Source organism: Burkholderia sp. Bp9012 (assembly GCF_003853825.1).
Taxonomy (GTDB): domain Bacteria; phylum Pseudomonadota; class Gammaproteobacteria; order Burkholderiales; family Burkholderiaceae; genus Burkholderia; species Burkholderia diffusa.
This window is the reverse complement of sequence record NZ_QTQA01000007.1, coordinates 1-57,671: the sequence shown is the minus strand read 5'-3', so window position 1 is coordinate 57,671 and position 57,671 is coordinate 1. Positions and strand designations below refer to the sequence as shown.

Genomic DNA, 57,671 nt, shown 5'->3' with positions numbered 1-57,671 from the left:
GTCGTACATGTGCGGCTGCTCGCCCTGCACGCGCGGCGGCAGCGTCTTCAGGTAGCGCGCGATCGCGGTCAGGTCGTCGTCGCTCAAGTGCTGCATGCTGTGGCCGACCACGTCCATCATCCCGCCGAACGCGGCCGTGCGCAGCGTGCGGCCGGTCTTCAGGAACTGCACGATCTCGGTTTCGCTCCACGTGCCGAGCCCGGTGCGCGACTCGCCGCGCAGGCTCGTCGGCACCCAGCCGTCGATCGCCGCGCCGCCGGCCAGGAAGTCGAGGCCGCCCGCATCGGTCAGCGCGCGCTCCTGCATCGTCGCCGCACGCGGCGTGTGGCACGCGCCGCAATGACCGAGACCCTGCACGAGATACGCGCCGCGCGCGACCACCGGATCGGTGTACGACGCCGCATCGAACGGCTTCGGCGCCGGCGCGAACATCTTGCGCCAGAACATCAGCGGCCAGCGCATCGACAGGGGCCACACGATGTCGACCGCGCGGTTCTCGCGTTCGACCGGCGTGACGCCGTGCATGAAGTACGCATACAGCGCCTTCACGTCGTCGTCGCTCAGGCGCGCGTAGGACGGGTACGGCATCGCCGGGTACATCGTGTCGCCGTTCTTGCGGACGCCCTCGCGCACCGCGCGAGTGAAGTCGTCGAGCGTCCAGCCGCCGAGGCCCGTCTTCGGGTCCGGCGTGATGTTGGTCGAATAGATCGCGCCGATCGGCGTGTCGAACTTCAGCCCGCCCGCGAACGGCTTGCCGCCGCTCGCAGTGTGGCACGCGATGCAGTCGCCCGCGCGGGCAAGATATTCGCCGCGCTTGACGAGGTTCGCGTCGGCCGATTGTGCCGCCGGTGCCACCGTCGGGCCCGAAGCCGCAGCCGGCCCCGCCGGTTGCGCGAAGGCCGCCCCGCCCGCGAGACCGAACGCCGCCCATGCCGTGCCGATCGCCAGTGCGCGCCGCAGCGGGGAAATTCGGCGCGCGGCGTTGTGGTGGTTCACTGTCCTCTTCATGCGGTCACCAGCGGAGCGGGATTTTTCAGGTATTGCTCGCGGATCGCGCGTGCCGACCAGTAGGCCAGCGCCGCGACGATACCGGTCGGGTTGTAGCCGATGCCTTGCGGCAGCGCCGACGCGCCCATCACGAACACGTTGTGCACGTCCCAGCATTGCAGGTAGCGGTTCAGCACGCTCGTCTTCGGATCGGTGCCCATGATCGCGCCGCCGACCAGGTGCGTCGTCTGGTATGCGCGCGAATCGAAGTGCTTGCCGAACTCGCGCGTCGATACGCCGATCGCCTTCGGCCCCATCGCCTCCGCGATCTTCTTCATCTGCCCGGTCACGTACTGCGCCATCTTGATGTCGTTGTCCTTCCAGTCGAATGTCATCCGCAAGAGCGGCTGGCCGTACGAATCGCGATAGGTCGGATCGAGGTCGAGGTAGACATCGCGGTACGACATGTTCGTGCCGTGCGCGTCCATCGAGATCGTGTGCGCATAGTTGTCCTTCACGGCCTTCTTCCACGCGGCGCCCCATTGCGGCGTGCCCGGCGGCGTCGCAATGCCGCTGATCGGCTTCACGCCGGCCTGGTTCACCCACAGCGGCGAACCGCCGACGAAGCCGAGCGGGCCATGGTCGAAGTTGTCCGCGTTGAAGTCGTCCACCGCGACGCCGTTGCCGCCCGCGCCGATGAACGGGTTCGTGAAGGTGTCCTTGTCGAAGAACGCCTTGATCGTCGACAGGTTCTGGTACGCGAAATTGCGGCCCACCACGCCTTCGCCCGAGATCGGGTCGTACGGCTTGCCGATACCCGACAGCAGCAGCAGGTGCACGTTGTGATACTGGAACGCCGCGACGATCACGAGATCGGCCGGTTGATGGACTTCACGGCCGGCCGGGTCGACGTAGGTGACACCCGTCGCACGCTTCTTCGTGTCGTCGAGGTCCACGCGCAACACGTGGCACTTCGAGCGCAGCTCGAAGTTCGGCGCCTGCTTCAGCGCCGGCAGGATGTTCAGGTTCGGCGACGCCTTCGAGTACATGTAGCACGCGTAGCCGCTGCAGTAGCCGCAGAAGTTGCACGGGCCCATCTGCACGCCGTACGGGTTGGTGTATGGGCCCGACGTATTCGCCGACGGCAGCCGGTACGGATGCAGGCCGAGCGACCTGGCCGCGTCGAAGAAGCGCTGCGCCGAATAGGTGTTGAGCTGCGCGGGCAGCGGGAAGTTGTCGCTGCGGTTCGCTTCGAACACGTTGCCGTCGCCGACCACCTTGCCGCCGACCTTGTACGCCTGCCCCGACGTGCCGAACACCTTCTCGGCGAAATCGAAATGCGGCTCGAGCTCGTCGTAGGTCACGCCCGTGTCCTGGATCGTCATCCCTTCCGGGATGAACTTCTTGCCGTAGCGCTCTTCGTAGTGGCTGCGCAGGCGCAGCTCCTCCGGCGTGATCCGGAAATGCACGCCCGACCAGTGCAGCCCCGCGCCGCCGACGCCCTCGCCCGGCAGGAACGCGGCGAGCTGCCGGTACGGCAGCGCGGTGTCCTGCACGCCGTGGCGGATCGACACGGTCGTCTTCGACAGGTCGAGGAACAGCTTCTTGCGGACGTTGTAGGTCAGCTCGTCGATCGTGTTCGGATACGCGCCGTCCGGGTAGGTGTCGCGATACTCGCCGCGCTCGAGCGCGACGACGTTCAGGCCCGCTTCGGTCAGTTCCTTCGCGAGAATCGCGCCGGTCCAGCCGAAGCCGACGATCACCGCATCGACATGCGGCTTTTTCTCTGCGGCCATCAGCTGCGCTCCCCGTTGATCGAGACGGGGCCGTACGGGTACGGCTTGCCGTTCTGGTTGACGAAATCCATGAAGTCGGCGCGCGCGCCCGGAAAACCGATCATTTTCCACGCGGCCATGTCGTGATTGCCGCCGTGCACCGGATCGCAGAAGTAGCCTTCGCGCGTGTTCTGCAGCAACTGGCCGAAGAACACGGCGGACGGCACGTCGTCGATCTGCGCGCCGCCTTTTTCGAGTGCGCCGAGCACGGTGTCGCGAGTCGGCGCGTCGAGATCGGCGAACACCTTGCCATGGGCCTTTTCGCAATAGCGGTTGACCGCCGCGATGCCGAGCCGGTAGATGTCGCGTGGCACGAGCTTGAGCTGGTAGCCGAGCTCGGGCACGCCCTGCTGGAACGGCCCCTGCATGTACCACGTCGCGCCGTGTGCGTACGGGGTTTCCATCTGGCGGTCGATGAATTCGGGCACGCCGGATTCGAGCGCGCCGGGGCCTTCGGCGTCGGCCGGGATCAACCGGTCGACGGCGGCCTGGACGAACGCCCACTCCTTCGCATCGAAGAAGGTCGGCTTGTACGGCGCGCGTTCGCCGCCGGCCGGCGCGGTGGAGGCATTGCCGGCCGTGGTCGAGGACGACGACGAGCGCAGGTCGCAACCGGCGACCGACGCGATCGGCACGAGCGCGACCGACGTGCGCAGGAAGCGGCGACGCGAATTGGGTTTGTCGGGTGGCGTGGACATGGTCGGATGGTGATCGTTGTGGAACGTGGTTCGGGGCCCGCATTCCGCATGCGGCATGCCCGGCACGGCAGCCTTGCCGCGCGCGGCCGGCCGTCCTGTTCTTGCGGCGTTGCGAACAACCTCGATGCGGGCGCACGCCACGCGCTGCGCGGTGGCGCCGTCATGCAGCCGCGCAGCGCGCCGGTTCCGGCGCGCTGCGGGTTCGACCTCTTCGCGGGTCTGATCATCGGGCAGATACCGGCTTACCGCCCGCATCCGCCCTTCATCGCCATGGCCCTGTTCAACTTAGACGCCGCGCTGGCCGACGGCAAGCGCATCGTGCACGACCCTCATTCCGGGCCCGACGACAAACGCCGCGAATTATAAATGGAACCGGTTCCATTTCCAAAGGGTTCAATGCAATTCATTACATCGAAAACCGCAATAATGAGGAAATCGTTTTCCGGAATACGCAAGACCCGTGGCGCGGGTCGTGTTGACGCTCACCACGGTGGCGCGATGCGCGGGCTTCGCCCACTCCGCGCGTTCGATCGCGACGCCGCGACGGGCGTCAGGGCGCCGCGCGCGGCAAACTGGCTGCCGCGCGAGGCGCGACGCTCATCACGACCAAAGCATCGACGCGATCGACAACGAGAGCGCCACGCACAGCGGCGAGTAACACAGGCTGTCCATCTGCGCGAAACGCGACCCGCGCACTCGCTTGAAGAAGCCGACGTAGCGGAAATCGCCGACCGCGCGCACCGCGAAGATCAATGCGAGCGCAACGATCGCGAGCGCGATCGCGCCGGGATACAGGTTCGGCCACAGCCAGCCGGCGCGCGACGCCACCGCGCATGCGCCGGCCAGCAACGCCGTCGCGACGGCGAGCGTGCCGACCATGGTCGGCCGCAGGAGCGGTACCCCATCCTGTTCCGGAATGGCCGCACGCTTGCCGAACCGTCCGCCGAACGCCCAGTAGACGTGAACGATTGCAATCGCACAAAGCGTCGGCACGCTGAAATACGCGCCGCTCATCTCGGTAAGGTTCCTTGTCTCATCGTGTCGTGATCCAGCCGGAACGGCTCCGGCAGCACGCGGCTCCGTTCCGCGCAACACGAGACGATACCCAAACCACGTGCCGCATGCATTGCGACGTCCGGTCGCAATACGCCACGCCGCGTGCTGCGATGCAGTGCGCGCGCACCGTCGCACTGGCCGCCGCTTGACTTCCCTCCGGGCACCACTACCCTTTTATTCCAGTACGGCACTCGAACCGTGCATGCGCAGCGGTCGCATACGTGCCGTTCGCCGGCGCGCTCGGGCACGACAACAATGACGAATACCCATGGAGGCGACTCATGCTGATCGGTGTGCCGAAGGAGATCAAGAATCACGAGTACCGCGTCGGCCTCACGCCGGCCGGCACGCGCGAACTCACGCGTCATGGCCACGGCGTGCTCGTGCAGCGCGGCGCGGGCACCGCGATCGGTCTGCACGACGACGACTACACGGCCGCAGGCGCGACATTGTGCGACGACGCGCGCGACGTCTTCGCGCGCGCCGACATGATCATCAAGGTCAAGGAGCCGCAGGCGGCCGAGTGCGCGATGCTGCGGCGCGGACAGATTCTTTATACGTATCTGCATCTCGCGCCCGATCCCCAGCAGGCGGCCGCGCTGGTGAAGTCCGGCGCGGTGTGCATCGCGTACGAGACCGTGACGGGCCCCGGCGGCGGGCTGCCGCTGCTCGCGCCGATGAGCGAGGTCGCCGGACGCATGTCGATCCAGGTCGCGGCGACGCACCTCGAAAGCCCGCGGGGCGGCCGCGGCGTGCTGATGGCCGGCGTGCCCGGCGTGCCGGCCGCGCACGTCGTGGTGCTCGGCGCAGGCGTGGTGGGCACCGGTGCGCTGCAGATGGCGGTCGGCCTCGGCGCACGCGTCACCGTGCTCGACACGAACGTGGCCCGGCTGCGCCAGCTCGACCTGGTCTTCGCGAACCGGATCGCGACCGTCTGCTCGAACGCGCACACGATCGACGAAGCCGTGCGCGACGCCGACGTCGTGATCGGCGCAGTGCTCGTGCCGGGCGCGTCGGCGCCGCGGCTGGTCACGCGCGACATGATCGCGACGATGCGCACGGGTGCCGTCGTCGTCGACGTCGCGATCGACCAGGGCGGCTGCTTCGAGACATCGCATGCAACGACACATGCGCAGCCGACCTTCGTCGTCGACGGCGTCGTGCACTACTGCGTCGCGAACATGCCCGGCGCGGTCGCGCGCACGTCGACGTTCGCGTTGAACAATGCGACGCTCGGCCATGCGCTCGCGCTCGCCGACAAGGGCTGGAAACGCGCGATGGCCGACGATCCCCATCTGCGCGCGGGCCTCAACGTGTGCGACGGCCGCATCACCTACGAGGCCGTCGCGCTGGCGCTCGGCCTGCCGTACGTGCCAGCGGAAGACGTGTTGGCCTGACTTCCGCGGGCGCCGTCACGCGCCCTTCGGGCGCCCGCGCTTCGACGCGCCGCTTGCGCGCATCGTGCGCGCCAGCAGCGGCCGCAGTTGCGCGAGCGTGCGCGTGTTGAGCACGTCGTGCCGCGTGAGCCAACCACGCCGCGCCTGGCCGATACCGTATCCGAGGTTGTCAAGATCGTCGGCGCAACGTGCGTCCGAGCCGATCGCCACGGCGACACCGGCTTTCGCGGCCTCGCGGCACCAGACGTCCGGCAGATCGAGCCGTCGCGGGTCGCCATCGAGTTCGACGAAGCAGCGGCGCGCGGCGGCTGCGGCGAGCACACGCGGCACGTCGAGTTCGCATGCGTCGCGTTCGCCGAGCAGCCGGCCGGTCGGATGCGCGAGGATCGTGAAATACGGATGATCCATCGCACGCAGGATTCGCCGGGTCTGCGCGTCGCCTGTCAGGTCGAAGCCGTCGCGCACCGCGCCGACGACGAGGTCGAGGCGCCCAAGCACGTCGTCGGGCACGTCGAGACTGCCGTCTTCGCGAATGCCGGCCTCGACGCCCTTCAACAGCACGAAGTCGTCGAATGACGCGTTGAGGCGGTCGATCTCGTCGATCTGCCGCACGAGCCAGTCGCCATCGGCTCGGCCACCTTGCGTATCCGGTGCGCGATCGGTGACGGCCAGATACGCGAGCCCGCGGGCCCGGGCCGCATCCGCCATTGCGCGCAGGCTGTCGCGCCCGGCCGACGCCCTGGTATGCGCATGCAGATCGCCATGAACGTGCCTGCGCTCGACCAGCGCCGGCAGCGTGCCCGCGCGCGACGCGTCGATCTCGCCGCGGTCCTCGCGCAACTCGGGCGGCACCCAGTGAAGACCGATCGCCTCGTAGACGGATGCCTCCGTCGCGCCCGCGATCCGCTCGTCGCCGCGGAATACGCCGTATTCGTTGATCTTCAGGCCGCCGGCCTGCGCGATCCTGCGCAGGGCGATGTTGTGCGCCTTCGATCCCGTGAAATAGACGAGCGCGGCACCGAACGCGTCGGCATCGACGACGCGCAGGTCCACCTGCAGCCCGTTGCCGAGCATGACGCTCGAACGCGTCTTGCCGTTCGCGAGCACGCGCGCGACTTCACCGTAGCCGACGAACGCATCGGCCACCGCGGCCGGATCGCGCGCCGTCACGAGGATGTCGAGGTCGCCGACCGTCTCGCGGTTGCGGCGAAAACTGCCCGCCGGCACCGCTTCCCCGACGCCGGCCACCTTGCGCAGACGCTCGAGCAACGGCATCAGCGATTGCGCGGCATCCGGCAGCAGGAAGCGTTGCGGCTCGCGCTTCAGGCGGTCGTCGATCGCGTCGAGGAGATGGGCTTCGGTCTTCGCGCCGAAACCCGGCAGCGCGCGCACGTGCCCGCTCTTCGCTTCGACGCGTAGCTGTTCGAGCGACTCGACGTGCAGTGCGTCATGCAGCGCCTTGACTCGTTTCGCGCCGAGCCCCGGCACGTCGAGCAGTTCGACGATCGCGCGCGGCAGCGCATGACGCAGCGTTTGCTGCAGTTCGCAGGTGCCGGTCGAGGCGATCTCGCGCAGCTTCGCCGCGAGATCGGCACCGATCGATGGAATCCGGCCGAGATCGCCGCCGCTCGCGAGCATCGCCGGAATGTCGCGCCCGTAATCGGCAATCGTCCGCGCCGCGTTGCGATAGGCGCGCACCCTGAACGGGTTGGCGCCCTGAATCTCGAGCATATCGGCGATTTCGGCGAAGACGGCCGCACACTCGGCATTGTGGATCGGCATGGTCGGCGTGGCTCCCTCCCACGTGGATGGCGCCGTGCGCTGGTGCGGCGGCCTCTGCCCGCCCGGCGCCGCATGTCGACGACGGCGGGCGCCCGTTGATCATCCTGCACCGATTGCCCGTGTCATGTCGCGCGAGGCATGCGGCCTGCGCGGCTCCTGCGCCGATACATCAGAGCGATGCGCGCGGCGTCGTCGCGTAGCGACGCTCGTACAGGGACTGGCAATGCGTGCAACGCTCGGCAGTCGGGCGCGCGAGCAGCCGCGCGTAGCCGACCGGCGCATCGCAATCGATGCATTCGCCGTAGCTGCCGTCGCGGATGCGCTGCTGCGCGCGCCCGATCGCACGCAACTCGGCCAGCTTCATCCCGATCAGCGCGTGATCCATGTCGACGAACAGATCGGCGTTCGCCTCGTCGCCCTCGTCCGGCGCCGCGCCGGCGAGATCCGCATAGGACTCCGATGCGCGCTGGTCCTCGCTCGTGCGGATGTTCGCCCGCAACGCCTGCTCGCTCTCGGTCAGGCGCCGCTGCAGCGTCTGCCGTTGTTCTCGATCGAGCGCCATCGCCGTCTCTCCTTTTCCGGGTTCCGCGCAAAGCGCATGCGGCGCGCGGTTGTCGCGCCGGTGCGCGGCGGGCCGGAACGCCCGGCTCGCCGCGCCCGGATGCGCGCCCGGCCGCACGAAGCGCCGGACGCATTCGACGCAGCATAAACCCAATGCACACGCATGTGTTGACCGTCGTCAGCGCCCGCACCATGCGCGCGAAAAACCGGGGACCGACGCGATAATCCCGCACGCCCGCATTCGTCTGACGCAGCCGCCGTTGAGGTCGATCAATCCCCTGTAAAAAGTTGCGACGTAGATTGAAAGCATGCGCGGTGAATCCGCGGTTTTCCGGGAGAACGTCATGTTGTTCGGCGTCGTCATCTGGGTGGCCCTTGCGGCCCTGTTCCCGACGATGGTCGTGCCGACGATCCAGCACGCCATCCAGCCGTCGAGCGCGCAAGCCGCGCCCGATGCCAGCCCCGCCGTCACGCCCACCGCGTCGCCGGCGGCCGCTCAGCCGCCGTCGGACGGTTGACGCGCGGTTTCAGGTGCGCCGTTGCGTGGAGCATCGCATCGACGACGAAAGAACCGCGCATAATACTTCGCAATCCTGTTCATTAAAATGCATTACGCCCGACGAAGCCACGAACGACCGTCATCAGGATGATCTTCATGTCGAACCAGAAGCTCCAGTTCTGCATGTAGAACAGATCGAACTTCACACGCGCGGCCATCGCCTCGACCTTGCGCGTCTCGCCGCGATAGCCGTTCACCTGCGCCCATCCGGTGATCCCCGGTCGTACGCGATAGCGATACATGTAGCAGTCGACCAGTTGCCGGTAGAAGTCGTCGTGTTCGATCGCATGCGGACGCGGGCCAACCACCGACATCTGGCCGAACAACACGTTGAAGAACTGGGGCAGCTCGTCGAGTGACGTGCGCCGCAGGAATGCGCCGACAGGCGTGATGCGCGCGTCGTTGCGCGATGCCTGCCGCACGACACCGGGCTGTGCGCGATGCACGCGCATCGTCCTGAACTTGAGGATGTGAAACTCGCGACCGTCGGCACCCTTGCGGCGCTGCCTGAACAAGACAGGGCCCGGCGACGACAGCTTCACGGCGACCGCCAGCGCCGCAAGCAGCGGCAGCAGCGGGATCAGCACGGCGACCGCGAACATCCGGTCGAACGCGAACTTCGCCCACAGTTCCGGCGCGGAACGCGGCGTGGTCGCGAGGTTGATTGCCGGCATGCCGAGCACATCGGTCGCGGATCGCTCGACGACCGCCATCTGCCGCACGTCAGGCAACAGTCGCAACTCGACGAACTCGTCGCGCAATTCGCGCACGATGCGCTGAATGCGCGACTCGTGCGACATCGGCAGCGTGAGCCACACTTCGTCGATCTCGCCGCCGCGGATCATGCGCCGCAGCGCGCCCCAGTCGCCGATCACCGGGACGCCGCCGATTCCGTCGGCGGCTGCCGAGGCCGGCGCGTCGTCGTCGAACACGCAGGCCGCCGCGAACGGGCCGGCAGGATCGCGCTGCATGCGCTCGATCGCCACCCGTCCGTAAGCGGTCGCGCCGACGATCGCGACCCGCCGCTGCCGCGCGCGCGGATCGCCCCGCTTGATCGCCAGCGCGCACAGTGCCAGCCTGCCAAGCAGCAGTGCCGCGTCGCCGGACAGCACCGTCCGCGCAATCCAGCGCGTCGTGACCGTGCCGCCGCGGTTCATGATCCACATCGTGCCAGCCACCGTCAGCATGCCCGCGCACACAACGGCGATCATCGTGCGCGTCAGCACGGTGCCGCTGTCATGCGACGATGCCGCGCCGCGCAACAAGCGCACACTGCGCGGCAACAGCGCGACCGTCAACGCGCACAGCAATGCAATCGCGCCGCGCTGCGCGTCCGACAGATCGCGCCATGCGAGTCCCATCACCGCCTGCGCGGCTAGCGCGCCTGCCAGCAGGAGCGCGGCATCGGCCGCGGCGATCGCGGCGCGCCGCATCGTATTCGCTCCACCCGCCATCGCATGCATCGTCACGCACCGTGCGCGGGGAATCCGCCGTGCACGTCGTACATGCGCGGTCGCACCGGCATCGATCGCACGCCGGCACGCGTGCCGAGCAGCCGGCGATAGTCCGCACGAATCAGCTCGTAGCACTCGCACGCCTGACGCTCGAGGCTGTCGCGATCGAGCACCGTGATGCGGCCGCGACGCTGACGAATCAGCCCGGCTTCCTGCAGGTTGCCGGCTGCTTCCGTCACCCCCTCGCGACGCACGCCGAGCATGTTCGCGATCGTCTGCTGCGTGACGGCCAGTTCGTCGCCGTCGATCCGGTCATGCGCGAGCAGCAGCCAGCGGCTCAACTGCTCGCTGACCGAGTGATGGCGGTTGCACAACGCGCTGCGCGAAATCTGCGCCATCATCGCCTGGCAGTAGTTCAACAACAGCCGATACGTCGCCGGCGAACGTTCGAATTCCGCGCGCATCACGCAGGTCGGCACACGGTAGGCCATCCCGCCGATACGGACTTCGATGCGGTTCGATACCGAGGTGCCGCCGACGAGCGTCGCCAGGCCGACCACACCTTCGCGGCCGACCACGGCAACCTCGACCATCGCGCCGTCTTCCATCAGGTGCTGCACCGACATCATGGCGGTCGTCGGGAAATGCAGATGGCGCATCGGTTCCCCGACACGGTCGAGCATGCCGGCCTTGATCCTGACCAGTTCGAGGTGCGGTGCGATGGCACGGATGCTGTCCTCCGGGAGGGCATCGAGGATGGCATTCGCCGAGTAGCTCGAGTGAAGATGAAGCATGTCTGTATCCCATTTGTCTTCCGCGCCGCATGCAACTGCGTCAGCGGAACTCGTTATCGTGATGCGCGTCCGGATGGCGACGCGGGTTGCGGCCCACAACCCTCCATCCAATCGACCTGCGGCTTCACGCCGCCGGATCGAATCGGGAGTCCCGTTTCGATGCGCCCATCTCAATAAGCGATTTACGTGCCAATACCAGCTTCATCCTTAATATATAAATGACCAGCGATTTAGCCCCGCCGAATTACCAACTGAAAACTGTCAAAAGCGTCTCATTTTCGGACACCCTCTGCCACAGTGGACACAGGAAGCGATTCGACTGATCAATGATCACCGAGTGCGCGGCGGCGCCAACAGCGGCGCGCGAAGCTTATCGTTCAAATACTTACGGGCCGTTTTCAATTGTTTCCGTGATGTCTCGCATGGCGCCCGGGCGGTTCACGGCACCTCGAATGATCGTTTGAAACTGTCTCAAATATGAATCTACACATTAATTTACGGCTTTGTAATCGAACGCACATAACAGACGTAACCACATGATTTCACTGATAACTTTACAACATCAATCTCAATTGTCAAATAATGCTAGATGCATTCTTAATGTTTTACATATACGATACCCGTCACTTCTCGATTGATTCCGGATCGACATCGAATTCTCGACTTATCCGTCGATCCATATCAACGTGATTAACTCTTCAGAGCATGATCTTCAAATCCATATAACATTTTCATTTATGTTGAATCGTCAAACTTTGTGAAGTGACGTAGTGCGCAATTTATCGAATTCAATTGCGTGCTAGCCTTTTCCCGCCATCGTCATTCGAATTTCGACGAACACAAATCCGCACGCGCGTGCTAAATCCCCGGGGATGCCGCCGCGCGACGTGCGACCGCCCCCTACGAGGATGCGCCGTGACCCACCAGGCCAATGACGCCGTCGCCCACGCGAACGGCATGATCGAGCTCTCCCACAGCTTCGACGCCAACCGGTTCCTCGCGGCCCTCGACCGCGAGGAACGCGCCACGCTGATTGCCAATCTTCAGCTCGTTCACCTGAAATCGGGCCAGGTGCTGTGCGAGCCCGGCGAAACGCTCGCCGCGGTTTACCTGCCCGTCACGACTGCGATTTCGCTGCAGTACGTTTCGTCCGGCGGCATGACGCTGGAAGTTGCCGAGATCGGCAGCGAGAGTGTCGTATGCGACGACGTGATCGGCGGCAGCGGCCGGATGCCGTGCCGTGCCGTCGCATGTCGCGACGGCTTCGTCTACCGGCTGGACCGACGCATCTTCGCCGCCGCTTTCGATGCGTCGCCGGTGATTCGCCATCTGGTGTTTGTCTGCGTGCGGCTGCTGATGGCCCAGGTATCGCAGATCACGTTCTGCAGCCGCCATCACGTGCTCAAACATCAGTTATGCAGATGGTTCCTGCTTGCCTACGACCGGTCGCGCAGCATCGAGATCCAGGTCACCCACAGCATGCTCGCGCAGATGCTCGGCGTGCGTCGCGAGACGGTCACGGACGCAGCCGGCGAGATTCAGAAGCTCGGCCTGATTCGACAGTACCGGAGCTCGATCGAGCTTGCCGATCTTGCGGGCCTCGAGAAAATGTCGTGCGGCTGCCGCGCGATCGTGCGCGACGAGATGAAGCGCATCCTGTCGGCCGATTCGAGCGTGACCGCCGCGGCACGCGCGTGATGCGCACGCCGTTTCGGCGCACGCGTGCGATCCGAGTCAGCCGATTGTAGGGTGGCGTACAGAACGCCGTGCTTGCGAATGGTCTACTGATGCCGGACTGCCGGGGGGATGTCAGCGCGCTGCGCGCGTCCGACCGTGCGGACGACATCACACACGCCGGAGCAGCACGTGAAAAACGAAATCAGAACCATCCTCAAGCACGTTGCCCACCTCGAAGCCGCGATCGATTCGATCGGTGACGGGGACGACCTCTACGAAGCGGGCCTCTCCTCGCTCGACACGATCCAGTTGATGCTCGCGATCGAGAAGCAGTTCAACATCGAGATTCCCGACGAGATGCTGAACCGCAATCTGTTCCGCAGCATCGACGCGCTCGCGGACACGATCGCTACGCTGCAACGCTCCGAGCATTCCGCATGAGCGCGCTGCTTCCCGAACTCGCGGCCGACGACGATGCACGCCGGCTCGACGAGGCCGCGCGCGCGGTCGCGCAAATCGCCGCCCAGCACGCGGATGCGGTCGATCGCGACGCGCGCTGCCCCGTCGAAGCGATTGAGGCCATGCGCGCGCGCCGCCTGCTGAGCGCAATGGTCCCGGCCCAGCTCGGCGGTGCCGGCGCGTCGCTGGCCGATATCGCATCGGCATGCTCGATCCTCGGCCAGGCCTGCGCATCGTCGGCGATGGTGTTCGCGATGCACCAGATCCAGGTCGCCTGCATCGTCAATCACGCTGCCGACCAGGGCTGGCACAAGCTGTTCCTGCAGCAGCTCGTGCGCCATCAGTGGCTGCTCGCGTCGGCGACGTCGGAAGACGGCGTCGGCGGCAACCTGCGCGCGAGCCAGTGCGCGCTCGCGACCAACGGCGGCGAATTCCGGCTGCACAAGTCCGCGCCGACGATCTCGTACGGCGACTATGCGGACGGTATCCTCGCGACCGCGCGGCGCGACGCCGACGCGCCGGCGTCCGACCAGGTGCTCGTTACCCTGCTGCGCGACGGCTATACGCTCACGCGCCGCGGCGAATGGGACACGCTCGGCATGCGCGGAACGTGCAGCAACGGCTTCGTGCTCGACGCACACGGCGCGACCGAGCAATGCCTGCCCGTGCCGTTCGCGCAGATCGCCGAACAGACGATGGTGCCGGTTTCGCACATCCTGTGGGCGGCGGTGTGGATCGGCGTGGCCGGCGATGCGTTCCATCGCGCGCATCAGTTCTTCCGCGCGCAGGCGCGCCAGACTGACGGCGCGCCGTCGCCCGCGTCGCGGCGCATCGCCGAATCGCTCGCGCTGATGCAGGCGATGCAGGCCCGCGTCGACAACGTACTGCGCCTCTATGCCAGCGCGTCGCCCCGCTCGTGGTCGGCCGGCATGGCCTGGGCTGCCGAGATCAACACGCTGAAGACCTATGTGTCGTCGACCGCGCTCGAAGTCGCACAGCAGGCAATGATGATCTGCGGGATGGCCGGCTACAAGCACGGCACGCCGTTCAGCATCGGCCGCCATCTGCGCGACCTGCACGCGGCGCCGCTGATGATCAGCAACGACCGCATTGCCGCCAATACCGCGAGCTTGCTGCTCGCATTGCGTCCCGCGACGCTGGAGATACATTCGTGAACGACCGCCTGTCCGTGCCCTCCGCCGCCACCCCGTCCGACGCGCCGCTCGACCGCGCGGGCGTCAATCCGCTGCGCGACGAGCTGATCGATGCGGGCCTGCTCGTGTCGACCGGCATCCAGGGCCTGTTCGGCCGCAGCGAACGGTTCGAGCGCGTCGTCGAGGCGCTCGACGCCTTCGTCACGCGCCTCGGCGCCGACCAGCAGGCCGAAGTGCTGCGCTTCCCGCCGGCGATGAGCCGCACCGAATTCGAGCGCAGCGAATACATGAAGAGCTTCCCGCAACTCGCGGGCAGCGTGCACGCGTTCTGCGGCGACGAACAGCGTCACCAGCGCGTGCTGCAGTGCCTCGACCGCGGCGAGGACTGGACCGAAAGCCAGAAGCCGACTTACGTCGTGATGACGCCGGCCGCCTGCTACCCGGTCTATCCGGTCGTCGCGCGCGCGGGTGCACTGCCTGACCACGGCCGCATCGTCGACGTGTTTTCGTATTGCTTCCGCCACGAGCCGTCGCTCGACCCGACCCGCATGCAGTTGTTCCGGATGCGTGAATACGTGCAGATCGGCACGCCCGAGCAGATCGTCGCGTTCCGCGCGACGTGGATGGAGCGCGGCACGCGGATGATCGAGGCGCTGCGCCTGCCGAACGCGATCGATCTCGCGAACGATCCGTTCTTCGGGCGCGGCGGCAAGATCGTCGCGAACAGCCAGCGCGAGCAGAACCTGAAGTTCGAGCTTCTGATCCCGATCGAGCACGACGATCGCCAGACCGCGTGCCTGAGCTTCAACTACCACATGGATCACTTCGGGTTGCTGTGGGACATCCGCACTGCAACGGGTGACGTCGCGCACACGGGCTGTGTCGGCTTCGGCCTCGAGCGGCTGACGCTCGCGCTGTTCCGTCATCATGGTTTCGACATCGACGCATGGCCTGCCGACGTTCGCGACGTGCTGTGGGGTACGCGATGAAATTCGTGTCCCGCGACGGCGAGGATGCGTCGTTCGAGGACGTGCGCCACCGCGCACGCCACTACCGGCCGCACCCGCTGCACAGTCAGGAGATGGTCTGGAAGCAGACCAACTGCTACGTCGACATGTGGCTCGAGGTGCTCCGGTGGTGGGGCCTCAATCCGTACGCGGCACTGCCGTTTACGATCGCACTCGATTTCGAGGGCGACCAGTTCACGTTCTTCAAGTTTCCGCACGACGAACTGGAGCGACTTTACGGAATCGTCGTGCAGGAACACTCCATCTACGAGCCGCTCGACCAGCACATCGAGACGCAGGTCGCGCGCGGTCACCTGATGATCGTCGAAGTCGACGCGTGGTTCCTGCCGGACACGCGCGGCAGCAGCTACCGCACGCAGCATACGAAGACGACGATCGGTATCGACGCGATCGATCGCACGCGCCGCCAGATCGGCTACTTCCACAACAGCGGCTATTACGTGGCCGAGGATATCGACTACGACGGCCTCGTCGGCGGCGGTTCGCCGATGCCGCTGCCGCCTTACGTCGAGTGCGCGAAGCGGCGTTTCGCGCCGCTTGACGAGCGCGCACTGTGCGAAGCCTCGCTCGCGTCGCTGCAACGCCATCTGCGCCGCCTGCCGGTCGTCAATCCGGTCACGATGTTCCGGCGCCAGTTGCAGATCGATGCGAAATCACTCGCCGTCTCCCCGCTCGAACGGTTCCACGCGTACTCGTTCAATTCGGTGCGGCAACTCGGCGCGAACTTCGAGCTGTTCGGCCACTACGCGCGCTGGCTGCAGGCAAGTGGCTGCGTCGGACCGTTCGCCGAGATTCGCATCGCCTGCGACCGCATCGCGTCCGAGGCGATGGTGCTTGAGTTCCGGCTGGCGCGGGCCTGCGCGCGCGGCAAGGAAGAGCGCGGCGACGCGACGCTCGAAGCGATCGAAGCGGCTTACGCCGACCTCATCGACTGCGCGCGGCAGATCACCCCGCCGCTTCAGCACGCGGCACCCGTTCGCGGCGACGCGGCCCCCGTGCCGCTGATGCGGTGATGCGCGCCCCAGCCGCGCTCGCGTGGTCGATGCTCGCCACGGCCGCGGGCGCCGCGCGCGGGCCACTCGATCTTCCCGCCGACGGCTGGGTCGCCGCCCCCGTCCCCGGCACGGTCGCGCAAGCGCTCGCGCTGGCCGGACGGCCCGACGACACGGCGTCGCTCGCCGAGCGCGACCACTGGTATCGCGTCGAACTGCATGGGCACGGGCCGCGCGTGTTGCGCTTTCACGGCCTCGCGACACTCGCCGAAGCATGGCTCGACGACACGCCGGTCCTGCGCTCGGACAGCATGTTCGTCGCGCACGACGTGCCCGTGTCGCTCGACGGCACGCATCGGCTGACCGTCTGCTTCCGCGCCCTCGCGCCGCACCTGCGCGACGTGCGCGCACCGCGGCGTGCACGCTGGCGCACGCGTCTGGCCGAACCGGCGACGCTGCGCACCGTTCGCACGTCGCTGCTCGGGCACATGCCCGGCTGGTTTCCGCGCTGCGTGCCGACCGGACCGTGGCGGCCCGTCGACGTCCTCGATCCGGCCGACGGCCCCGTTCTCGTTCATTGCGACCTGCATGCGCGCATCGACGGCGACACCGGCTGGCTCGACGCAGAACTCGCGTTCGCCGGACCGCTGCCCGAGGCGTTCACGGCCCGGCTGTCGTGCGGCGAGCACCACGCGACGCTCGAGCGCAGCGGCGTCAGCCGCCTGCACGCGAGCGTCGCGGTGCCGAACGTGCGCCGCTGGTGGCCGCACACGCACGGCGAACCGGTGCTCTATGACGTCGCATTACACATCGGCGCCGACCGACGGTCGCTCGGCGCGACAGGTTTTCGCACGATCGAGCAGGACGCGGGCGACGACGGCAAAGGGTTCGGCGTGCGCGTGAACGGCGTGCGCGTGTTCGCGCGCGGTGCTTGCTGGAGCAGCGCCGCGCCGCTCGCACTGCACGCGGACGACGCAACCTACGGCCGGCTGCTCGGACACGCGCGCGACGCAGGCTTCAACATGATTCGCGTCGGCGGCACGATGGCGTACGAGGCCGACGCATTCCACGCGTGGTGCGACCGGCTCGGACTGCTGGTCTGGCAGGACTTCATGTTTGCGAACTTCGACTACGCGCTCGACGATCACGCGTTCGCGGACGCCGTCGATCGCGAAGTCGAACAGTTCCTCACGCGCCACCGTGCGTCGCCATCGCTCGCGGTACTGTGCGGCGGCAGCGAGATCGCGCAGCAGGCCGCGATGTCGGGGCTCGGGCCGAAACAGCGCTTCCTCGAACTGACCGCCGAGCGCCTCGCCGGCCATGTGGCGAAGCGACGGCCCGACGCGCTTTACGTCCCCGACTCGCCCGACGGCGGCGTGCTGCCGTTCATGCCGCGCGAACGCGTGTCGCACTACTATGGCGTCGGCGCGTACCTTCGCCCGCTCGACGACGCGCGTCGCGCCGACGTGCGCTTCGCAAGCGAATGCCTCGCGTTCGCGAACGTGCCGTGCGATGAGATGCTCGCAAGCCTCGGCTGGCCGGGCGTACACGAGCCGCGCTGGAAAGCGGCCGTGCCGCGCGATCCCGGCACGTCGTGGGATTTCGACGATATTCGCGATCACTATCTGCAGACGTTGTACGACGTGGCACCCGACCGCCTGCGGCGCGAGGACCCGTCGCGTTACTTCGAGCTGTCGCGCGCGGTAATCGCGGACCTGATGCGGGACACGTTCTCGGAATGGCGGCGCACCGGCTCACGCTGCGCGGGTGCGCTCGTCTGGCAGTTCCAGGACGTGATGGCGGGCGCCGGATGGGGCTTGCTCGATGCGACGCATCGGCCGAAATCGGCATGGTATGCGCTGCGCCAGGTACTTCAACCGGTGCAGGTCCTGCTCGTCGACGAAGGGCTGAACGGGCTCGACGTGCACGTGATCAACGAGCGGCCGGCGCCGCTGTCGGCAGCCGTCGAGCTGGTCGCGCTGCGCGACGGCCGCACGCCGGTCGCGCGGGCTGGCGGGCCGCTCCGGATCGCCGCGCACGGCACGGTGCGGCTCGATTCGGCCGAATTGCTCGGCCGCTTCTTCGACTGGACCTACGCGTATCGCTTCGGCCCGTGCGAGCACGATACCGTCGTCGCGACGCTGCGCGCCGAGGACGGCACGCTGCTGTCGCAGGCCTTCTACTTCCCGTCCCGCACGCACCCGGCCGTGTTCGCCCGCCGCGAACCCGGCATCGAGGCATGCGTGTCGCGCACCGGCGACACGTGGCACGTCGACATCGATACGCGCCACGTCGCGCGTCACGTGCAGATCGACGCACCGGGCTTCGTGCCGCGCGACGACTGGTTCGATCTCGCGCCCGGCACGCCGGCACGCGTCGCGCTCGTGCCGCAGGATAACGCCGGCGACCATCCGGCCGCCGGCGCGCCACCGACCGTCGAGATCCGCGCGGTCAACGCCGCACGAACCGTGCGCGCCGCGTTGGCCGGCTGACGCGACCGGACCGCACGGCCGCGCCGCACACGTCAGTCCGACGATCCCGTGCCGCGCGGCCGCTCGATTCCGTACGCTTCCATCCAGCGATAGAGTGTTGCACGCGACACACCGAGCTCGCGCGCGGAAGCGGCGACGCGTCCGCGCGTGCGCAGCAGCGCGGATTCGATCGCTTCACGTTCGATCGACTTGCGGATATCGGCAACGGACGGCGACGCGGCGTCGAGACAGTATTCGAGCTCGAGGTCCTGCGCGGTGATCAGGCGCCCTTCCGTCATCACGACCGCGCGCCGCACGCGGTTGATCAGTTCGCGGACATTGCCCGGCCAGTCGTGCTTGTAGAGCGCCGTGATCGCATCCGTCGAGAAGCCGCGCACACGATGGCGCGCGTCGCCACGAAAGCGTTCCAGCATGTGATGGGCGAGCAGCTCGATGTCCTTGCCGCGCGCACGCAGCGGCGGCTGATCGATGCGCATCACGCACAGACGGTGGAACAAGTCCGCGCGGAAACGCCCTTCTTCCATCGCTTCACGCAGATCGACGTGGGTCGCGGAGACGATCCGCACGTCGACCGGCACCGGATCGCTGCCGCCGAGGCGATGAATCGCGCCCTCCTGCAGGAAGCGCAGCAGGCTCGCCTGGCTCTCGTGCGGCAGGTCGCCGATTTCGTCGAGCAGCAGCGTGCCGCCGTTCGCGGCCTCGACGTAGCCGATCCTGCGTGCGTTCGCGCCGGTAAACGCGCCGCGCTCGTAGCCGAACAGTTCCGATTGCAGCAGGTGGGGCGGGATCGCACCGCAGTTGACCGCGACGAACGGGCCGTTGCGCCGTTCCGAATGACGATGGATCGCGACGGCCGTCAGCTCCTTGCCGGTTCCCGTTTCGCCGAACACGAACACCGGTGCGTCGGTGCGCGCGAAGCGCCGCACCGTATCGAACAGCCGCAGCATCGCGCTACAGGTGCCGACGATGCCGTGCTCCCGCGATTCGAGGGCTTCGCGATCGCGCGCGAACAGGCATTCCATTCCGTACGCATGGCCGACCGTATCGGCGATTCTCTGGTGCGACGCGGGTAACGTGATGTAGTCGAAGCAATAGTCGCGCAACAGTGCGCGCACGTTCGGCGAGGCCGTCTGGCCGGTTTCGACGAGCGCGACCCATACGACATCGCGCATCGACGCGCAAGTCGACGCGATGCTGCCGATCGCGTCGGCGTGGCCGCCGCTCAGGTCGAGGATGCCGCAGGTGATTTCGCCGGAGGTGTCGCGCAATTCGTTTGCGTGTGCAACGACCGTCACTTTCCAGTCGCGCCGAGCAAGCTCCTTGCGCAGCATGACGGACGGCGACTGGGTCCAGTAAATCAGAGGACGCTGCACGGTAGTCCTCCCCCCGCCTGCGCTCTTATCGCGCGCTATTGGCATATTCATAACGAACCATCACTTTCTCCACTCCGCGAATCGTTCGCGTGCGCTGCGGTCGGCGGCGCATGGCCGCCTGTCCGCACTGCGTTTCCGCAGCTTTGGCGAAGATCGAAACTGCACAAGGCGAGAGCCCCCGGAGGTCGAGCCGGATGTTATCCGGCCTCGTTGTCATCGAACTCGAAGGGAACGCGCGGCCACGGGAGCCGAGGCGTTCCGGCTTTCATGCGACGCGCCGTCAGGCGGAGCACGTCGGCAAACGGAAATTTCGTCCGCATTTGCGTCGCGTCGTACACGACAGTCGCGCCCGATGCTGAACCGGATGGCCGCCAACCCGCTTCCGGAATGGTGACCTCATTTCATCTGCTCCTGAATTTACACCCCGTATCGAGATGGCCTTGTTACCAAAAGATAAATAACAATTCAGGCCATTACGCTGCCGCTCCGCCGTCGCGGCGCGCATTTAGCGACTCAGATTTGATTATCTACGACCATTCCTGTCAATCAGTGGCAAATCCCACTTTTCTGCAAGATCGGTGCCTCCCATTGCCCGCGATTCTCGCCTGAATCGCACAAAAAGTCCGGACAACATGTTTCGTGCGTCGGTAATCGCGCGTCCAGCGCGACGCCGGCGTGACACATCGAACGCGGGTGAACCGGGCGCGCCCGTTACAACATCGTAACGAAGCGGCCGGCCGGATCGTCCGTCTCCTGTCGCGATGCAGCATGAGGTCCATGCCTGTCGCGCCATCTCCGGTCGCTGCCGGCATGCCGATGCGACAGGTTCGGCGCTGGCGCAAGCCCGCGCGCAGCGCCAAAAGAGTTGGGCAGCGCGGAATGGCAAGTATGCGCGTGTTGGCCGGCGCGGCGAAATGATCGCGGCCAGATGAAGGATGCGCGCACCGCGAGGAAATCGGCGATGCGGTAGACGGTGGTGTGCGAGCGACAGCCGATCGCGATGCGCGACCTGACCGCCATGAACGATCTCAATCTTCAAGCAAGGCCCCCGGTCCTTCAATTTCGTTCGATGTGGACGACCTCGCTGCGCGTTTCGCAGCGGGCCGTCGCGATGCGTCAATTATGGGAAAACCGCCATACGGCCACCGTGTGCTACCGCACATTGCCCCGTTCGCGGCACGCCTTGCGCAGCCGGCATCGGCCCCGCGAAACAGGAGTAACGGGAGCGTGAGTACGCTTTCGAACAGACCGCCGCGCGCCGCATCCGCATCATGGATATCGTCGGGCCGCACGCAACGAACGCGTTCATGCGGCCCGGCGTGCTGAAGGCTTCACACGAGGACAGCATCATGGAATGGCATTGTTGTGAATTCGAACATCTGAGCGCCATCGATCTCTACGCAATCCTGCGCTCGCGAAACGCGGTGCTGGTGGTCGAGGACGCGCACACGCATCTCGACATCGACGGCAAGGATGCGCATGCGCTGCACGTGTTCGCGTGCATGCACAGGGGCGACACGACGGAAGTCGTCGCCTACGCGCGCGTGCTCCCCGGCGACGACGCGGATCCGGACGTCGTGATCGACAAGGTACTGACGAGCGAGGCATGTCGCGACGACCGCACCCTCGAGCAACTTATGCAGCGCGCGCTCACGGCCGCGCAAGCCGCATGGCCCGACGTGTCCGTGCGCACGCACGTGCCCGCACAGCGCCAGGCTTTCTACAAGCGTTTCGGATTCCGCAAGGCTTACGGCCCCTATCTGGAACAGGGTGCGCCGTTCGTCGGTCTCGTCCGGCCGGCAGGCCGCGCCGCCGGCGCGCTGCGCCAGCTCCTGTCGCGGAGCCTCTCCGCGACGCGATCGCGGGACGAGGATGCGCGCGTCGACGGCTGCGCACACAACCGGCTGTCCGCCGATACCGGAGTCAATCGATGAGCGCCACCCTTCGCCCGGTTCCCGAACCGGAGCTGCCCTGCATCCTGCCCGTCATTCTCGCCGGCGGTTCGGGCACGCGCCTCTGGCCGTTGTCACGAGAGCAGTATCCGAAGCAGTTGATCGAGCTGACCTCGAACGAATCGCCGCTGTCGTCGACCGCGCGCCGCCTGAACGGCATCGCGAACGCGGCACTCGGCGACACACTGCTCTTGGTATGCGGCGAACAGCATCGCATCATGAGCGCCGCTCAGGTGCTCGGGCGCTCGGCGCCTCCCCGTATCCTGCTCGAACCGGCCGCGCGCAACACGGCACCTGCGCTGACGCTCGCGGCGCTCGACGCCAGCGCGCTTGCGGACGACCCCATCCTCGTGGTCATGCCGGCCGATCATGTGATCGGCGACGTCGCCGCATTCCAGGAAACGATCGGACGCGCGGCGCGCTACGCACAGGAAGGCGCGATCGTCACCCTCGGCGTGCTGCCGCGCCGCGCGGAAACCGGCTACGGGTACATCCAGGTCGGCGAACCGCGCGCCGGGCGCCTCGGCGGACAAGGCGGCTATGCAATCGGGCGGTTCGTCGAGAAACCGAACGCCGCCCTCGCCGAACGCTACCTGCAATCGGGCGATTATTGGTGGAACAGCGGAATTTTCATCACGCGCGCATCGATCTGGCTGAAGGCGATCGGCGCACTCGCACCCGACATCCATGCGGCCTGCGACGCGGCATGGCGCGCCGGCACCGCCGAGGACCCGTTCTTCCGAATCGACGCGGCGGCTTTCGACGCCTGTCCGTCCGACTCGATCGACTATGCGGTCATGGAACGCCTCGCGCAGAGCCCCGAACTCTGCATCGAAGGCATCGTGGTCCCGCTTTCCGCGGGCTGGTCGGACGTCGGCACCTGGGATGCGATCTGGGAAATCATGCCGAAGGACGATCAGGGCAATGTCGCGCGCGGCCCGATCGTGTTCGAGGATACGCAGGACAGTTTCGTGCGCTCGGAAGGCCGGCTGATCGCGTGCGTCGGGATGAAGGACGTCGTCGTGATCGAGACGCCCGATGCGGTGCTGGTCGCGAACAAGCACGACGTGCAGCGCGTGAAGAACATCGTCGCGCGCCTGAAGACCGAGCAGCGCCCGCAGGCAAGCGAACACCGCAAGGTGCAGCGGCCGTGGGGACACTACGATTCGATCGACCTCGGCGAGCGGTTCCAGGTGAAGCGGATCGTGGTCGAGCCCGGCAAGCGGCTGTCGCTGCAGATGCACTATCACCGTGCCGAGCACTGGATCGTCGTGCGCGGTACCGCGAAGGTCACGCGCGGCGACGAAACCTTTCTGCTCAGCGAGAACGAATCGACCTACATCGCCGTCGGCGAGGTCCACCGTCTCGAGAATCCCGGCCGGATTCCGCTCGAGATCATCGAGGTGCAGTCGGGCGACTATCTCGGCGAAGACGATATCGTGCGGTTCGACGATCTGTATGGGCGGCCGGTTGTCGAGACCGCGCCGCAGCGCGCGTCGCTCGCCTCACGCGAACCGGACGAGGAAGTCGCGGAACGCGGCGTCATCCGGTAGGCGCGTGCGGATCGCGGCGGCGCGCTCGACGATGACGGGCGCCGCCGCGCGAGCAAGCGGCGGCGGTCCGTTCACCGCGTGCCGCCGCAAACCGGCGGCCCACGCGACGCACCATCAGTCGATTCCGCCTTGCGACCAGCGTGCCTGCCTGACGGACTCGCGCACGCGCGGCAACAACGACGTATCCGCGCCGACCGCGTCACCCGCGGCCGACAGTGACTGAAGCGCGGCCGCACACGGCGTGCCCTTCGCTCGCCCTCCCGATGCCTTCGCCGCCCGGCCGGCCGCGCAATCGTGCGCAGGGTCGATCCGGACCGGCATTCCGCCGATCTCTGACAGTTGGTTATCCGCAATACGTACGCCGGACACGTTTCCCCACAGACGAATGCCGTCGAATCGCGCGTGCGATACGCGGTTGCCGATCACGGTCACGCGCGACACCGAACCCGACCACGTGCTGACCTCGATCGCCGCCTGCTGTGTGATCGGGCGCGGATCGGGCCGCCCCGTCGCGGTCTGGATATCCGCGATCGAGTTGCGCTCGATGCGGATGTCGGACGAGCCGGCGGTGCGGTTGCTGTCTTCCTGCGCGACGAGAATCCCCGAGCTCACCTGCACGTTGCGCACGATGTTGTTCGAGATGGTGACGTTCGCACCGCCGACCACCGTGATGCCCCGGCCCCACGGATTGCCCTCCAGCGAGTTGCCGGTAATCAGCACGTTACGCGTCAGCACGCCTTCCGCCAGGTAACTCACCACGGCGATCATGTCGTCGCCGGTGCCGCGCACGACGTTGCCTTGCACGAGCACGTTGTGCGAGCCGTGCGTCATGTGAATGCCGTCCGCCAGCGTCGACAGCACCTCGTTGCCGACGATCGCGACGTCCGCGCCGCCGAACACGAAGATGCCGGCGCCGGCGCCGCCGTCGACCACGTTGTCGAGCACCTGCACGCCGCGCCCCGTTACCTCGACCTTCGTCGACGCGGGCGTCGTGAGCCGCGTCGTGCCGGTTCCCGCGAGCCGGAAGCCGACGAGTGTCGTACCGTCGCCGCGCATCTCGATCGTCTGGTCGTCGGGGGTTGTCGCGATCAGCGTCGCGCCGTAGCCCGACAACACCACATTCGGCTGCCGCACGACCAGCGAGCGGCCGATCACGTACCGCCCCGGCGCGAATATCAGTCGCTGGCCCGGCTGCAACGCGTCCAGCGCGCGTTGCAGCGTGTCGGTCTGATCCCCCGCGTCCGCGGCGGGACGAACGTACGCATCCGGTACGTTCGCATGAAGCGCGCCCGGTGCGGGCGTACCGACTGCTGCCACGGCACTACCCGGCCACGCCGGGCCGCCTGCCATGCACATGCCGGCGATCGCCGCGCATGCGAGAAACGGGCTTTGCGATCTACGCATATCGAATCTGCTCCCTCGAATGACTTCGTGCGCGTCGGCTGGCATGCCGGCCTGGTTGCCTGCCCGTGATACCGCCAAAAGCGGGCGATAAGATACGTTCGATTAGACCATTCGAAACAGCCGGGTTTCGGTGCGTCAACAGACCAATGCACCCTGCTCTCGCGGCGCGATCTCGCGTGCCGTTGACCATCGCGCTTCCCTTGAAGCGAATCGCAGAACGGTAGGCTCGCGAACCGACTGCCGATCGACGACGAGTATCATGGCCATCACGCGACGCGACCGTGCTACGGCATCGCCCAAAGGCACCGGCCGCACCCGATCCGGCGTCGTGGTCCCGACGTGCAGTGCGCCCGGGAGAGCACCACGCGCGCCGCACCCGGATCGCCCGCCCTTCGCTCGTTCAGCACCCGTTCATGACCGACCTGACCATCGCAATCTGCAACTACAATCATGGCGCGTACCTGCGCGACGCGATCGATTCGGCGCTCGCACAGACCGCGCACGATGTACGCGTGCTGGTTGTCGACGACGGTTCCACCGACGATTCGTGCGACATCATTCGCTCGTACGGCAAGCGCGTGACGGCGGTGTTTCAGGAGAATCGCGGTCAGGTCGCCGCATACAACCGCGCGCTCGAGCACGTCACGACGCGCTACGTCATTCTGCTCGACGCGGACGACCTGCTCTATGACGACGCCGCGATCCGCGTGCTCGCAGCGTTCGCGTCCGGCGACTTCGTGAAGGTGCATTTCCGGCTCGACGTGATCGCACGGGACGGTGCGATGACCGGGGCGAGCGTGCCGCAGTCAGCCGTCGACACCGATTGCGGCCGCCTGCTGCGCGCGGGCTGGCTGTACCCGTCGCCGCCAGCATCGGGCAACGCATATCGGGTCGATGCGCTCAAGCGCATCTTTCCGGTGCCCGTCACCCCGGACAACCTGCATGGCGCAGACTTCTACGCGATCTACGGTATCGCGTTGCTCGGCAACGTGCACATGATCGATGCAACGCTCGGCGGCTATCGCGTGCATCAGCAGCCGGATACGCGCCCGGCCGACGGCACGCCAGCCCTTGCCCTCACCAATTCGGAAGACGCCGCGACAGGCGCGCAGAAGGCCGAACGCCGGTGGTCGACGCTGCGCATGATCGCCGGCACGCGGCTGCACGAAGCGTTACCGGTCGCGCCGCTCGACTTCGCGATCGAAAAGGCCCGCTTCGCCAGCACCCTATATCACGCGCCGCTCGTGCGGCGCTGGCGCTGGTTCCTGTGTGAATCCGGGCGCTACTGGCAAACCGTGCTCCGCAATCCGTTCTGGGGTCCTGCCAAGAAGGTGGCCGTCGCCGGGCTGTCACTCGCGTGCCTGCTGCCGTCAGTAACGCTCAGCAACCGCGCGATTCACTACATCTCCAACCCTCTCGCACGTGTGCGCAAGTCATCCGGTCGTCGCGCCGACGCTCGATAGCAGCGCGGGACCAGCGCTTCCGGCGCCGAATCGCGCCTTCGGTAAGCCATCGCACCCAGTGGGTCGCGCATGCGCTGCACAATGATCCGGACCAGTGGATTCACGCGCACTGACCGGATTTCGCCACGTTCTCGTCTCCAGTCGTCGTAGTCGAACGCCGGCATCCGATGTTCCGAGGAATCTAGCCGCCACGTAGAACGCGACATGGATGCTTCGTGCTGCATCGTGTTCGGTGCGCGCCGGCAACGTCTACCCGATATTGCATCGGCTGGAATCACCGGGCCGCCTCGCCAGCTCACACATGCGACCGCGACAGCAGGATCCAATGGCCAAGACTGCCATGCATTTAACAATCAGGAATGCATAGTTTAACGAACCGGACACCGAGACCGCACGATGTTCAGGCTGCTCATCGTCACGATGGGCGATGAATGTGCGATCGGATCGCTGGACCCGAAGATGACCAAAGAAAAGATCGTTCATATTGCCGAGGCATTTGGCGGCGGCGTGCTGTCGATGCTGACCCATCTCGCGAACCATGCCGCGGCAACCGGTGTCGACGTGACGGTGCTGCATTCGATCCGACCGGAAACCCCGACCGATTTTTCAACGCTGTTCCTGCCCGACGTGAAGCTCACATACGTCGACATGGCGCGCGAGGTGAGCATCAAACAGGACCTGCGGAGCTTGCGTTCGCTGGTCCGCAACCTGCGCGACTGCAAGCCGACCGCGATTCATCTGCACTCGTCGAAGGCCGGCGTACTGGGGCGAGTCGCTGCCCGGATCGCCGCCCCGGATGCGAGGGTCCTCTACTCGCCGCACGGACTCTCGTTCCTGCGCCGCGACGTATCGCGCATGAAGCAGTACGCCTACCTGAACTTCGAACGCATCGCGGCGCATATCGGCGGAACCATCGTCGCGTGCTCGGGCAGCGAACTCGCCGAGATCAGGGAAAAGGTCCGGGCGAAGTCGGCGGTCCTGGTGGAAAACGGCGTGAATGCGGCGGAGATTCCACCGCGTCGAACGCGCGACGATCACAAGGTCGTCATCGGGATGAGCGGTCGGGCGTCGTTCCAGAAGAATCATGAAGCATTCGTGCGCCTCGCCGACGAGCTGCATGGCGCGGACGTCGAGTTTCTCTGGATCGGCGGCGACGCCGCCGAGATTCCGGATCCCGTCCAGCGCCGCGCCGTCGTCTGCAGCGGCTGGGTAACTCGCGCTCGTGCGCTCGCGCTGACATCGGAACTGGACATCTACGTCCAGACTTCCCGCTGGGAAGGCATGCCGGTCGCGCTGATCGAAGCGCAGGTCGCCGGCATACCGGCCGTGGTGACGGACGTCGTGGGCAATCGCGACGTGGTGATTCACGGCGTGACCGGCTACGTCGCGTCGAACGCCGACGAGATGACCGCATATCTGCGCCTGCTCCGCGACGACCGGCAGCTTCGCGAGGAAATGGGTGCGGCTGCCCGGCAGCGGGCGATTCAGCGATTTTCGATGAACGCGATCTTCCGTCAGTGGCGCGGTCTTTACGGACTCGACACCGACGAGCCGCGTGTCGACACGCGCGACTTCAAGCCGGTTGTACCGGATCACGTCAAAGCCTGATTCCGATTTCGACATTCCCTTATCGACATGACCGCTTTCAAGAAATCGAAGCAACTCGTATACAACGGACGATTCACGACGCAGAAAACAACCGGCGTGCAACGCGTCGCGCGCGAACTGATCGCCGCACTGATCAAGTTTCAGCCGCAGGAGCCGGTGACCGTGCTGGTGCCGCCGCAGCCCGGCGTCGAGATAAGCGGCGCGAAGACGGTCAAGGTGGGGTTTTACAAGGGCGTGGTCTGGGAGCAACTGGTTCTCCCGTTGTTCGCACGCCGCGGCTGCATCGTCAATCTCAGCAATTCGGCATCCATTTTCATCGGTAACCAGATCATCTACATGCACGACGCGGCGGTGTTCGACACGCCCGCGCATTTCTCCCGGCCGTTTCGCATGTGGTACCGAATCATGTTCTGGATTCTCGCGCGAACCTCCGTTTGCGTGCTGACCAACTCCAGTTTCTCGCGGGATCGCCTCGCGCATCACTGCGGCGTTTCCGCCGACAAGATCAGCGTCGTGCCACTTGGTGCGGACCATCTCGATGCCCTGGAACCGGACACGAGCGTGCTCGACAAGCACGCGCTGACGCCGGACCGGTTCGTGCTCGCGGTCAGCAGCATGAACCCTACCAAGAACTTCGGCCGGCTGATCGCGGCGTTCCGGCAGATCAACGATCCGTCCGTCGATCTCGTGATCGTCGGTATGCAAAACACCACCGTGTTCGGCAAGCAGGATCATCTCTCGGCGGCCGAACCGAACATCAAGTACGTGGGCTACATCAGCGACGAGCAACTGAAGGCGCTATACCAGAACGCGGCTTGCTTCCTTTACCCGTCGATCTATGAAGGCTTCGGCATACCGCCGCTGGAGGCGATGCGATATGGCTGTCCGGCGGTCGTCGGTCAATCGGCCGCACTGCCGGAAGTCTGTGCCGATGCGGCGCTGTACTGCGATCCGTATTCGCAGGACGATATCGCGCAGAAGTTGCGGAGCCTGCTCGATTCCGCTGAGCTCAGGGCCGAGCTCAAACGTAAAGGAAGCCTGCACGCGGAAAAATATCGCTGGAGCCGAAGTGCCGAGATGATGAAGGAGATCTTCGATTCACTGTAGGGCGATCGCGGCGTGTGGTCATCGGGAAAGGAACGGATCGACACGCCCTGCCCTCATGCGATGCCCGGCGCCCCGGCCGAGACGCGCAGTTTCACGCAGTCGCGCCACCGGTGGCCGGCATGCTCGGCAAATCGGCGCAGTTACGCAACGTTGACCGTGCTGCCGGCCGCGGCCCGTCGATTTCCGAACAGGCGCTTGCCGAGATACGACCTGATCGGCTCCTCGACGAATTTCGCGAGGACGGCAGCGGCGACGATCGAAACGCCCGCGGCAAGAATCGCCGTTCTGACAACGTGGATGTCGCCATGCGGGGCATACGCGAACACCAGCCTTCCGATCGGATAATGCACGCAATAGAGCGGGTACGAGATCCAGCCGAGGAATGCACTGATACGTGCAATCACCTTGCCGCTCGGAGCCAGCATGGCGCCCCGATAAACCAGCGCAGGCGCGATAAACAACAGCACGGCAAGCGCGTAGATTCCCTTGATCGACGTCGGAAACACGACCATCAGCAGGAAAGCGACAAACAGCATGTAGTCGTTCCTGACGAGCCCGGCGACAAACCAGTGCGGCCTGACCGGGAGACCGGCGTCGTGCATCTTCCCGATCGCAACGCCAAGCAGGAACCCGTAGCCGACCCTGAAGAATCCGCCGATGAAGTTATCGGCCGACCACCCCTGATTCAGGATGACGGTCAGCTTGTCGTTGTCGAGGCCCACGAGCCACCCATACACGACGAAAGCGCCGAGACATGCATACGCCAGTCGCAGCAGATTCCGCGCATTCATCCTGAACGCCGCGATCAGGACGACACTCGCGAACAGCTCGAAGAACAGCGACCATGCAGGCGGATTCAGAGGAAACACCCCTGGGTCATCGACTGCCGGCAAGCCGTGATTCGCCGCGCCGACGAAGCCCGACACGGAGAAACGACCAAGATACGGAACGAGAAAATAGTTCTGCCCGGAAGCTGCCGCCAGATTACCCAACGAATACGCCGCCGACGAGTGGATACGCATGACGACGAGGCTCACGAGTCCGATCGTGAGCCCGATGCATATCATCGGATACAGGCGTATCACTCGTCGCTTCAAATACTCGCCCCACCACGATTCCTGACGCAGTCTTTCGCCGTAAGCCTGCGTCAGGATGAATCCACTCAGCATGAAAAAAACGTCCACCGAAAGATACGCGCTCTGCAGTATCGGAATCGGCAGGTCCTGAAGGAAATGCATGAACATCACGCTGATTGCCGCAATGCCGCGCAATCCGTCCAGAATTTCAAACTTCTGCTTGTGAATAGCCATGAAAAGTGGTGGCTCCGGGAAATATTGGTTTTGGGACCCGGCAATCTACAAAGTGGTCGCATGCCCCGTACCGCACGACCCTCGCTGTTATCGCGACAACACTGGATCGATGTCCGCGGCGCGATTCTCGCGTGCCCGAACCTTGGCGAACCAGTGGAATACGGCGATCAGCAGTACGACCGGAACGAAATTCCGTCCGCTGAACAGGTTCGGGGTCCGCATGATTTCCATGACCGACACGAACAGTACCGCGTGTGCGCAGCACCAGAACCCGTTCCCGCTCCGCCAGCCCGCATAACTTCGACCGACCACCCACCCGAGCACGAGTGCGTCGAGCAAGCCGAACCAGCCCCACTCGTAGAAGTGGACGAAAATCCCCGACGGATTATTGAACTCCGGATCGGCGTAGCCGTTCAGGAACAGGTTGATGCTGTCTCCCGAGTCGAGCCACGGCTGCAACGTCGCGCCGATGACGGGGAAGCGCAGCAACCAATCGAACGTGAACATCGGGTGGCCCTGGTCCCAGCCCAGCACACTCAGTATTCCCGCGCCGTTGTTCAACGACGTCGAGTAATACAGGCCGAGCCGTTCGAGCGCGAAATCGAACAGGTTGTCGTAGATGTTGACGTAATAGGCTTCCCACGACCGGTTGTACTCGTTCGCGATGAACAGCCCGAACAGCAGCGGGATCGCCGCATACGGGCCGAACGTCAACAACCGCGAATACCTGCCGCCGAGCCGGAATCGCACGACCATGAGCGCAAGCGGCATCACCATTTCGATCAGCGCAAGCCGCTCGGCGAAGATGAAGCTGCGCAGCAGCGTCAGCACCGCGAGCACGGCAAAGTAGATCTTGTAGCGATTCAGCCCCTTTACCGGTTTCCTGAACACATAGAAATACAGGACAACGTACGGTGCGGTCGCCTGCGTGAACGTGCTGAGGCCCGTGATGCGCCCTTTCAGATCAAGCATGTCATATGCATTCGCTTCACCCCGGACGAACGCGACCAGCAGTGCAGGATGCGTGACGATACCGCTCAGCAGCAAGGCATAGCCGAACAGCGCAAGAGCGAACACGAAATCGAGCACGCGAGGCGACAGTTCGACGGCGGCAGGCGGCGGCCCTCGCCGCGTGCGCGCTTCGGTCGTCGCGAGCCATGCCGCTGCCATCACCACCATCAGGAACAGCGCGCCGACGAACGTGTAGTAGCCGTCGAAGTAGATCCGCGCGATCGACTTCTGATCTCCCAGCAAGCTGAGCGACAGCAATCCGTACAACGGCAGGATGAACATCAGCACGAGGCGCGCCGGATCTTCCCACCAATAGCCCGTATAGCCGCCCGCGGCATCGCGCACGCGCGCCATCCTGCGCATCGTCGCGGGGCGCTGTCGCGGCCCACCCCCTGCGCCGCCCGCTCGCCGGTTCATGACACCCGTTCCACCCGTTGCCGCGGCGCGATCACCCCCGCGTACCCGGACGCGGCCTGATGCGTGTTCGTATCCGTATAACCGTAGTCGTACGGTCCCGGCGCGCCTTTGTAATCGTTCAGGACCACACCGCGCACGGCGATATGCGCGTGTTCGAGCCGTCGCGCGCTTTCGTCGAGCTCGGCGAGCGTAGTCACGCCGCTGCGCGCGACGAGGAACACGGTTCCCGCGAGGCGGCCCAGCACCAGCGCATCGGCCACCGGCAGCAACGGCGGTCCGTCGATCACGACCATGTCGTAGCGCGATGCGAGCTGCTCGATCAGTTCGGCGAGCGCGGGCTGCAGCAGCAGTTCGCCCGGATCGGGCACGACGCTGCCCATCGCGATGAAATCGAGACCCGGCACGACGCCGCGCTTGATCGCCTCGTCGAGACTGTGGGTGCCTGCCACCACGTCGGACAGGCCCGGTGCGCGGCTGTAGCGGAACCGCTCGTGCAGCGATCCCTTGCGCAGGTCGGCATCGATCAGCAGGACGCGTCGCTTCGCCGCGCCGACGAGCGACGCGATATTCGCGGCGACGAACGACTTGCCGACACCCGTCATCGGCCCGGAGATCAGCACGACGGGATTCGACGCGTCCGGCATCGACAGTTGCAGCGCCGCGCGGAAATTGCGCAGGCTTTCGAGCGCCGCGTCCTGCACGGCAACCGGCGGAACCGGCGCGCGCGCGCCGCGCCGTCCGGCCTTCGGGCGCAACTCCGCTTGCGCCGCGACCGGGCTGTGCGGCACGGTCGCGAACACGGGCAGCCCCGTCGTCCATTCGATTTCCTCGGCATCGCCGATCGTGCCGACGATCCGCTGCCGGACGACCACGATCGCCGCGCCTGCCAGCAGGCCCACCAGCAGCAGGGCGATCACGGCGACGCCGCGATGCGGGCCGATCGGCTGCTCGGCGACCTTCGCCGTATCGACGATCCGCACGGTGCCGGTCTTGCTGGCCCGCGCGAGGATCATCTGCTGGCGCGTATTGAGCAGGTTCGTGTACAGCGCGGTGTCGACGGCCACATCGCGCTGCAGCTGCAGCACGCCCTGTTCGACGGCAGGCAATTGCTGAATCTGCTTGCGCGTCGTGTCGAGCGAACGCTGCGCGTCGGAGAGCTGGGCATCGACGGCCACCACGGCCGGATGCTTCGGCATGAAGCGCGTCAGCAATTCCTCGCGCCGCTGCTGCAGCGTCTGCACGCGCGTCTCGATGTCGACCGACTGCTGGCGCAACGCCAGCGCCTCGTCGCTCGTATTGACCGTCCCGTGCGAGGCCCGGAATGCGTTGAAGCGGCTTTCGGCCTTTTCGAGCTGCGCCTTGAGCTGCGGCAACTGGGCGTCCATGAAGCGGATCAGCTTGTCGGCCGCCTCGGACTTGCGCTGCGTGTTCTGCGCGAGGTACGCGTCGCCGATCGCGTTCAGCACACGGCTGTCGTGCACGGGATCGGTGCCGTCGAGCGTCACGCCGACCATGTTCGACTGCTTGCCGCGCTCCGAGATCAACGCGTTCTTCTGCAGCCAGGCCGTCGCCTCCTCGTCGCTGTAGCGCGTCAGGTCGAAGCGTGCGCCGGGCTTGCCGGCCACGCCGCGAACGAAGATGTCGAGTGGCCCCTGCGCCGTCTCGACATGCAGCGGCTGACCGATGCGCCCCTGCCATGCCGGGCCGGTTCGGCCGAACCAGCCGGTCCGTTGCAGCGTGTAGGCGCCGTCGTCACCGACGGTCAGTGCGAACCGCTTGCCGAGCAGGCGCTTGGGCACGTCGAAGGTCGGCACGTCGATGCGCTCGGCGCCGTACACGTAGCCGCCCGGCAACGGCGACGACACCCCGTCGGCCGCGTTCACGAACCGCCAGCCGATCAGCGGCAGATAATGCGGCCGTGCGTCGACGGCCAGATTGGTGCTGTCGATCGCGCGATCGAGCACCGCGCGGGATTTCAGCACTTCGATCTCGGTCGACGCGTCCGTCTTCAGGTCGAACACCGACGACGGATCGCCGGTCGGCGACGTCGATTTCGAGTCGGTCGGGCTTTGCTCGACCTGGAACAGGATGTCGGTCCGGTAGACGGGGGCCGCACACAGCGCATACACGGCGCCGATGAACGCGCCCGCAAGCGCGGTACAGAGGATCAGGCGCCGGCCGCCGTAGAGCATGCCCCAGTAGCGGCGCACCGGATAGGACGGCCGCAGGGCGGGCCCGCTGTGCGGGTCGGGCAGGGTCGAAGAAGTCATACGGCATCAGTCCCGTAGGCGCGACGCGCGGTCGCGATGACGAAATGGGTCACGAGTGTCACGGCGAAATCGCCTTGGCCGTCAGCGCTCCCTGCGCGGACGACGGAATCAGCAGGTTGACGACGCGGCTCCAGCGCACCAGCGGCGACGCATCGACGAACACGACGTCGCGACGCTCGAGCGGAAACTGGTCGGCCAGCGCGAACGACGCGGGCGAACTGCCGTCGAGGTGGTACACCCGCGGACGGTTGTCCGGGCCGCGACGCACGACGAACACCTGGCGCGCGTCCGACGTGTACTGGCTCGCGCCGCCCGTGTCGCCGAGTGCTTCGCCGAGGCTCATCCGGCCGTCGGTCAGCGTCAGCGTCGCGGGCCGCGACACCTCGCCGAGCACGAACACCTTCGCGTCGCTCGCCGCGCGCACGCGCACGAGATCGCCGTCGCGCAGCAGGATGTTCGACGGGTTGACGCCCGCGGCGATCAGCGCCGGCAGGCTCACGTTCACGGTCCTGTCGCCGCGCGTGACCGAGACCTGCGAACGGTCGGCCGTCGGGGTGAAGCCGCCCGCGCGGTCGATCGCCTCGGGCAGCGTCATCGGCATGTCGTTGACGATCTGCAGGCCCGGCGTGCGCACCTCGCCATCGAGATAGACACGCTTGCTGCGATAGGTCTGCACGCGCAGCGCGATCTGCGGCTTGCGCACGTATTCGCCGAGCCGCTTCGTCAGCAGCGCGCGCGCCTGCGCCTCGGTCAACCCTGCCACGTGCACGAGGCCCGCATACGCGAACTGCACGTTGCCGTTGGCGTCGACCGTGTAGCCGGTCGCAACCGAACTGGCACCCACACCGTCGCCGCCGCCCGTCGTCTGCGTCGTCGGCAGGTTCAATTCGGGGTGGTCCCACACGACGATGCCGAGCACGTCGCCGGGGCCGATCGCGTACGGCTTCGGCTTGCCGAACAGCTGACGGATTTCCGCGTCGACATTGGCATGCTGCCCGGCATGCTGTTGCGCGACGAATGCCGGCGTGATTTCGATCAGCTCCTCGCTCGACACGTTCTGCACGCCGTCGAGGCCGCCCGAGCCCGACGCATCGGCGCTCACGCGCGCATTCGCGTCACGGTCGGCAGGCGCCCGATACGTCATGCCCGGCGACAGCACACATGCGCTCAACGCGCACGCGGCCGCCACGATCGCCATGCGCGACAGCCACGGTGCGCGACGGGTGCCGGCCACGCGTGGCCGCGGCGTCCCTGGCGTCGATTCGGGTTGCGTAGTGATTGACATCGTGCCCTTCCAAAACTGTGTGGTAACCCGCCGAACGCGGCGAGTTCCGGCATTACGCTTGCCGGCGCGGCTCGCATCGCGGTGCCGCGCCTCCCTCTTCACCGCACGTCATTCCGTACGATTCGTCATGAACTGCTCTTCGTCGCTTTCGTCACTCGTCTGCATCGTCTCGGCCGGCATTGCGTGCGCCGTCAATGCGCAGACGTTGCCCGCCGTCCCGGCCGACGTGCCGGTGTTCGCATCGTCGGCGGTGCTTCCGCCGGCACCGCTGCAACGTTCCGCGCAAACCGCCGCGACAAGCGACGCCGCCGATCCCGCTGCAACCGCCTCCGGGGCCGCGACGCCCGCCTTCGGGCGTCCCGCCGCCAGCGCCACCGTCCAGCCCGACACGCGCGCCCGTGGCATGCTGCGCCGGCCGCTCGTGCCCGGGCGGCCGCATCGCCCGCAAGTGGTCAGCGCACCCGCCGATGACGTATGGCGCAGCGACAGGTTGTACGAGTCGCCCTACGCAAAGTCGCCCTATGAGCAACCGGGCGATCCGGACTGACGCATCCCGGCCGGTCATGCCGCGGCGTGACCGGCGATGACCGATACGGGATTGGACACCACGGCGAAAGGCGCGTCTGTGAGGGACCCCACCGAACGCCGATCTTCATAGGTAACGGGGATCGCACCCCGAAGCGCCCGATGCGTGCGACGCAGCACGCATCACGACCGGCCGACCGACACGCTCGCGTACGATCGCGCGGCCGCGTCGGGTGCGGCCGGATCGGCGACGCGCGCAACCGGCCGGGCCGAGTCGCGGCCCAGCGCCTGCATGCACAGGTCGATCACGATGTCCGTGCCCACCGCGCCGTACACCGCATGGTCGACCTGCGGCTCGAGGTGCAGACGCACGTGACGCGAGCGCCGGAACGCGCACTCGATTGCGCCGAAGTGCCGCCGGACATCGTCGATGCCGGGATCGAGCGCGCCGTACACCAGCGTCGTCCATACGTTGCGCTGCGCAAGCGCGTGCATCACGCCGCGCGGCGTGCCGATGCCCGGCTTCCAGCCGACGCGCGCGGCGAGTTCCTTCGCCGGCACGCTGACCCGCGCGATCGCATTCGCGGCCACTGCCCGCACGATCGGCCGAAGGTCGCGCCGTTCCCGCAGAAGACGCTTCCACTTCTGCCAGTCGCGCACCGACAGCCAGTAGCCGCGCACCGAGTTGTTCCGCTGCTTCTGCACCGACTCGAGCGAGAGCCCGGCCGGCCAGACGAAGCGGGCAAGATTGATCGCGATCACGCCGCCGAGCGACGGCGTCTTCACGGCCGCATGCAATGCGGCATAGGCGCCGGAACAAATGCCGGCCGCGGCGACCTCCGGGTGACCGAGGGCGCGCAGCCAGTCCGCTGCAGCGGCAACGTCGTCGCTCGACTGCGCCGAATACACGACGCCCGACTGATCGTCCAGCGCAGCGGGCCCGCTATCGCCGACGCCATGCACATCGATCCGCAGCGTCGTCACGCCGGCGCGTGCCAGCGTGCGCGCGAGGCGCACGCTGAAGCGCCCTTCGCCGCTGCGCGGATTCGTCGACGTGTTCGCGATCACGACAGCCGGCCCCACCGGATTCGCCGGCCGCGTGTCGGCGGGACGGCACAGCACGCCGACCAGCCGGTCCGGACCGACCGCGACGACCTGCTCGGTCATGTCGTGCAAGTCGAGCGCGACGGCCGATTCGCCATTCCACGTCGGATCCGCTCGCGACGGGGTCTCGACGCCAGTCGGCCTACCCGGCGCGCGTTCGGCGATCCAGTTCGCGAGCGTGTCGATCGCCGCGAGCGGCAAGCGCGAGCGCGTGCCGTCCTGCATCGTCGTCGGCCATTCGCGGAACGGATCGCTCGCCACGTCCACGCCGCGCTCGAGCAACGCTTCACGCAATGCCGGCCCGTCGCCCTGCTCGGGCTGGATCAGCAACATCGCGCCGGGCAACGTCGGCGCGTCGCGCACGACGTCGCACAGATCGACCGCCTTCAGCGCCTCGACGAAATCGGCAGGAAAGCGATGCCCGAGCACGTTCATGCACGGTTCGTCGCGATGCGCGACGCGAATTGCGGGCGACGTGGTATCGAGCCACTGGCGATGCACGAACGACAGCTCGCGCAGGTAGGCGCGGCCGCGCACCACCGGTGCCAGCGCCACCACCGCGTCGACGTGCGGCGCCGGGCGCGGGCCGACACCCGCGGCGGCCAGCATCGCGAACAGCGCGCCTGCGCGGATCCCGACCAGCGTCAGCGCGGTGACGCCAGCCTGATCGCGCAGCAGGTCGATCGCATCGTGAATGCTGGCGATGCTCGCGGCATGCCGACCGGCGTCGCGATCGTCGCCCGCCGAGTCGCCGGTGCACGGATAGCTGAATCGCAATACCGTGACGCCCTCGCGGGCCAGCCGCTCAGCGATCGCCCGCATGAGCTTGTGCGTCCACGAAGCCTCGTGACCCAGCGATTCGCACAGGATCACCCCTTGTTTCGTCTGTCCTTCGTGCAGCCACCCCACGCAGCTGCCGAACGTTATCGGCTTCAATCGGTACTCCTCGGATCGGTATTTGTTATCGGACGCGGACGCGCGTTCCGGCGGCTCAACCGGAATCGGCCACTCCACGATCATGTGACTGCGCTACCAGGCACGGCCTTCTGGCAACGGACCTTCGCCGCGCCCCTGCGCGACTTGTTCGACCTTCGCGATGCGTTGTCCTGGTCCCGCTGCCGGGGACGGCAGGTTGCCGGCCTGAGTCGTCGTCAAGCCTTTCCGCCACGAACCAAAACAGTCGTTCGATTAGAGCACTCGGCCCGAGCGTTCTTCGGTGCGCCAGCTTACAAATGCATTCATCACTGCAGCGATACAACGAGGCCCGCGCTGTCGAGATTCGCGCCGCCCATGCGTACCGAATCCTCGAAAGGTAGGCTCGCGAACACAGTCGTCCCGCTCGGCCCGTATCATGACCGCCATACGATGTGGCCGTGTCCGGCATCGCCGGACGAAGCCGGCGCCAGCCGGAACGGGCCGCGAACCCACGCAGCCGGGTCAGCGCCGACCGGCCGCGCGAGCGCATGGCGGCCCACACGCCGCCGCCCAGCGACACCCACGGCGCCGACCAAGCGAATGTCAAACCTCAAGAAGAATTTCCTGCTGCTGCTGACGCTGCAGATTTCGATGTATGCGGTGCCGCTGCTGATCGCACCGTTGCTCACGCATGCGCTCGGCCCGGAAGGCTACGGGCAGCTCGCGTTTTCGCTGGCGGTCATCGCGTACCTCACCAACTGCACGAGCTACAGCTTCGACCTGACCGCCACGCCGCGCATCGCGCTCGCCCGCGACGACCGTGCAGAACGCTCCCGCATCTTCTGGGCGACGCTGTATGCGCAGATCGGCATCGCGGTGATCTGTTTCATCGCGCTGGTCGGGCTGATCGTCCTCGTCGGCCGCTTCGGCGAGGACCGCGACCTGCTGCTGATCGGCTTCGGGATGGTGGCCGGCGTGGCGTTCACGCCGGGCTGGTATTTCCAGGGCATGGAGAAGTTGCGCGCGCTGAGCGTGATCCTGTTCATCGGCCGCATCCTGAGCCTGCCCGCGATGTTCGCGCTCGTGCACAGCCCGGCCGACATCGACCGCGCGATGATCGTCAACGCCGCCGTCCCGACGCTGTCCGCGCTCGTGCTGGCCGTCTATCTGTATGCCCAGCGCGAAATCGACTTCGTTCGCGTCGGTTTCGCCGACATCGCCGAATCGCTGAAAGGCGGCTGGCAGGTGTTCCTCGCATCGACGTCGATCGCGTTCTATGCGTCGACCAACACCGTGCTGCTCGGCTTCGTGTCGGGCAACGTCGCGGCCGGCTATTTCGCCGCCGGCGACAAGCTGATCCGCGCTGCGCTCAGCATGCTCCAGCCGCTGAAGGCTGCCACCTATCCGCGCATCAGCTATCTGATGCGGCATGCGCGAAACGACGCGTTTTCCTTCCTGCGCAAGCTGTTCGTCGTGCAGGTCGCGATGGTGCTCGGTATCTCGCTCGCGATCTTCTTCGGCGCGCCGCTCGCCGTGCGCATCCTGTACGGGCCTTCGTACGAACCGACGGTCCTGGTTCTGCGGTGGATGGCCTTCATTCCATTCATGGCCGGGATGACCGACCTCTTCGGTGTGCAGACGATGCTGCCGCTCGGGATGAAGTCCGAATTCACGCGAGTGCTCATGTCATCGGGCATTCTGAACATCGTACTCGTGCCGGTGCTCGCGAAGTACTTCGCCGAAGTGGGCGCCGCCGCCGCCGTGCTGACGGCCGAGGCTGCCGTCGCCGCGGCGCTTGCAACCGTCGTCTATCGCGCCGGCATACCGATGCCCGGCAGTCCCGTCGCGCGGCGCGGCTAGCGCACCGTTCGTGCCACCCCGATTCCCCCCGAGGCGGCCGGAATCCGACGGCATTCCGTTCGATGCGCGCGCAACGAACCGCATCGCGCGGGCACGCACCTCCGCACCCACCTCCCCGCCAGACCCTCGCGCGCAGGTACTTCTTACTCCGCCGCACACGCCGGATCGGGAACGATGACCGTCTTTTCCCCACGCCAAGCAATCGCATCGAAAAAAGATCATACGTATCGGTAGAAACACCGATGCTGTAGTCAAACTACATTCGTACGATTGGTCGCTGCAGAGAATCGCTACATCCGATTCGGCAGTGTCGGACGGTCCGCGTCGCCGTCCGCGTTGTTCGATCGGGCCCAACCGGCCGTAACGATTCCCCGCCTGGCCTGGCATGCCGACGCGCAACCACCCTGCATCGCCAGCCGAATGCGTCCGGTGCGAATCCACCGGGCGTGCGCAGCTCCAGACATCATCCGAACAACGAGCAATACGATCATGGAGAGCAACATGCGGGACACACTCTGGCCGGCCGCCGTGCTGGCAGCGACCCTCTGCACCAGCGCCTATGCAGGCAACGCCGATTTCAATTCACAGGGCGACGCGGCCGACGCGTTCGCGTCTTCCGCCGTGCAGCGGCGCGCCGACCTCCTCGTGCGCAAGATGACGCTCGACGAGAAACTGCAGTTCATCCATTCGCAATACGAAATGTCGAAGGTGCCGAGCGGCGGCGCCGGCTACATCCAGGGTGTGCCCCGACTCGGCATTCCCGATCTCAACATGGTCGACTCGGCGACCGGCTCCGGCAGCACGTCGCTCGCGAGCACGACCTTCCCCGCGACGATCGCCGTCGCCGCGAGCTGGGATCGCCGCCTGTCGTACGACTACGGCAAGCAGGTCGCGATTCAGTTGCGCGCGCAAGGGTTCGGCATGGGTCTCGGCGGCGGCACCAACCTCGCGCGCGAGCCGCGCGGCGGCCGGCTGTTCGAGTATCTCGGCGAGGATCCGCTGCTCGCCGGCGACCTGCTCGCGGAGCGCACGCTCGCGACGCAGCGGCAGAAGGTCATCGCGACCATCAAGCACTATGCCGGCAACGAACAGGAGCACGGCCGGATGGGCGGCAACACGCAGATCGACGAGCGCACGCTGCGCGAACTCTACCTGCTGCCGTTCGAGATCGCCGCGAAACGCGGGCAGCCCGGCAGCGTGATGTGCAGCTACAACCGCCTGAACGGCACGTACGCCTGCGAAAACAATCACCTGCTGAACGACGTGCTGAAGAACGAATGGGGCTTCCAGGGCCAGGTGCAATCCGACTGGGGCGCGACGCACAGCACGGCGGCCGCGATCAACGCCGGGCTCGACGAGGAAGAAGACGTCGGCCCGTCGGTCTACCTGACGCCAGCCGCCGTCAAGCAGGCAATCTCGAACGGCTCCGTGTCGACCGCGCGCCTCGACGACATGGTGCGCCGCAAGCTGGCCGTGATGATTCGCGTCGGTGTGATGGACGATCCGGCCAAGGGCGGCGGCGCGATCGATTTCGCGGCCGCGAACCGGTTCTCACAGGGGGTCGCCGAGCAGTCTATCGTACTGCTGAAGAACGACGGCAACCAGTTGCCGCTGGCGGCCGCGGCGTTGTCGCGCATCGCCGTGATCGGCGGCCATGCCGACGCGGCCGTGCTGTCGGGCGGCGGCTCGGGCAACACGCGCGATCCGGTGACGGGTTCGTTCGCGGGCTGCGGCGGGCTGACGTTCGGGTCGTCGACGGGTTGCAGCTGGTGGCGCAATCCGTGGCTCAAGGTCGACGTGCCGATCGTCGCGGCGATCCGCGCGCTCGCGCCGGCGGCACAGGTCACGTTCGCGGGCAACAGCGACCAGCAGTCGCCGTTCCGCGCGTACACGCAGCAGGAAATCGACCAGGCCGCGGCGCTCGCGGGCCGCTCGGATGTCGCGATCGTCGTGGTCGCGCAGCCGGCCGGCGAGGACTTCGGCGATCTGCAAAGCCTGAGCCTCGCGAACCCGTCGAACCAGGATGCGCTCGTCGAAGCCGTCGCGCGTGCGAATCCGCACACGATCGTCGTCGTCCAGAGCGGCAATCCGGTGCTGATGCCGTGGAAGGACAACGTGTCGGCGATCGTCGAGGCGTGGTATCCCGGCGAGGGCGGCGGCAAGGCCATCGCGAACGTGCTGTTCGGCGCGGTCAATCCGTCCGGCAAGCTGCCCGTCACGTTCCCGGCGCGCGACCAGGATTCGCCGACGTGGGGGCAAAACGGCGCGTTCGAGAACGATCCCGTCTACGCGGAGAAGCTGAACATGGGCTACCGCTGGTACGACGCGCGCAACATCAAGCCGATGTTCGAATTCGGCTATGGGCTGTCGTACACGCACTTCGCGTATTCGGGCCTGTCGGTGTCGCGGCAACGCGACGGTTCGTTGAGCGTCGCGTTTACCGTGCGCAATGACGGCCGCGTCGCCGGCGCGGAAACGCCGCAGGTCTATCTCGGCGTGCCGTACAAGGACGAACCGCCGAAGCGGCTGGTCGGCTGGGAAAAGATCCGGCTGAATCCGGGTGAGGCGCGGCACGTACGCGTGACCGTGTCGCCGCGGATGCAGAGCGTGTGGGACACGTCGCGCAACGGATGGAAGGTCGTGCCGGGCGGGACGGTGTATGTGGGCGCATCGTCGCGCGATATCCGGCTGCAGGGGAGCTGAGCCGCGGAAGTGATCGGAAGCGCCGCGCTCGTCAGTTGCGGCGCTTCCGCTTTCCGTACGCCGGGCACTCGCGCGCCCGACTGCTGCTTCCGCTATCGAAGCACCAGCGCCAGCAGCGTCGCGAGCGCGACGATCGACGCCACCACGTCCGCCAGATGCGCGGCAACCGCATCGGCACTCGCTCCGTTCGGGCGTCTCCAGCAACGGCCGCGGGAGATGCAGCACCTGATACACGGTGCCTGCGCCGCCGTCCTCCGGCTCGTGCTCCGACACGTGCGCCCGCGTCACCTTCCAGTGCGCCGGCTCGATGCTGACGGCGGCCGCCAAGACCCCCGGCTGAGCCGCCGCTTCGCGATTGCACGCAATCTCCCGTGCAAATGTCGCTTCGAGATCGGCATCCGCAGCGATGTCGACGGTCTCGAGTCGAACGAAGCCCGCCGTCGATGCACGCCCCTTGCGCGCGTCGAGCGCAACCTGGACCTCGATCGACGGCCGCTCGAAGCTGTCCGTCACGACCTGGAAGCCATCGTCCGTGCCGAATCCCGCTCCCATTTCGGTGCGCGTCGCGAGAGGTTTCACCGCCGTCGCGCCCGCTCGCGGTATCCTTCGTCTGACGCCGCCGTGTAGCCGTCCCGTTCATCGGCCAGCCACGCGCATGCCGAACCATGCACCGCGTTCACCTCGGCCGCGACAGAAAGCGCCCGCAATGCGGGCAAGCCATTGCATGCCCCGTGCATGCCGACGACGATCAACGTGACTTACACCTTATCCGCTTCCCGCACAACCGAACTCGAAATCCGCAAGAGCCGCTTCATCGCATTCGCGATCCCCGTCGAGGACCGCGAAGCCGCAATGCAGGCGTTGCAGCGCCTGCGCGACGAGCACCCGACGGCCACCCACGTGTGCTGGGCGCTGCTTGCCGGCGGCCAGTCCGGCATGTCCGACGACGGCGAGCCGTCGGGCACCGCCGGCAGGCCGATCCTCGAAGTGCTGCGTCATCACGATCTCGACGGCGTGCTCGGCGCAGTCGTCCGCTACTACGGCGGCGTGAAGCTCGGTGCGGGCGGCCTGGTGCGCGCCTATACGGATGCGATCGCCTCGGCGCTGCTCGATGCCGAGCGCGTCGAACGCATTCGCCACGCGCGGTTCGCGATCGAAATCGGCTACCCGGACGAGGCACGCGTGCGCCGCTGGATCGAGCAGGCGGGTTACGAGCTGGTGGACAGCGCGTACGGGATGACGGTGAGGCTCGTGATCAAGCTGCCGGAAACGGCCGAGGCGGCGGCCAAGGCCGAGCTGTTCGATTTGACGCAGGGACGCTCAGGCTTCCCCGACCTGTGAAATTCCGGCAACCGAGCCGCATTCCCGATCCGGTATGACACGCGCCGCATTGCACGGCGCGCCTCCGTGGTCGATCCAGCCGGCCCGAACCGCTCAATAGACGTCAGGGACGATCATGCTGTCCGGCGTCGGACGGCGAATGTAGTCCTCATGGTGCTCGCGCTGCGGCAGATCGATCGTCGGCCGCGGCACCTCGTGATACGGCACCTGGGTCAGCAGGTGGTGGATGCAGTTCAACCGCGCGCGCTTCTTGTCGACCGCCTGCACGACCCACCACGGCGCCTCGGGAATATGCGTGCGCAGCATCATCTCTTCCTTCGCGGCCGTATACGCTTCCCAGCGACGGCGGCTCTCGAGGTCCATCGGGCTTAGCTTCCACTGCTTCAGCGGATCCTCGATCCGGCTCTGGAAGCGCAGCTCCTGCTCGTGGTCGGTGATCGAGAACCAGTACTTGACGATCTGGATCCCGCTACGCACGAGCATTTTCTCGAACTCGGGCACCGAGCGGAAAAACTCCTCGTATTCATCGTCGGTGCAGAAATTCATCACGCGCTCGACACCCGCGCGGTTGTACCAGCTGCGGTCGAACAGCACGATTTCGCCGCCGGCCGGCAGATGCGCGACATAGCGCTGGAAATACCATTGCGTGCGTTCGCGGTTGCTCGGTGCCGGGAGCGCCGCCACGCGGCACACGCGCGGGTTCAGGCGCTGCGTGATGCGCTTGATCGCGCCGCCCTTACCTGCCGCGTCGCGCCCCTCGAAAATCACGACGAGCCGGTGCCCCGTGCTCACGACCCAGTCCTGCAGCTTCACGAGTTCGCCCTGCAGCCGGAACAGCTCGCGGAAATACTGCTTGCGCGCTTCCCGGCGCTCCGCCGAGAACAGCAGATCCTCGTCGTTGTCGAAGCGGCGGTCGTCGAGCTCCATTTCGAGTTCTTCGTCGTACGCGTCGACGAGGTCTTCCTCGAAACGGCGCCGGCGCGAATCGAGCGATGCCGTATCGGTGAAGTTGTCGGTCTCGGTGCGGGAATCGTTATCGTCCATGCGGCCTCCTTCCTTCAATTGACGCAGCCAAACTCCACCATTATCCCAGTGTCTCGCGTCAAATTGATGAAAAAGGGGCCGATCCGCCCCTCAGAAGCGGAATCCGGGCAGCACGCTGGTCAGCACCGGGTTCGCGGTAATGTTGAAGGTATTGGACGCCAGCGTCCGATTCGGCGGCCCGAATGTCAAGCGTGGTCTTCGTGTGCAACGGGATAAGCCGAGCACGTGACCGAGCGGCATCGCAACCGGCTGCGCGAAGTCGAGGAGCAATTCAGCACCGATCACCGCGAGGCGCTGTCCGCGCTCGAATCAGTCGGCATGCGCATGCGTGCGCTGCAGCAATCGCTGCAGGCGGCGCGGCTCGCAGACGACGCGTCGATGAAAGCGCACCGGGTCGGTGACCGCCCGACGTATGAAACGCTGAACCTGCGGCGCGACATCTCGGGCATCCGGCAGAAGCTGTTCGACCGCCATCTCGATGGGCCCAAGCTGCAGTTGACGCTGAAAAGCGTGCCCGGCACGCTCGACGAGCCGTCGCCGATCGCGGTGGACAGCTTCCTCGAAAGCAACGCGGCGAACGACCGGGGCCGAGCGTCAGGCGACACGCAGCGGCACGACCGCCGCGGCGGTCGCGCATCCGGCCGCCTTCGTCAGTGAATGATCCGCGTGACCCCGCGTCCGCGCGGATCGGCCATCGCCTCCGGCGTCTTGCCGTCGATCTTGATCACCTGGATGTCGCCGCTGAAGTCCTGCCCCTTCAGCGTGTAGCCGCGAGCCTCGATCTGCTTCGCGAGTTCGCCTTCGATCGGGTGGTACGGCTCCCAGAAGATCGTGTTCGGCGGCAGCAGCTGATGGTGAAAACGCATCGCGCCGACGGCTTCCTTCAACGGCATCTTGAAGTCGTAGATGTTGTTGATCACCTGGAAGATCGACGTGAAGATCCGCGAGCCGCCCGGCGTGCCGATCACGAGCGACACCTTGCCATTCTTCGTCATGATCGTCGGCGACATCGACGACAGCGGGCGCTTCTTCGGCTCGATTGCATTCGCATCGCTGCCGACCACGCCGAACATGTTCGCGACGCCCGGCTTCGCGGAGAAGTCGTCCATCTCGTCGTTCAGCACGATGCCGGTGCCGTCGGCGATCACGCCCGAGCCGAAATAGCCGTTGATCGTGTACGTGTTCGACACCGCGTTGCCCCATTTGTCGACGACCGAGAAGTGCGTCGTTTCAGCCTTCTCCGGCATCGTCGTACCGAGGCCCGGCTGCACGCTCTTCGTATCCGACGGCTCCTTCGGGTTGACTTCGCCCGCCCGCTTCGCAATGTATGCGTCGTCGGTCAGCTGTGAGATCGGCACCTTGTAGAAGTCGGGATCTCCGAGATACTGCGCGCGATCGGCGAACACGCGCTTCTCGATTTCCGCGACGAGGTGGATGTACTGCGGCGAGTTGAGCTTCACGCCCTCGAAGTCCTGCTTGAGGTCCGCCTTCATCTTCAGCAGCTGCACGAGGCCGATGCCGCCCGAGCTCGGCGGCGGCGCGGTAATCACGTCATAGCCGTTCCACTTCGCCTGCACCGGCTGGCGCCACACCGCACGGTATTGCGCGAGATCTTCGGTGGTGATCAGCCCGTTGCCGTCGCCGGTCTTCATCGATGCGGCGATCAGCTCGGCCGTCTTCCCCTTGTAGAAACCTTCCGCGCCGTCGTTCGCGATGCGCGTCAGCACGTCGGCGAGATCCGGCTGCTTGAAGTTCACGCCGGCCTTCAGCCCGGAGAAATATTTGTCGAAGTTGGTCTTGCCGCCGAACTCCTTCGATGCGTCGACACCGCGCTGCGCGAGCTGTTCGTCGACGACGAAGCCGTCGCGCGCATAGTGGATCGCCGGCGCGAGCACCTGCTTCCACTTCAGCTTGCCGAAGCGCTTCTGCGCTTCCCACATGCCCGCAACCGTGCCCGGCACGCCGACCGCGCGCGGGCCATACAGGCTCATGCCCTTGACGACGTTACCGTCCTTGTCGAGATACATGTCCTTCGTCGCGGCGAGTGGGGCACGCTCGCGGTAGTCGATGAAGTATGGCTTGCCGTCCTTGTAGATCGTCATGAAGCCGCCGCCGCCGATGTTGCCGGCTTCCGGATACGTGACGGCGAGCGTGAACGCGATCGCGACGGCCGCGTCGATCGCGTTGCCGCCTTCCTTGAAGATCCGCTCCGCGGCGTCCGCGCTGTACTTGTCGGCCACGGCGACCGCCGCGCTCGTCAGGACCGCCGGCTGCGGGCCCTTCGCATAGGCCGGCGCGTTCGGCAGGAAACCGATGCCGGCCACCGTCGCAAGCACGACAGCGGATGATTTGAAGCGATTCAGCATAGTCATTGCATGTCTCCCATGTGGATCTCCTTCAGGCAGGAAAGGCACCTGTTCCGCTCACGACCGCCGGCATGCCGACGGCCATCTCCGGTTTCGTAGTATAGGGGGACAAAAAGGGTCGAACACATGACGTGCAACGAAAGCGCATGCGTTGTGCGCGCGTGGTCACGTCGAGGTGTCAAAACAGGCCGGTGGATCGGTCGAAATTGCACACGATACGCAGCATCACGCAGCGCACAAAACCGAAAGTTGCGAACTGCGCGGCACGCCGCGCAGCCCGTGCAAAAAAATCTTCAAACGTCGCTCCCACTGCAACGGACGATCTGCGAAGATAGCGCCCCGCTTTCGCGCCGCATCATTTTTTTCTTGCACGCGCTGCTTCACGTTTCTTCGTCTCGCTTCCTATGGCATCACACAATGCGCATCATGCGTCCGGCTTCGCGGCCGGCGTCGCCGCCGCCGTCCTCGTCGCACAAACCGGCGCCACGGGCCCGTGGCACTTGGGCATGTTCGCCGCGTTCGCGGCAGGCGTCGCGGGCGGCACCGCGCCCGACTGGCTCGAAGTCGCCTGGTGGACCCGCAAGCGCCGCTTGTGGATCACGCACCGCACCGTCACGCATTGGGGCATCGGCTGGATCGCGCTGCTCGCACTCGGGTGGCACGGGCTCATCCATCATCCGCATCCGCTGTGGGCCGCGCCGCTGTTCGGCTTCGCGTGCGGCGGCGTGATGCACCTGCTCGCCGACTGGCCGAATCCGCTCGGCGTGCCGTGGATCTGGCGGCGCCATTCACTGAACCTGTGGAACAGCGGGCATTGCGACCTGATCGTCGTGGCCGCCGCATGGGGCGGCACGCTGTGGCTCGCGCAGTCGCTGTGGACGCGTGCACCGCTGCTCGAACACTGGCTTGGCTGGTTGCATCGCGTTTAGTTGCAATTTGGCGAAATTCGATGCGCTATCGGCATGCCCACGCGCATGCAACTTTCCGTTCGCTTAAATATCGGGTCAACTCACACGTCGGCTAAGCACACCGCTTCACCACGCCTGCGTGCTCATGCTGGCGTGCCGTCGGCAACTCGCCGATACGCGCGCAAGCTCCTTGAGGCCCATTAGCCATCGCCGCCTTTTTGCATCGAAATGAGGCGAGCCTTATACGGCACCCATTTTCGGATCCGTCTCATAGACGCGTGGCGCCTCCACGGCCCACCATTCCCACCGGTAACGTGCCCCATGGGCATCCATATCACAGCACCACATCGACCGGCATCGCGCACGATGGATTGATCCATCCCGCTGTGACGCCGCCAGAAACTTGAGGCATGCACGAAGTGCGTCGCTTCAGTTCAGATAAGGAATGGACACCTGACGATGGCCGCGCAATCCAATGTGCGTTTTACGTTGAAGGTCGGCGATGTCCCGCTTGATGTCGTCGAGTTCGACCTCGACGAGGGTCTGTCCGAAGGGTATCGGTTACGGCTGACACTCGTCAGCGCCGATCCGGCCGTCGACTTCGGCAAAGTGCTGGATTGCCCGGCTGCACTCACTATCTGGCAGAGCGACGCTCCTGTGCGTTATGTGCATGGCGTCGTTTCGAGTTTCGAGCAAGGTGAAACCGGCTTCCGGCGAACGTTCTACTACGCGGTGGTCGAACCGGAACTCGCCCGCCTCGAACTCGGCTCCGACTGGCGGGCCTTCCAGGCCGAAACAGTCCCCCAAATCATCGCCAGGGTGCTCAAAGAACAGCGCATCGTGCACGTCGACTTTGACGACTCGACCGAACATCTCACCCGTGAATATTGCGTACAAGCCGGCGACACCCATGCTTACTTTTTGGAGCGCATCGCACGGGAAGAAGGCTTCGTCCACGGCTTTCTGCATACCGAGAACGAACATAAGCTGATCTATTGTGACCGGCTCTGGATTTACGGAGGAATTCAAGGCGGTCCCGTCTTGTATAACCCAATGGCCGGCGGCGACCAGCCGGAACCCGCGCTGCGGCGGTTCCGATACGCAGAAAACGTCCGCACCGCCCAGCAAACCCAGCGCGACTACGTTTTTACCCACCCGCGCTACAACCAGGAACACTCGCCACGGGCATCTGACCTGGAACACCAAGGCGATCACTACGAGCGTTTCGACTACCCCGGGAGATACAAGCAAGATGCGGCTGGAACGCCGTTCACCCTGAATCGCCTGCGCGGACATCGCCGCGACGCCAAGGTGGCCACAGTGGAAGGCGATGACGCACGTCTCCAGCCAGGCTTGGCCTTCGATTTGACCGATCACCCGCGTGACGCGTGGAACCGCGGCTGGCGCGTCATTCGCATGCGCCACCGCGGCGTGCAGCACACCAGCCTGGAAGAAGACAGCGTCGGTGCGGAACAGGGCACCCACTACAGCTACACCGCCGAACTCGTGCCGGATGACGTGGAATGGCGGCCGGAGCCCTTGCCCAAGCCCCGCATCGATGGCCCGCAACCGGCGACAGTGGTCGGCCCGGAAGGCGAAGAAATTTTTTGCGATGAGTGGGCGCGGGTAAAAATTCAGTTTCCGTGGGATCGCCGCGGTACGTTTGATGATCACAGCTCCTGTTGGGTACGCGCCGTCCAGAACTGGGCCGGCGCCACGTGGGGGCACATCGCCATTCCGCGCATCGGGCAGGAAGTCCTGGTGATTTTCGTCAACGGCGATCCCGACCAGCCGATCATCATCGGGCGTACGTTCATGGCTACGCAGCTACCGCCCTACGAGCTGCCGCGCCACAAGACGCGCATGACCATCAAGAGCAAGACCCACAAGGGCGACGGCTTCAACGAGCTGCGCTTCGAGGACGAGAAGGATCAGGAAGAAATCTTCGTCCACGCGCAGAAAGACCAGAGCATTCACGTCAACCATGACGAAACTACCTTCGTCGGCCATGACCGTAGCGAAAACGTCGAACATGATGAAACCGTCGCCATTGGCCACGACCGCAAGGAAACGGTCGGCAACGACGAACAGGTGACGATCGGTCAGGACCGGCGGCATCAGATCGGCCAAGACGATTTCCTTGCCATCGAGCGTAATCACACTGTCCGTATCGGCAAAGACCGCACCGAAGCAGTCGGCAACCACCGCCACGACACGACCACCGCCAACCACTCGATCACGATTGGCGGACATCTCGAGGAAAAGGTCGCAGGCTATGCGCAATTGGCCGCCGGTCAGGCGATTCGCCGAAAAACCCGCGTCTATGAACTGGGCGCCGCCAACGTCATCGTCATCAGGGGTCCCGGTGGGACGCTGCGTATCGATGCATCCGGAATCACGATCAGCGGGATCGCGATCAAGCTCGAAGGACCGTTGCGCCTGCAAACCGGCGGGCGCGGCAATGCGCTGGGCATCGCCGGCGCCCCTAACACCGGCCTGCCCATGGATCGTGCCTGCGCGATGCGCGCAGACGGTGCCTGCCCGCGCAAACCCTGCCCCTGCGGTAAAGGAGCAGCTTGATGGAACCGCACACCGTCGACGCAGGCTGGCCACGCCAGGTCGTGCGCGCCATCGTCGAACCGGCCTGGTCGGCTTTGCAATCCGGTCCACGACCATGGCTCTTGCTCAGCGGCGCGCATAGCGAAGCGTTGGAGGAAGAAGTTATCGCGACCATCCATGGCTTCGACTACCGCTGGGTATGGCGCGATACGCCGCTGGAGTACGCGCTTCCCGGCTATCGCCACGGTCCATTACTGGTCCCACTGGATGCGGCGCTGCTGGCCCATGCCGTCGCGATCTGGATACCCCGGCAAGCTGGCGTGATTCTGCTTGGACCGAATGATGAAAACGTGTTGGTCAGCCACGTGCAGGGGCTGCATCAGTTTATCGCTGCGGACGGATGGCCCGTCGCATTCGGCCTGCACATCACACGCGCGCTCGAAGAATGCTGCGAGGCACTGCCCGAAGACCAGCGCGCCCAACTGTTCGGTCCGATTGAAGCTTGCATCTGGCACGACGGTGAAACGCAAACCAACACTTGGCTGCGTGCCGATGCGCCTGATCGCAAGGCGCCACCGTTGTCGATCGATCATCACCTCGCATTGACGCCAGGCGACGAAGCCGCGTTGAACCTGGCTGGACGTGCGTGGTTCATGCGCGAGTTTGCTCATACGCTCACGCGACGCTTCCCCGCCTACGCTCCTGCCGACGCGCAGCTTGTCTTGCGTCGGTCGTTGGCGACGTTCGCCGATGAAGCGCATCAGTTCGGCTTCCGGCTGGAATGCGATATCCGCTACTACATGGAACTGCGGCTGCGCTATCCGCGCGAGCCTTTCGTCGAGGACAAAACCGTGCATGCGCTGCTGAACCGGCGCGAAGACCACGGCATGTCAAGACTGTTTGCCATCACGGCGCGTCTGACCCAGATTGCGTCCCTCACCTTCTAAGCACACGCCGCCATGACAAATCGCCTCCAGCGGGCCGTGCAACCGGACAGCCCCAACGCCAAAACCCGCGACAGCCTATCCGCACCGCCCTGCGAGCATGGCATTCCCCTCTATCCGCTGCGCTACGGCATTGCGGACCAACCATACGATGCGAAGGCCTATCCCAAGCTCAGTGTGGCCGGCTACCCTGCGCTGCAAGATGGCAAGGCCTATGGCCTGCGCGTGCTGCGCCCTGGCACCTACGTCTATCTGTTCTTTTATCAAGGTGGACGCATGATGACGACGCACTACAAGGTGACAGCCGACGTGCGTTTCGCGCCCATCAAGTGGACTGCCGCGGACTATAACGACGATGCGCCCGGCCGCGTGGCGCGTCCCGACGAGACACGCGCGACCCCTTATTTGCTGGCGCCGGACAAGGGCACCGCCGATACCGTCTACGTGATGGTCAGCGACACGCTGCTGACGCACGGCACGCTCTGGTGGATCGAAACCAACGAGGGTGGGCTGCGCGACGCCTTGGCGACGACCGTGAAACCCGGTGGCGGCCCCGAACAACGTCATGTGTTCGATGCCGTGTTGCTGGGCAACGCCACACCGGAACTCATCGCTTCCGTGTCGGGTGTGGCACTAGACTACCCGTGGAGCGAGATCAAGCTCCGAACCGACAAGCCCGACTACGCCCGTATTCTCAGCGCCATGCACATTGCGCTGGTGCCGCGCAACGACACGCCGCCGTTGGCGGTGGCATTGCAGGACCCCATCGGTATCGCCAGCGAGTTGGGGCATCTCTGCGCGTTGGAAGTGCAAAAGCGCGACAACTATCAGAAGGCCAGCAAGCACCGACTGCAAAGCGCCGCGCTGATCGACGGCTATTTCACCTATGCCGAACGGCAGGCCCAGACGCCGGACACCCAACATGCACTCCAACGTCAGCGCGAACTCGTCGACCTCAAGGGCGCACGCGCCTTCCGGCCGACCTATGAGAAAGCACTGAAAGCGTTGCAAGTCCCGGTCGACAAAACTGGCGCTGACGTCGCTGCATGGGTCAAGCTGGTAGACGCGTCCCTGCTCGTCGGCAAAGCGTTCAAGCTGTTTGACCTGTCGTGCGCCGACAATGCCCGCGACTTCGAAATCGCCGTGCTGAACTGCCTCGCCGCCGCCGTGCACACGGAGGGCGGTCGGGCCGAACTGGCGAGGATCATTGAGCAGCCGCCGGAAGTCAGCCCGCTGTGGCAGGCCCTGAGCGCGGGCGACGAACCGCTCATGAATCGCTTTGCCACGCCGCTCACCCTCGCCAGGGGCGTCTTCGACGTAGTGGACAAGATGCTCGACGAGCGGCCCGGCACCGTCGTCACGGACATGCTCGCGCGGCTCATCTATTCCTATGTCGCCACCGCCCCCGTGGAGAAGGCCGACATCCAGGTCAGGCGCTGGCGTCATCTGGCCGAACGCCGCTTCGCGTGCGTGCTCGGCTGCCGCTCGGTATCCCGCGACCAGTACCTCGCATGGAGTCTGGAGGTGCAGGGCTATGCAAGCTTCCAGGATCGCGAGACCCGTTGGAGAGTCCAGGTCGATACCGCGCCAGGCCTAAAGCCCGGCACCACGCGCGTGTCGATGGTCGAACAGGTCGACGTGTGGGAATTTGAAACGGTGGGTACCGCTCATGTCATCGGGCAGCCTAGGCCGATGGATCCGTCCGGCAATCCCTTGCTGCGCAATCTCAAGCGCTTGCGGGGGCCGGTGGGGTTCGGATTTACCTGGATTGGAGGTGGGTTGGCGATTTGGGGGATGAGGAATGCGATTACGGACCTAACGAACGAATCGAAGGCCATCGAAAACTGGGGCGGGTTCCTTGGTTCCGGTCTTGCGCTCGTCGGAGCCGCAATTGAGATCACCGCACTTCACTTCTCTAGGGGAGTTGAGAAACGAGGCAATGACGCACTGGCCCACGTCATTAAAGCCTTCGGCTTGAAGTGGGGAACCACGGTACTCGGATCGACGGCAGCCGCGGTGTTGGCGGTAACAGACGCTGCGCGCAGTGTGAAAGCCTGGAACCAGGCAAATCCAGATCAAGCCGATATGTATCTGAAATCCGCCGTGTTCGGCGGCGTATCAGCTTTTGCCGCCGCAGCGGGCGGCATGGTTAGCCTAAGCGCCCTGACCGGCGCCGCCGCTCCGCTCTGGACCCTAGGCATCACGCCCTTCGGCTGGGCACTGATTGCCATCCTGGCCGTGGGAGCTGTCGTCTTTTTCACGATTCAGGCGGACGCGGCACAACACGGTCCGGTGGAAATCCTGCTCCGCCACTCCGCCTGGGGCATTCTCACGCCCCGCTACTCGCTGGCGCAGGAGTTGGAAGCTTGGCATAGCCTGCAATACAGCCCTCAGATCAGTGCCGTGTGGGACCCGGAGCATGGTATCGCCGGCATCCTGCGGCTGCGCTTTACCGTTGCCGCCACTTACGCGATGAATGACCTGCAGACCGATCTACGGGTGCTCTTGCGCGGGCAGCCGCTAGAAAAGATCGACGCGAACAGCGCGCTGACGCGTCCGGGCGCCTTGATCAACCTCGAAAGCCATTACATCATCGGGCCGCTCACCGATGGTGTGGGCGTGGAGCGCGGCTGGCGCATCGCCATGCACAAGGATGCCCAGGTCGAGTTGAAGTATTTCTTCCGGCCCGATCCGCAAAAACTGCCAACGATCGGCGTTGAACAGCCCGGTGCGCCCGAGCCCTTGGTCTTTACCTCGTCCGGCTGGCTCTCTCCGACCATTGATCCTGCCAAACTGACCCCCGTCAGGCCTCCCAAATGAAATGCTCCCCCAACACCCTCCAGCGCCTGCCCACCAGCCTGCTCATCGGCGCCACCCGCTTGCGGCGTGGCGCACCGGATCGCCACGCCATTCCCAGCACGCCTGACCTGATACAGCAGGAACTGGGCGTACGGCGCGTGAGCGACCAATGCGTCGAGTTGGCACTTCAAGGCAACATCGTGCGGGATGTGTGGGCAAGCTTTGTCGGCAAATCGCTACTCATTGGGGTGGGAACCGCGGTCTATGCCTGGTCAATATCGACGCCCCCAATAACCGTTGATGTATGGGGCCTGCTCTTCCTTATGCCCTGTATCGCCGTTGCCGCTTCTGTCGCGCTGTACTTCTGCTTCCGAAACTTTTCAGGCCGCTTCCGGGGCAGCTTCGTGCGCCTCCATCGCGGCACGCGAAAGCTCTATGTCGTCAGCCCCTACGATGAACATTTCACGGCGCTGGACTGGCACGCCCTCCAAGCCTTCGCCGGCTACGTCCCGCTCGTCAGTACCGCCGGCTATTCCGACCGCTATCCGCTCTACTTGATCGGCATAGACACGGCGCGCACCTCGCCGCAGGAAATCTGCGCGTCCTGCGGCAATTTGGGCTGGCGCGACCAGGGCGCATCTGCCAAACAGCTTTGGGATTATCTGCAACTCTTCATGAACGAAGGCGCGGATGCACTATCCAAGCCGCCGCCGGTGCCCCCGCGCCTATCACGCAAGCAGACCTTCCTGCGCTGTTACCGCGATTGGGCCACCAAGTTCCGCACCGACCTGCCCACCGCCAAGGACTGGCTGCGCAAGCCCTGGCTCGTGCTCGGCAAGCTGATCTGGCTCGTCTGCATGGTCTTTCCTGACAGCCTCGCCGAAGTCATCGAATACAACGTGCCCTATACGCGGTTTCCGAGCGAGATCGATAAGCTCTGTGGCATGGCTGACGAAGAAGCGGCGGAACCACCGCGCGTTGAAGCATGAGGGCTGACATGCATCAAGCTACCCCGCCCCTCCGACGCCTGCCTACCAGTCTGCTCATCGGCGCCACCCGTTTGCGGCGTGGCACACCGGATCGCCACGCCATTCCCAGCACGCCTGACCTGATACAGCAGGAACTGGGCGTACGGCGCGTGAACGCCCAATGCGTCGAGTTGGCGCTTCAAGGCAACATCGTGCGGAACGTCTACGCAAGCTTTATTGGAATATCCCTACTTGTTGGAAAAGGGGGGGGTATCTCACTTTGGCTCCTAGATACGTCGACAGGTTCGCCCCCTGCGTGGGGCCAACTTCTGTTTGGATTCCTCGTCACTGTTGCGATCGCAGTCGCGATGTACTACTGCTTCCGGAATTTTGCAGGCCGTTTCCGGGGCAGCTTCGCCCGCCTCCATCGCGGCACACGAAAGCTCTATGTCGTCAGCCCCTACGATGAACATTTCACAGCGCTGGACTGGGACGCCCTCCAGGCCTTCGCCGGCTATGTCCCGCTCGCCAGTACCGCCGGCTATTCCGACCGCTATCCGCTCTACCTAATCGGCATCGACACGGAACGCACTCCACCGCAGGAAATCTGCGCGTCCTGCGGCAATTTGGGCTGGCGCGATCAGGGCACATCTGCCCGACAGCTTTGGGATTATCTGCAACTCTTCATGGACGAAGGCGCGGGTGCGCTGCCCAAGCCTCCACCCATACCGCCACGCCTATCACGCAAGCAGACCTTCCTGCGCTGTTACCGCGATTGGGCCACCAAGTTCCGCACCGACCTGCCCACCGCCAAGGACTGGCTGCGCAAGCCCTGGCTCGTGCTCGGCAAGCTGATCTGGCTCGTCTGCATGGTCTTTCCTGACAGCCTCGCCGAGGTCATCGAATACAACGTGCCCTATGCGCAGTTTCCGAGCGAGATCGATAAGCTCTGTGGCTTGGCTGACGAAGAAGCGGCGGAACCGCCGCGCGTTGAAGCATGAGGGCTGACATGCATCAAGCTACCCCGCCCCTCCGACGCCTGCCTACCAGTCTGCTCATCGGCGCCACCCGCTTGTGGCGTGGCACACCGGATCGCCATGCCATCCCCAGCACGCCTGACCTGCTACAGCAGGAACTGGGCGTACGGCGCGTGAGCGACCAATGCGTCGAGTTGGAACTCCAAGGCAACATTTCGCGGAACGTATATGCCAGTGGAATTGGCGTTGTAGCTATAGCGTGCCTCGGGATCTCCGCTTTGGGCCTCTATGTGGTAGACGCTCCGATGACTTGGGGACTTGTTACGTATCCAATTGGTATGTGCATGCTAGCTGTATTCATCGCCGGCGTTTTATATCTGCTTGCTCGCGGCTCTTCTGGCCGCTTCCGTGGCAGCTTCGTGCGCCTCCATCGCGGCACGCGAAAGCTCTATGTCGTCAGTCCCTCCGATGAACATTTCACGGCGCTGGACTGGGACGCCCTCCAGGCCTTCGCCGGCTACGTCCCGCTCGTCAGTACCGCCGGCTATTCCGACCGCTATCCGCTCTACTTGATCGGCATAGACACGGCGCGCACCTCGCCGCAGCAAATCTTCGTCTCCTGCGGCAATTTGGGCTGGCGCGACCAGGGCACATCTGCCCGACAGCTTTGGGATTATCTGCAGCTCTTCATGGACGAAGGCGCGGATGCGCTGCCCAAGCCGCCGCCCGTACCACCACGCCTGTCACGCAAGCAGACCTTCCTGCGCTGTTACCGCGATTGGGCCACCAAGTTCCGCACCGACCTGCCCACCGCCAAGGACTGGCTGCGCAAGCCCTGGCTCGTGCTCGGCAAGCTGATCTGGCTCGTCTGCATGGTCTTTCCTGACAGCCTCGCCGAGGTCATTGGAGTTGACCCTGTAATCCCGGACACAGCGTCACACTAAGGTTGCAGAATCCATTGAGCGCCGGAACTCGCGAGG

43 protein-coding genes and 2 pseudogenes (1 of these 45 running past the window's edge) are annotated in these 57,671 nt (G+C 65.6%); 26 read left to right on the top strand and 19 right to left on the bottom strand.

Going from position 1 to position 57,671, the window contains the following annotated elements:
• The 3 genes in view from DIE11_RS11410 to DIE11_RS11400 are tightly spaced (each overlapping or abutting the next) and all read right to left on the bottom strand, a layout consistent with a single transcriptional unit that may run on beyond the window.
• On the bottom strand, window positions 1-1,008 hold the 5' portion of the coding sequence (locus DIE11_RS11410; protein WP_124623691.1) for a cytochrome c. It extends 417 nt beyond the left edge of the window; the window shows 1,008 of its 1,425 coding nt (coding positions 1-1,008); it begins with the start codon at window positions 1,006-1,008; the stop codon falls past the left edge of the window.
• A complete protein-coding gene (locus DIE11_RS11405; protein ID WP_124623688.1) occupies window positions 1,005-2,783 on the bottom strand; it encodes a GMC family oxidoreductase in 1,779 nt (592 codons plus the stop codon). The genes DIE11_RS11410 and DIE11_RS11405 overlap by 4 nt, the downstream gene beginning before the upstream one ends.
• A complete protein-coding gene (locus tag DIE11_RS11400) occupies window positions 2,783-3,520 on the bottom strand; it encodes a gluconate 2-dehydrogenase subunit 3 family protein (protein WP_124623685.1) in 738 nt (245 codons plus the stop codon). The genes DIE11_RS11405 and DIE11_RS11400 overlap by 1 nt, the downstream gene beginning before the upstream one ends.
• A 6-nt stretch (window positions 3,521-3,526) precedes the next feature.
• Here DIE11_RS11400 and DIE11_RS11395 point away from each other — a divergent pair, with 6 nt between their 5' ends.
• Window positions 3,527-3,886 (top strand): hypothetical protein, encoded by a 360-nt coding sequence (locus tag DIE11_RS11395; RefSeq protein ID WP_174920111.1) that lies wholly within the window; start codon window positions 3,527-3,529, stop codon window positions 3,884-3,886.
• Window positions 3,887-4,120: 234 nt separating this feature from the next.
• On the opposite strand, the gene DIE11_RS11390 is transcribed toward DIE11_RS11395, so the two are convergent.
• Entirely contained in the window at window positions 4,121-4,534 is a 414-nt protein-coding gene (locus DIE11_RS11390) for a DUF3995 domain-containing protein (protein ID WP_124623682.1), read from the bottom strand.
• Window positions 4,535-4,857: 323 nt separating this feature from the next.
• Between DIE11_RS11390 and ald the strand changes: the two genes are divergently transcribed.
• Window positions 4,858-5,973 carry an alanine dehydrogenase gene (gene ald, locus DIE11_RS11385; RefSeq protein ID WP_124623680.1) on the top strand — a complete coding sequence of 372 codons (1,116 nt, stop codon included), beginning with the start codon at window positions 4,858-4,860 and terminating at the stop codon, window positions 5,971-5,973.
• Between the two features lie 15 nt (window positions 5,974-5,988).
• On the opposite strand, the gene polX is transcribed toward ald, so the two are convergent.
• Together polX and DIE11_RS11375 are read right to left on the bottom strand one after the other, a co-directional pair.
• A complete protein-coding gene (gene polX, locus DIE11_RS11380) occupies window positions 5,989-7,755 on the bottom strand; it encodes a DNA polymerase/3'-5' exonuclease PolX (RefSeq protein ID WP_124623677.1) in 1,767 nt (588 codons plus the stop codon).
• Between the two features lie 169 nt (window positions 7,756-7,924).
• Window positions 7,925-8,317 carry a TraR/DksA family transcriptional regulator gene (locus DIE11_RS11375; protein ID WP_124623674.1) on the bottom strand — a complete coding sequence of 131 codons (393 nt, stop codon included), beginning with the start codon at window positions 8,315-8,317 and terminating at the stop codon, window positions 7,925-7,927.
• 343 nt (window positions 8,318-8,660) lie between these two features.
• Between DIE11_RS11375 and DIE11_RS36260 the strand changes: the two genes are divergently transcribed.
• Complete coding sequence (locus DIE11_RS36260; RefSeq protein ID WP_170296460.1) at window positions 8,661-8,834, top strand: hypothetical protein; 174 nt, start codon at window positions 8,661-8,663, stop codon at window positions 8,832-8,834.
• Window positions 8,835-8,916: 82 nt separating this feature from the next.
• Here the strand turns inward: DIE11_RS36260 and DIE11_RS11370 are convergent, their stop codons facing one another.
• Both DIE11_RS11370 and DIE11_RS11365 read right to left on the bottom strand, forming a co-directional pair.
• A complete protein-coding gene (locus DIE11_RS11370; RefSeq protein ID WP_185633743.1) occupies window positions 8,917-10,308 on the bottom strand; it encodes an undecaprenyl-phosphate glucose phosphotransferase in 1,392 nt (463 codons plus the stop codon).
• A gap of 32 nt (window positions 10,309-10,340) precedes the next feature.
• Window positions 10,341-11,123 (bottom strand): Crp/Fnr family transcriptional regulator, encoded by a 783-nt coding sequence (locus tag DIE11_RS11365; RefSeq protein WP_124623668.1) that lies wholly within the window; start codon window positions 11,121-11,123, stop codon window positions 10,341-10,343.
• A gap of 915 nt (window positions 11,124-12,038) precedes the next feature.
• Here DIE11_RS11365 and DIE11_RS11360 point away from each other — a divergent pair.
• The 6 genes from DIE11_RS11360 to DIE11_RS11335 all read left to right on the top strand — a co-directional run bounded on the left by DIE11_RS11360 (window position 12,039) and on the right by DIE11_RS11335 (window position 18,925).
• A complete protein-coding gene (locus DIE11_RS11360; protein WP_174906653.1) occupies window positions 12,039-12,821 on the top strand; it encodes a Crp/Fnr family transcriptional regulator in 783 nt (260 codons plus the stop codon).
• A 168-nt stretch (window positions 12,822-12,989) separates the two neighbouring features.
• Window positions 12,990-13,241, top strand: coding sequence for an acyl carrier protein (locus DIE11_RS11355; RefSeq protein ID WP_047903457.1), 252 nt, complete (start codon window positions 12,990-12,992; stop codon window positions 13,239-13,241).
• Window positions 13,238-14,434: an acyl-CoA dehydrogenase family protein gene (locus tag DIE11_RS11350; RefSeq protein WP_059599268.1), complete on the top strand. Its 1,197-nt coding sequence runs from the start codon at window positions 13,238-13,240 to the stop codon at window positions 14,432-14,434. Before DIE11_RS11355 ends, DIE11_RS11350 begins: the two co-directional genes overlap by 4 nt.
• Window positions 14,431-15,402 (top strand): amino acid--[acyl-carrier-protein] ligase, encoded by a 972-nt coding sequence (locus tag DIE11_RS11345; RefSeq protein WP_059599267.1) that lies wholly within the window; start codon window positions 14,431-14,433, stop codon window positions 15,400-15,402. The genes DIE11_RS11350 and DIE11_RS11345 overlap by 4 nt, the downstream gene beginning before the upstream one ends.
• A complete protein-coding gene (locus DIE11_RS11340) occupies window positions 15,399-16,454 on the top strand; it encodes a DUF1839 family protein (protein ID WP_059599266.1) in 1,056 nt (351 codons plus the stop codon). The genes DIE11_RS11345 and DIE11_RS11340 overlap by 4 nt, the downstream gene beginning before the upstream one ends.
• On the top strand, window positions 16,454-18,925 hold the full coding sequence (locus DIE11_RS11335; protein ID WP_260437103.1) for a glycosyl hydrolase 2 galactose-binding domain-containing protein: 2,472 nt from the start codon (window positions 16,454-16,456) through the stop codon (window positions 18,923-18,925). Before DIE11_RS11340 ends, DIE11_RS11335 begins: the two co-directional genes overlap by 1 nt.
• Window positions 18,926-18,957: 32 nt before the next feature.
• Here DIE11_RS11335 and DIE11_RS11330 read toward each other — a convergent pair whose 3' ends face one another.
• Both DIE11_RS11330 and DIE11_RS11325 read right to left on the bottom strand, forming a co-directional pair.
• Window positions 18,958-20,349: a sigma-54 dependent transcriptional regulator gene (locus tag DIE11_RS11330; protein ID WP_185633742.1), complete on the bottom strand. Its 1,392-nt coding sequence runs from the start codon at window positions 20,347-20,349 to the stop codon at window positions 18,958-18,960.
• Between the two features lie 660 nt (window positions 20,350-21,009).
• The gene (locus tag DIE11_RS11325; protein WP_124623657.1) at window positions 21,010-21,318 is read right to left on the bottom strand and encodes a hypothetical protein; all 309 of its coding nucleotides are present in this window, start codon (window positions 21,316-21,318) and stop codon (window positions 21,010-21,012) included.
• A gap of 329 nt (window positions 21,319-21,647) precedes the next feature.
• Here DIE11_RS11325 and DIE11_RS11320 point away from each other — a divergent pair, with 329 nt between their 5' ends.
• Together DIE11_RS11320 and DIE11_RS11315 are read left to right on the top strand one after the other, a co-directional pair.
• Window positions 21,648-22,232 (top strand): drug:proton antiporter, encoded by a 585-nt coding sequence (locus DIE11_RS11320; protein ID WP_124624132.1) that lies wholly within the window; start codon window positions 21,648-21,650, stop codon window positions 22,230-22,232.
• Complete coding sequence (locus DIE11_RS11315; protein WP_124623654.1) at window positions 22,229-23,803, top strand: mannose-1-phosphate guanylyltransferase/mannose-6-phosphate isomerase; 1,575 nt, start codon at window positions 22,229-22,231, stop codon at window positions 23,801-23,803. The genes DIE11_RS11320 and DIE11_RS11315 overlap by 4 nt, the downstream gene beginning before the upstream one ends.
• A gap of 114 nt (window positions 23,804-23,917) precedes the next feature.
• Here DIE11_RS11315 and DIE11_RS11310 read toward each other — a convergent pair whose 3' ends face one another.
• The gene (locus DIE11_RS11310; RefSeq protein ID WP_124623651.1) at window positions 23,918-25,207 is read right to left on the bottom strand and encodes a nitrous oxide reductase family maturation protein NosD; all 1,290 of its coding nucleotides are present in this window, start codon (window positions 25,205-25,207) and stop codon (window positions 23,918-23,920) included.
• A 413-nt stretch (window positions 25,208-25,620) separates the two neighbouring features.
• Here DIE11_RS11310 and DIE11_RS11305 point away from each other — a divergent pair, with 413 nt between their 5' ends.
• The 3 genes from DIE11_RS11305 (at window position 25,621) to DIE11_RS11295 (ending at window position 29,385) form a co-directional block, all read left to right on the top strand.
• Window positions 25,621-26,670: a glycosyltransferase family 2 protein gene (locus DIE11_RS11305; RefSeq protein ID WP_124623649.1), complete on the top strand. Its 1,050-nt coding sequence runs from the start codon at window positions 25,621-25,623 to the stop codon at window positions 26,668-26,670.
• A 459-nt stretch (window positions 26,671-27,129) separates the two neighbouring features.
• On the top strand, window positions 27,130-28,278 hold the full coding sequence (locus DIE11_RS11300) for a glycosyltransferase (protein ID WP_124624129.1): 1,149 nt from the start codon (window positions 27,130-27,132) through the stop codon (window positions 28,276-28,278).
• A 27-nt stretch (window positions 28,279-28,305) separates the two neighbouring features.
• Window positions 28,306-29,385 (top strand): glycosyltransferase family 1 protein, encoded by a 1,080-nt coding sequence (locus DIE11_RS11295; RefSeq protein ID WP_124623646.1) that lies wholly within the window; start codon window positions 28,306-28,308, stop codon window positions 29,383-29,385.
• Between the two features lie 140 nt (window positions 29,386-29,525).
• Here DIE11_RS11295 and DIE11_RS11290 read toward each other — a convergent pair whose 3' ends face one another.
• From DIE11_RS11290 to DIE11_RS11275, 4 genes are all read right to left on the bottom strand, one after another.
• Window positions 29,526-30,695 carry an acyltransferase gene (locus DIE11_RS11290; protein WP_124623643.1) on the bottom strand — a complete coding sequence of 390 codons (1,170 nt, stop codon included), beginning with the start codon at window positions 30,693-30,695 and terminating at the stop codon, window positions 29,526-29,528.
• 87 nt (window positions 30,696-30,782) lie between these two features.
• Window positions 30,783-32,123 (bottom strand): oligosaccharide repeat unit polymerase, encoded by a 1,341-nt coding sequence (locus DIE11_RS11285; protein WP_124623641.1) that lies wholly within the window; start codon window positions 32,121-32,123, stop codon window positions 30,783-30,785.
• Window positions 32,120-34,393 carry a polysaccharide biosynthesis tyrosine autokinase gene (locus tag DIE11_RS11280; RefSeq protein ID WP_124623638.1) on the bottom strand — a complete coding sequence of 758 codons (2,274 nt, stop codon included), beginning with the start codon at window positions 34,391-34,393 and terminating at the stop codon, window positions 32,120-32,122. The genes DIE11_RS11285 and DIE11_RS11280 overlap by 4 nt, the downstream gene beginning before the upstream one ends.
• 58 nt (window positions 34,394-34,451) lie before the next feature.
• On the bottom strand, window positions 34,452-35,678 hold the full coding sequence (locus tag DIE11_RS11275) for a polysaccharide biosynthesis/export family protein (protein WP_124623635.1): 1,227 nt from the start codon (window positions 35,676-35,678) through the stop codon (window positions 34,452-34,454).
• A 127-nt stretch (window positions 35,679-35,805) separates the two neighbouring features.
• Between DIE11_RS11275 and DIE11_RS11270 the strand changes: the two genes are divergently transcribed.
• Entirely contained in the window at window positions 35,806-36,225 is a 420-nt protein-coding gene (locus DIE11_RS11270) for a hypothetical protein (RefSeq protein ID WP_124623633.1), read from the top strand.
• Window positions 36,226-36,386: 161 nt separating this feature from the next.
• Here DIE11_RS11270 and DIE11_RS11265 read toward each other — a convergent pair whose 3' ends face one another.
• Window positions 36,387-38,243, bottom strand: a complete 1,857-nt coding sequence (locus DIE11_RS11265) for a serine aminopeptidase domain-containing protein (RefSeq protein ID WP_124623630.1) — start codon at window positions 38,241-38,243, stop codon at window positions 36,387-36,389.
• Between the two features lie 579 nt (window positions 38,244-38,822).
• Here DIE11_RS11265 and DIE11_RS11260 point away from each other — a divergent pair.
• Together DIE11_RS11260 and DIE11_RS11255 are read left to right on the top strand one after the other, a co-directional pair.
• On the top strand, window positions 38,823-40,082 hold the full coding sequence (locus DIE11_RS11260) for an oligosaccharide flippase family protein (RefSeq protein ID WP_059599254.1): 1,260 nt from the start codon (window positions 38,823-38,825) through the stop codon (window positions 40,080-40,082).
• A 501-nt stretch (window positions 40,083-40,583) separates the two neighbouring features.
• A complete protein-coding gene (locus DIE11_RS11255; RefSeq protein WP_124623627.1) occupies window positions 40,584-42,785 on the top strand; it encodes a glycoside hydrolase family 3 C-terminal domain-containing protein in 2,202 nt (733 codons plus the stop codon).
• Between the two features lie 225 nt (window positions 42,786-43,010).
• Here DIE11_RS11255 and DIE11_RS11250 read toward each other — a convergent pair.
• Window positions 43,011-43,337, bottom strand: a pseudogene (locus tag DIE11_RS11250) (DUF4865 family protein); the annotation flags it as partial.
• Window positions 43,338-43,538: 201 nt separating this feature from the next.
• Here DIE11_RS11250 and DIE11_RS11245 point away from each other — a divergent pair.
• Window positions 43,539-44,126, top strand: coding sequence for a YigZ family protein (locus tag DIE11_RS11245; RefSeq protein WP_124623624.1), 588 nt, complete (start codon window positions 43,539-43,541; stop codon window positions 44,124-44,126).
• Window positions 44,127-44,219: 93 nt separating this feature from the next.
• On the opposite strand, the gene ppk2 is transcribed toward DIE11_RS11245, so the two are convergent.
• Window positions 44,220-45,170, bottom strand: a complete 951-nt coding sequence (ppk2, locus tag DIE11_RS11240) for a polyphosphate kinase 2 (RefSeq protein ID WP_059599253.1) — start codon at window positions 45,168-45,170, stop codon at window positions 44,220-44,222.
• Window positions 45,171-45,410: 240 nt separating this feature from the next.
• Here ppk2 and DIE11_RS11235 point away from each other — a divergent pair.
• Window positions 45,411-45,746: pseudogene (locus DIE11_RS11235) on the top strand (hypothetical protein); the annotation flags it as partial.
• Between the two features lie 74 nt (window positions 45,747-45,820).
• Here DIE11_RS11235 and ggt read toward each other — a convergent pair.
• Window positions 45,821-47,542, bottom strand: a complete 1,722-nt coding sequence (ggt, locus tag DIE11_RS11230) for a gamma-glutamyltransferase (protein WP_124623621.1) — start codon at window positions 47,540-47,542, stop codon at window positions 45,821-45,823.
• 398 nt (window positions 47,543-47,940) lie between these two features.
• Here ggt and DIE11_RS11225 point away from each other — a divergent pair, with 398 nt between their 5' ends.
• The 7 genes from DIE11_RS11225 (at window position 47,941) to DIE11_RS11195 (ending at window position 57,635) form a co-directional block, all read left to right on the top strand.
• The gene (locus tag DIE11_RS11225) at window positions 47,941-48,465 is read left to right on the top strand and encodes a metal-dependent hydrolase (RefSeq protein ID WP_059599250.1); all 525 of its coding nucleotides are present in this window, start codon (window positions 47,941-47,943) and stop codon (window positions 48,463-48,465) included.
• Window positions 48,466-48,903: 438 nt separating this feature from the next.
• On the top strand, window positions 48,904-51,024 hold the full coding sequence (locus DIE11_RS11220; RefSeq protein ID WP_124623618.1) for a type VI secretion system Vgr family protein: 2,121 nt from the start codon (window positions 48,904-48,906) through the stop codon (window positions 51,022-51,024).
• Window positions 51,024-51,950, top strand: a complete 927-nt coding sequence (locus DIE11_RS11215) for a hypothetical protein (protein WP_124623615.1) — start codon at window positions 51,024-51,026, stop codon at window positions 51,948-51,950. Before DIE11_RS11220 ends, DIE11_RS11215 begins: the two co-directional genes overlap by 1 nt.
• A gap of 12 nt (window positions 51,951-51,962) precedes the next feature.
• The gene (locus tag DIE11_RS11210; protein ID WP_124623612.1) at window positions 51,963-54,767 is read left to right on the top strand and encodes a toxin VasX; all 2,805 of its coding nucleotides are present in this window, start codon (window positions 51,963-51,965) and stop codon (window positions 54,765-54,767) included.
• Window positions 54,764-55,735: a DUF6708 domain-containing protein gene (locus tag DIE11_RS11205; protein WP_124623609.1), complete on the top strand. Its 972-nt coding sequence runs from the start codon at window positions 54,764-54,766 to the stop codon at window positions 55,733-55,735. The genes DIE11_RS11210 and DIE11_RS11205 overlap by 4 nt, the downstream gene beginning before the upstream one ends.
• Before the next feature lie 8 nt (window positions 55,736-55,743).
• Window positions 55,744-56,715, top strand: a complete 972-nt coding sequence (locus DIE11_RS11200; RefSeq protein ID WP_124623606.1) for a DUF6708 domain-containing protein — start codon at window positions 55,744-55,746, stop codon at window positions 56,713-56,715.
• Between the two features lie 320 nt (window positions 56,716-57,035).
• Window positions 57,036-57,635: a DUF6708 domain-containing protein gene (locus DIE11_RS11195; RefSeq protein WP_124623603.1), complete on the top strand. Its 600-nt coding sequence runs from the start codon at window positions 57,036-57,038 to the stop codon at window positions 57,633-57,635.
• Window positions 57,636-57,671 lie beyond the last annotated feature (36 nt).

What these genes read in the sequence shown, in the direction of transcription:
- DIE11_RS11375 (WP_124623674.1), bottom strand. Translation starts at nt 8,317, where the DNA reads ATGGCGCTCGATCGAGAACAACGGCAGACGCTGCAGCGGCGCCTGACC.
- DIE11_RS11350 (WP_059599268.1), top strand. Translation starts at nt 13,238, where the DNA reads ATGAGCGCGCTGCTTCCCGAACTCGCGGCCGACGACGATGCACGCCGG.
- DIE11_RS11305 (WP_124623649.1), top strand. Translation starts at nt 25,621, where the DNA reads ATGACCGACCTGACCATCGCAATCTGCAACTACAATCATGGCGCGTAC.
- DIE11_RS11210 (WP_124623612.1), top strand. Translation starts at nt 51,963, where the DNA reads ATGACAAATCGCCTCCAGCGGGCCGTGCAACCGGACAGCCCCAACGCC.
- DIE11_RS11365 (WP_124623668.1), bottom strand. Translation starts at nt 11,123, where the DNA reads ATGCTTCATCTTCACTCGAGCTACTCGGCGAATGCCATCCTCGATGCC.
- DIE11_RS11290 (WP_124623643.1), bottom strand. Translation starts at nt 30,695, where the DNA reads ATGGCTATTCACAAGCAGAAGTTTGAAATTCTGGACGGATTGCGCGGC.
- DIE11_RS11295 (WP_124623646.1), top strand. Translation starts at nt 28,306, where the DNA reads ATGACCGCTTTCAAGAAATCGAAGCAACTCGTATACAACGGACGATTC.
- DIE11_RS11255 (WP_124623627.1), top strand. Translation starts at nt 40,584, where the DNA reads ATGCGGGACACACTCTGGCCGGCCGCCGTGCTGGCAGCGACCCTCTGC.
- DIE11_RS11285 (WP_124623641.1), bottom strand. Translation starts at nt 32,123, where the DNA reads ATGAACCGGCGAGCGGGCGGCGCAGGGGGTGGGCCGCGACAGCGCCCC.
- DIE11_RS36260 (WP_170296460.1), top strand. Translation starts at nt 8,661, where the DNA reads ATGTTGTTCGGCGTCGTCATCTGGGTGGCCCTTGCGGCCCTGTTCCCG.
- DIE11_RS11320 (WP_124624132.1), top strand. Translation starts at nt 21,648, where the DNA reads ATGGAATGGCATTGTTGTGAATTCGAACATCTGAGCGCCATCGATCTC.
- DIE11_RS11370 (WP_185633743.1), bottom strand. Translation starts at nt 10,308, where the DNA reads ATGCGGCGCGCCGCGATCGCCGCGGCCGATGCCGCGCTCCTGCTGGCA.
- DIE11_RS11280 (WP_124623638.1), bottom strand. Translation starts at nt 34,393, where the DNA reads ATGACTTCTTCGACCCTGCCCGACCCGCACAGCGGGCCCGCCCTGCGG.
- DIE11_RS11390 (WP_124623682.1), bottom strand. Translation starts at nt 4,534, where the DNA reads ATGAGCGGCGCGTATTTCAGCGTGCCGACGCTTTGTGCGATTGCAATC.
- DIE11_RS11260 (WP_059599254.1), top strand. Translation starts at nt 38,823, where the DNA reads ATGTCAAACCTCAAGAAGAATTTCCTGCTGCTGCTGACGCTGCAGATT.
- DIE11_RS11330 (WP_185633742.1), bottom strand. Translation starts at nt 20,349, where the DNA reads ATGAATATGCCAATAGCGCGCGATAAGAGCGCAGGCGGGGGGAGGACT.
- DIE11_RS11270 (WP_124623633.1), top strand. Translation starts at nt 35,806, where the DNA reads ATGAACTGCTCTTCGTCGCTTTCGTCACTCGTCTGCATCGTCTCGGCC.
- DIE11_RS11405 (WP_124623688.1), bottom strand. Translation starts at nt 2,783, where the DNA reads ATGGCCGCAGAGAAAAAGCCGCATGTCGATGCGGTGATCGTCGGCTTC.
- DIE11_RS11310 (WP_124623651.1), bottom strand. Translation starts at nt 25,207, where the DNA reads ATGCGTAGATCGCAAAGCCCGTTTCTCGCATGCGCGGCGATCGCCGGC.
- DIE11_RS11195 (WP_124623603.1), top strand. Translation starts at nt 57,036, where the DNA reads ATGCTAGCTGTATTCATCGCCGGCGTTTTATATCTGCTTGCTCGCGGC.
- DIE11_RS11300 (WP_124624129.1), top strand. Translation starts at nt 27,130, where the DNA reads ATGACCAAAGAAAAGATCGTTCATATTGCCGAGGCATTTGGCGGCGGC.
- DIE11_RS11315 (WP_124623654.1), top strand. Translation starts at nt 22,229, where the DNA reads ATGAGCGCCACCCTTCGCCCGGTTCCCGAACCGGAGCTGCCCTGCATC.
- DIE11_RS11215 (WP_124623615.1), top strand. Translation starts at nt 51,024, where the DNA reads ATGGAACCGCACACCGTCGACGCAGGCTGGCCACGCCAGGTCGTGCGC.
- DIE11_RS11220 (WP_124623618.1), top strand. Translation starts at nt 48,904, where the DNA reads ATGGCCGCGCAATCCAATGTGCGTTTTACGTTGAAGGTCGGCGATGTC.
- DIE11_RS11205 (WP_124623609.1), top strand. Translation starts at nt 54,764, where the DNA reads ATGAAATGCTCCCCCAACACCCTCCAGCGCCTGCCCACCAGCCTGCTC.
- DIE11_RS11225 (WP_059599250.1), top strand. Translation starts at nt 47,941, where the DNA reads ATGGCATCACACAATGCGCATCATGCGTCCGGCTTCGCGGCCGGCGTC.
- DIE11_RS11275 (WP_124623635.1), bottom strand. Translation starts at nt 35,678, where the DNA reads ATGTCAATCACTACGCAACCCGAATCGACGCCAGGGACGCCGCGGCCA.
- polX (WP_124623677.1), bottom strand. Translation starts at nt 7,755, where the DNA reads ATGCCGATCCACAATGCCGAGTGTGCGGCCGTCTTCGCCGAAATCGCC.
- DIE11_RS11200 (WP_124623606.1), top strand. Translation starts at nt 55,744, where the DNA reads ATGCATCAAGCTACCCCGCCCCTCCGACGCCTGCCTACCAGTCTGCTC.
- DIE11_RS11395 (WP_174920111.1), top strand. Translation starts at nt 3,527, where the DNA reads ATGGTGATCGTTGTGGAACGTGGTTCGGGGCCCGCATTCCGCATGCGG.
- DIE11_RS11400 (WP_124623685.1), bottom strand. Translation starts at nt 3,520, where the DNA reads ATGTCCACGCCACCCGACAAACCCAATTCGCGTCGCCGCTTCCTGCGC.
- DIE11_RS11325 (WP_124623657.1), bottom strand. Translation starts at nt 21,318, where the DNA reads ATGGCGGTCAGGTCGCGCATCGCGATCGGCTGTCGCTCGCACACCACC.
- DIE11_RS11335 (WP_260437103.1), top strand. Translation starts at nt 16,454, where the DNA reads ATGCGCGCCCCAGCCGCGCTCGCGTGGTCGATGCTCGCCACGGCCGCG.
- DIE11_RS11340 (WP_059599266.1), top strand. Translation starts at nt 15,399, where the DNA reads ATGAAATTCGTGTCCCGCGACGGCGAGGATGCGTCGTTCGAGGACGTG.
- ggt (WP_124623621.1), bottom strand. Translation starts at nt 47,542, where the DNA reads ATGACTATGCTGAATCGCTTCAAATCATCCGCTGTCGTGCTTGCGACG.
- ppk2 (WP_059599253.1), bottom strand. Translation starts at nt 45,170, where the DNA reads ATGGACGATAACGATTCCCGCACCGAGACCGACAACTTCACCGATACG.
- ald (WP_124623680.1), top strand. Translation starts at nt 4,858, where the DNA reads ATGCTGATCGGTGTGCCGAAGGAGATCAAGAATCACGAGTACCGCGTC.